54 protein-coding genes and 4 pseudogenes (2 of these 58 cut by a window edge) are annotated in these 55,656 nt (G+C 68.5%); 26 read left to right on the top strand and 32 right to left on the bottom strand.

What is annotated here, in order from left to right; genetic code table 11:
* Both ACWC0C_RS34460 and ACWC0C_RS34465 read right to left on the bottom strand, forming a co-directional pair.
* Positions 1-1,035: the 5' portion of an FAD-dependent monooxygenase gene (locus ACWC0C_RS34460; RefSeq protein WP_450868078.1), read on the bottom strand. Its footprint begins 249 nt before the window's first position; only the first 1,035 of its 1,284 coding nucleotides appear in the window; its start codon is at positions 1,033-1,035; its stop codon lies off the left edge, out of view.
* The gene (locus ACWC0C_RS34465; protein WP_450868080.1) at positions 1,036-1,893 is read right to left on the bottom strand and encodes an alpha/beta fold hydrolase; all 858 of its coding nucleotides are present in this window, start codon (positions 1,891-1,893) and stop codon (positions 1,036-1,038) included. It lies immediately after the preceding gene.
* 77 nt (positions 1,894-1,970) lie between these two features.
* Between ACWC0C_RS34465 and ACWC0C_RS34470 the strand changes: the two genes are divergently transcribed.
* Positions 1,971-2,858, top strand: a complete 888-nt coding sequence (locus ACWC0C_RS34470; protein WP_450868081.1) for a helix-turn-helix domain-containing protein — start codon at positions 1,971-1,973, stop codon at positions 2,856-2,858.
* Positions 2,859-3,468: 610 nt separating this feature from the next.
* Here the strand turns inward: ACWC0C_RS34470 and ACWC0C_RS34475 are convergent.
* From ACWC0C_RS34475 to ACWC0C_RS34485, 3 genes are all read right to left on the bottom strand, one after another.
* Positions 3,469-4,590, bottom strand: coding sequence for a PP2C family protein-serine/threonine phosphatase (locus ACWC0C_RS34475; RefSeq protein ID WP_450868083.1), 1,122 nt, complete (start codon positions 4,588-4,590; stop codon positions 3,469-3,471).
* Between the two features lie 384 nt (positions 4,591-4,974).
* The gene (locus ACWC0C_RS34480; protein ID WP_450868084.1) at positions 4,975-6,114 is read right to left on the bottom strand and encodes a site-2 protease family protein; all 1,140 of its coding nucleotides are present in this window, start codon (positions 6,112-6,114) and stop codon (positions 4,975-4,977) included.
* A 601-nt stretch (positions 6,115-6,715) separates the two neighbouring features.
* Entirely contained in the window at positions 6,716-7,111 is a 396-nt protein-coding gene (locus tag ACWC0C_RS34485; RefSeq protein ID WP_450868086.1) for a nuclear transport factor 2 family protein, read from the bottom strand.
* A 231-nt stretch (positions 7,112-7,342) separates the two neighbouring features.
* On the opposite strand from ACWC0C_RS34485, the gene ACWC0C_RS34490 reads away from it, so the two are divergent.
* Positions 7,343-7,732 carry a nuclear transport factor 2 family protein gene (locus ACWC0C_RS34490; RefSeq protein ID WP_450868087.1) on the top strand — a complete coding sequence of 130 codons (390 nt, stop codon included), beginning with the start codon at positions 7,343-7,345 and terminating at the stop codon, positions 7,730-7,732.
* Between the two features lie 184 nt (positions 7,733-7,916).
* On the opposite strand, the gene ACWC0C_RS34495 is transcribed toward ACWC0C_RS34490, so the two are convergent.
* Positions 7,917-9,356 carry a M14 family zinc carboxypeptidase gene (locus ACWC0C_RS34495; protein ID WP_450868088.1) on the bottom strand — a complete coding sequence of 480 codons (1,440 nt, stop codon included), beginning with the start codon at positions 9,354-9,356 and terminating at the stop codon, positions 7,917-7,919.
* A 1,101-nt stretch (positions 9,357-10,457) separates the two neighbouring features.
* Positions 10,458-11,603, bottom strand: a complete 1,146-nt coding sequence (locus ACWC0C_RS34500; protein ID WP_450868090.1) for an alpha/beta hydrolase family protein — start codon at positions 11,601-11,603, stop codon at positions 10,458-10,460.
* An 85-nt stretch (positions 11,604-11,688) separates the two neighbouring features.
* Here ACWC0C_RS34500 and ACWC0C_RS34505 point away from each other — a divergent pair, with 85 nt between their 5' ends.
* Positions 11,689-12,654 (top strand): ArsR/SmtB family transcription factor, encoded by a 966-nt coding sequence (locus ACWC0C_RS34505; protein WP_450868091.1) that lies wholly within the window; start codon positions 11,689-11,691, stop codon positions 12,652-12,654.
* Positions 12,655-12,885: 231 nt separating this feature from the next.
* Here the strand turns inward: ACWC0C_RS34505 and ACWC0C_RS34510 are convergent, their stop codons facing one another.
* The 3 genes from ACWC0C_RS34510 to ACWC0C_RS34520 form a co-directional block, all read right to left on the bottom strand.
* Positions 12,886-14,310: an alkaline phosphatase family protein gene (locus ACWC0C_RS34510; RefSeq protein ID WP_450868092.1), complete on the bottom strand. Its 1,425-nt coding sequence runs from the start codon at positions 14,308-14,310 to the stop codon at positions 12,886-12,888.
* Between the two features lie 341 nt (positions 14,311-14,651).
* Positions 14,652-14,777 carry a hypothetical protein gene (locus ACWC0C_RS34515; RefSeq protein WP_450868094.1) on the bottom strand — a complete coding sequence of 42 codons (126 nt, stop codon included), beginning with the start codon at positions 14,775-14,777 and terminating at the stop codon, positions 14,652-14,654.
* A 340-nt stretch (positions 14,778-15,117) separates the two neighbouring features.
* A complete protein-coding gene (locus ACWC0C_RS34520; RefSeq protein ID WP_450868095.1) occupies positions 15,118-15,252 on the bottom strand; it encodes a hypothetical protein in 135 nt (44 codons plus the stop codon).
* Positions 15,253-15,550: 298 nt separating this feature from the next.
* Between ACWC0C_RS34520 and ACWC0C_RS34525 the strand changes: the two genes are divergently transcribed.
* The gene (locus ACWC0C_RS34525) at positions 15,551-16,264 is read left to right on the top strand and encodes a DUF4232 domain-containing protein (protein WP_450868097.1); all 714 of its coding nucleotides are present in this window, start codon (positions 15,551-15,553) and stop codon (positions 16,262-16,264) included.
* 282 nt (positions 16,265-16,546) lie between these two features.
* On the top strand, positions 16,547-16,771 hold the full coding sequence (locus ACWC0C_RS34530; RefSeq protein WP_450868099.1) for a hypothetical protein: 225 nt from the start codon (positions 16,547-16,549) through the stop codon (positions 16,769-16,771).
* 130 nt (positions 16,772-16,901) lie between these two features.
* On the opposite strand, the gene ACWC0C_RS34535 is transcribed toward ACWC0C_RS34530, so the two are convergent.
* Complete coding sequence (locus ACWC0C_RS34535; protein ID WP_450868100.1) at positions 16,902-17,318, bottom strand: VOC family protein; 417 nt, start codon at positions 17,316-17,318, stop codon at positions 16,902-16,904.
* A gap of 51 nt (positions 17,319-17,369) precedes the next feature.
* Here ACWC0C_RS34535 and ACWC0C_RS34540 point away from each other — a divergent pair, with 51 nt between their 5' ends.
* Entirely contained in the window at positions 17,370-17,993 is a 624-nt protein-coding gene (locus tag ACWC0C_RS34540; protein WP_450868101.1) for a TetR/AcrR family transcriptional regulator, read from the top strand.
* Between the two features lie 247 nt (positions 17,994-18,240).
* On the opposite strand, the gene ACWC0C_RS34545 is transcribed toward ACWC0C_RS34540, so the two are convergent.
* Both ACWC0C_RS34545 and ACWC0C_RS34550 read right to left on the bottom strand, forming a co-directional pair.
* The gene (locus ACWC0C_RS34545) at positions 18,241-19,374 is read right to left on the bottom strand and encodes an FAD-dependent oxidoreductase (RefSeq protein WP_450868103.1); all 1,134 of its coding nucleotides are present in this window, start codon (positions 19,372-19,374) and stop codon (positions 18,241-18,243) included.
* 535 nt (positions 19,375-19,909) lie between these two features.
* Positions 19,910-21,082: an alpha/beta hydrolase family protein gene (locus tag ACWC0C_RS34550; RefSeq protein WP_450868105.1), complete on the bottom strand. Its 1,173-nt coding sequence runs from the start codon at positions 21,080-21,082 to the stop codon at positions 19,910-19,912.
* Between the two features lie 306 nt (positions 21,083-21,388).
* Between ACWC0C_RS34550 and ACWC0C_RS34555 the strand changes: the two are divergent.
* The 5 genes and pseudogenes from ACWC0C_RS34555 to ACWC0C_RS34575 form a co-directional block, all read left to right on the top strand.
* Positions 21,389-21,779: pseudogene (locus ACWC0C_RS34555) on the top strand (hypothetical protein); the annotation flags it as partial.
* A 328-nt stretch (positions 21,780-22,107) separates the two neighbouring features.
* Positions 22,108-23,349, top strand: a complete 1,242-nt coding sequence (locus tag ACWC0C_RS34560; RefSeq protein WP_450868106.1) for a phosphatase PAP2 family protein — start codon at positions 22,108-22,110, stop codon at positions 23,347-23,349.
* A 224-nt stretch (positions 23,350-23,573) separates the two neighbouring features.
* Positions 23,574-24,284, top strand: a complete 711-nt coding sequence (locus tag ACWC0C_RS34565; RefSeq protein WP_450868108.1) for a hypothetical protein — start codon at positions 23,574-23,576, stop codon at positions 24,282-24,284.
* 382 nt (positions 24,285-24,666) lie between these two features.
* Positions 24,667-24,861 carry a UTRA domain-containing protein gene (locus ACWC0C_RS34570; RefSeq protein WP_450868110.1) on the top strand — a complete coding sequence of 65 codons (195 nt, stop codon included), beginning with the start codon at positions 24,667-24,669 and terminating at the stop codon, positions 24,859-24,861.
* A gap of 2,011 nt (positions 24,862-26,872) precedes the next feature.
* A complete protein-coding gene (locus ACWC0C_RS34575; protein WP_449199898.1) occupies positions 26,873-29,365 on the top strand; it encodes a phospholipase D-like domain-containing protein in 2,493 nt (830 codons plus the stop codon).
* Positions 29,366-29,593: 228 nt separating this feature from the next.
* On the opposite strand, the gene ACWC0C_RS34580 is transcribed toward ACWC0C_RS34575, so the two are convergent.
* The 7 genes from ACWC0C_RS34580 to ACWC0C_RS34610 form a co-directional block, all read right to left on the bottom strand.
* Positions 29,594-30,463 carry an alpha/beta fold hydrolase gene (locus ACWC0C_RS34580; protein ID WP_450868111.1) on the bottom strand — a complete coding sequence of 290 codons (870 nt, stop codon included), beginning with the start codon at positions 30,461-30,463 and terminating at the stop codon, positions 29,594-29,596.
* Between the two features lie 514 nt (positions 30,464-30,977).
* The gene (locus tag ACWC0C_RS34585; protein ID WP_450868112.1) at positions 30,978-31,724 is read right to left on the bottom strand and encodes a phosphotransferase family protein; all 747 of its coding nucleotides are present in this window, start codon (positions 31,722-31,724) and stop codon (positions 30,978-30,980) included.
* A gap of 146 nt (positions 31,725-31,870) precedes the next feature.
* Positions 31,871-32,857, bottom strand: a complete 987-nt coding sequence (locus tag ACWC0C_RS34590; protein WP_450868114.1) for an ArsR/SmtB family transcription factor — start codon at positions 32,855-32,857, stop codon at positions 31,871-31,873.
* 133 nt (positions 32,858-32,990) lie between these two features.
* Positions 32,991-33,392 carry a DUF5958 family protein gene (locus tag ACWC0C_RS34595; protein WP_450868116.1) on the bottom strand — a complete coding sequence of 134 codons (402 nt, stop codon included), beginning with the start codon at positions 33,390-33,392 and terminating at the stop codon, positions 32,991-32,993.
* A gap of 370 nt (positions 33,393-33,762) precedes the next feature.
* Positions 33,763-35,223, bottom strand: a complete 1,461-nt coding sequence (locus tag ACWC0C_RS34600; RefSeq protein WP_450868118.1) for an FG-GAP-like repeat-containing protein — start codon at positions 35,221-35,223, stop codon at positions 33,763-33,765.
* Positions 35,224-35,936: 713 nt separating this feature from the next.
* Positions 35,937-36,137 (bottom strand): hypothetical protein, encoded by a 201-nt coding sequence (locus ACWC0C_RS34605; protein WP_449199904.1) that lies wholly within the window; start codon positions 36,135-36,137, stop codon positions 35,937-35,939.
* Positions 36,134-36,655, bottom strand: coding sequence for a carboxymuconolactone decarboxylase family protein (locus tag ACWC0C_RS34610; RefSeq protein ID WP_450868120.1), 522 nt, complete (start codon positions 36,653-36,655; stop codon positions 36,134-36,136). Before ACWC0C_RS34610 ends, ACWC0C_RS34605 begins: the two co-directional genes overlap by 4 nt.
* 95 nt (positions 36,656-36,750) lie before the next feature.
* Here ACWC0C_RS34610 and ACWC0C_RS34615 point away from each other — a divergent pair, with 95 nt between their 5' ends.
* Positions 36,751-37,299 (top strand): TetR/AcrR family transcriptional regulator, encoded by a 549-nt coding sequence (locus ACWC0C_RS34615; RefSeq protein ID WP_450868121.1) that lies wholly within the window; start codon positions 36,751-36,753, stop codon positions 37,297-37,299.
* 33 nt (positions 37,300-37,332) lie between these two features.
* Here ACWC0C_RS34615 and ACWC0C_RS34620 read toward each other — a convergent pair whose 3' ends face one another.
* Complete coding sequence (locus tag ACWC0C_RS34620; protein WP_450868122.1) at positions 37,333-37,509, bottom strand: hypothetical protein; 177 nt, start codon at positions 37,507-37,509, stop codon at positions 37,333-37,335.
* Between the two features lie 183 nt (positions 37,510-37,692).
* On the opposite strand from ACWC0C_RS34620, the gene ACWC0C_RS34625 reads away from it, so the two are divergent.
* Both ACWC0C_RS34625 and ACWC0C_RS34630 read left to right on the top strand, forming a co-directional pair.
* Entirely contained in the window at positions 37,693-38,094 is a 402-nt protein-coding gene (locus ACWC0C_RS34625) for a hypothetical protein (RefSeq protein ID WP_450868124.1), read from the top strand.
* The gene (locus ACWC0C_RS34630) at positions 38,091-38,477 is read left to right on the top strand and encodes a hypothetical protein (protein ID WP_450868126.1); all 387 of its coding nucleotides are present in this window, start codon (positions 38,091-38,093) and stop codon (positions 38,475-38,477) included. The genes ACWC0C_RS34625 and ACWC0C_RS34630 overlap by 4 nt, the downstream gene beginning before the upstream one ends.
* Before the next feature lie 59 nt (positions 38,478-38,536).
* On the opposite strand, the gene ACWC0C_RS34635 is transcribed toward ACWC0C_RS34630, so the two are convergent.
* The 4 genes from ACWC0C_RS34635 to ACWC0C_RS34650 all read right to left on the bottom strand — a co-directional run bounded on the left by ACWC0C_RS34635 (position 38,537) and on the right by ACWC0C_RS34650 (position 41,056).
* Positions 38,537-38,965, bottom strand: a complete 429-nt coding sequence (locus ACWC0C_RS34635) for a hypothetical protein (RefSeq protein ID WP_450868127.1) — start codon at positions 38,963-38,965, stop codon at positions 38,537-38,539.
* A gap of 548 nt (positions 38,966-39,513) precedes the next feature.
* On the bottom strand, positions 39,514-39,750 hold the full coding sequence (locus ACWC0C_RS34640; RefSeq protein WP_450868129.1) for a Scr1 family TA system antitoxin-like transcriptional regulator: 237 nt from the start codon (positions 39,748-39,750) through the stop codon (positions 39,514-39,516).
* Between the two features lie 108 nt (positions 39,751-39,858).
* A complete protein-coding gene (locus ACWC0C_RS34645; protein WP_450868130.1) occupies positions 39,859-40,284 on the bottom strand; it encodes a DUF4267 domain-containing protein in 426 nt (141 codons plus the stop codon).
* 325 nt (positions 40,285-40,609) lie between these two features.
* Positions 40,610-41,056, bottom strand: coding sequence for an anthrone oxygenase family protein (locus ACWC0C_RS34650; protein ID WP_450868131.1), 447 nt, complete (start codon positions 41,054-41,056; stop codon positions 40,610-40,612).
* 90 nt (positions 41,057-41,146) lie between these two features.
* Here ACWC0C_RS34650 and ACWC0C_RS34655 point away from each other — a divergent pair, with 90 nt between their 5' ends.
* Positions 41,147-41,725 carry a TetR/AcrR family transcriptional regulator gene (locus ACWC0C_RS34655; RefSeq protein ID WP_450868133.1) on the top strand — a complete coding sequence of 193 codons (579 nt, stop codon included), beginning with the start codon at positions 41,147-41,149 and terminating at the stop codon, positions 41,723-41,725.
* A 240-nt stretch (positions 41,726-41,965) separates the two neighbouring features.
* On the opposite strand, the gene ACWC0C_RS34660 is transcribed toward ACWC0C_RS34655, so the two are convergent.
* Positions 41,966-42,979 carry a MarR family transcriptional regulator gene (locus ACWC0C_RS34660; RefSeq protein ID WP_450868134.1) on the bottom strand — a complete coding sequence of 338 codons (1,014 nt, stop codon included), beginning with the start codon at positions 42,977-42,979 and terminating at the stop codon, positions 41,966-41,968.
* A 214-nt stretch (positions 42,980-43,193) separates the two neighbouring features.
* Between ACWC0C_RS34660 and ACWC0C_RS34665 the strand changes: the two genes are divergently transcribed.
* Both ACWC0C_RS34665 and ACWC0C_RS34670 read left to right on the top strand, forming a co-directional pair.
* A protein-coding gene (locus ACWC0C_RS34665) for an IS5 family transposase (RefSeq protein WP_450868136.1) occupies positions 43,194-44,011 on the top strand; the annotation gives its coding sequence in 2 pieces (ribosomal slippage) (positions 43,194-43,545 and positions 43,545-44,011; 819 coding nt in all).
* Between the two features lie 139 nt (positions 44,012-44,150).
* Positions 44,151-44,750: a hypothetical protein gene (locus ACWC0C_RS34670; protein ID WP_450868137.1), complete on the top strand. Its 600-nt coding sequence runs from the start codon at positions 44,151-44,153 to the stop codon at positions 44,748-44,750.
* A 798-nt stretch (positions 44,751-45,548) separates the two neighbouring features.
* Here the strand turns inward: ACWC0C_RS34670 and ACWC0C_RS34675 are convergent.
* Complete coding sequence (locus ACWC0C_RS34675; RefSeq protein ID WP_450868139.1) at positions 45,549-46,478, bottom strand: ADP-ribosylglycohydrolase family protein; 930 nt, start codon at positions 46,476-46,478, stop codon at positions 45,549-45,551.
* Positions 46,479-47,329: 851 nt separating this feature from the next.
* Here ACWC0C_RS34675 and ACWC0C_RS34680 point away from each other — a divergent pair.
* The 3 genes from ACWC0C_RS34680 to ACWC0C_RS34690 all read left to right on the top strand — a co-directional run bounded on the left by ACWC0C_RS34680 (position 47,330) and on the right by ACWC0C_RS34690 (position 49,478).
* On the top strand, positions 47,330-47,632 hold the full coding sequence (locus tag ACWC0C_RS34680; protein ID WP_450868140.1) for a hypothetical protein: 303 nt from the start codon (positions 47,330-47,332) through the stop codon (positions 47,630-47,632).
* 390 nt (positions 47,633-48,022) lie between these two features.
* Entirely contained in the window at positions 48,023-48,391 is a 369-nt protein-coding gene (locus tag ACWC0C_RS34685) for a VOC family protein (protein WP_449199920.1), read from the top strand.
* Between the two features lie 577 nt (positions 48,392-48,968).
* Positions 48,969-49,478, top strand: a complete 510-nt coding sequence (locus ACWC0C_RS34690; RefSeq protein ID WP_450868141.1) for a hypothetical protein — start codon at positions 48,969-48,971, stop codon at positions 49,476-49,478.
* Between the two features lie 179 nt (positions 49,479-49,657).
* Here the strand turns inward: ACWC0C_RS34690 and ACWC0C_RS34695 are convergent, their stop codons facing one another.
* Positions 49,658-50,056 carry a peptidoglycan-binding domain-containing protein gene (locus tag ACWC0C_RS34695; RefSeq protein ID WP_450868143.1) on the bottom strand — a complete coding sequence of 133 codons (399 nt, stop codon included), beginning with the start codon at positions 50,054-50,056 and terminating at the stop codon, positions 49,658-49,660.
* Between the two features lie 385 nt (positions 50,057-50,441).
* On the opposite strand from ACWC0C_RS34695, the gene ACWC0C_RS34700 reads away from it, so the two are divergent.
* The 3 genes from ACWC0C_RS34700 (at position 50,442) to ACWC0C_RS34710 (ending at position 51,916) form a co-directional block, all read left to right on the top strand.
* Entirely contained in the window at positions 50,442-51,419 is a 978-nt protein-coding gene (locus ACWC0C_RS34700) for a helix-turn-helix domain-containing protein (protein WP_450868144.1), read from the top strand.
* Positions 51,420-51,519: 100 nt separating this feature from the next.
* Complete coding sequence (locus tag ACWC0C_RS34705) at positions 51,520-51,648, top strand: hypothetical protein (protein ID WP_450868146.1); 129 nt, start codon at positions 51,520-51,522, stop codon at positions 51,646-51,648.
* 82 nt (positions 51,649-51,730) lie between these two features.
* Entirely contained in the window at positions 51,731-51,916 is a 186-nt protein-coding gene (locus ACWC0C_RS34710; RefSeq protein WP_450868147.1) for a hypothetical protein, read from the top strand.
* Between the two features lie 138 nt (positions 51,917-52,054).
* On the opposite strand, the pseudogene ACWC0C_RS34715 reads toward ACWC0C_RS34710, so the two are convergent.
* Positions 52,055-52,141: pseudogene (locus tag ACWC0C_RS34715) on the bottom strand (ANTAR domain-containing protein); the annotation flags it as partial.
* A 36-nt stretch (positions 52,142-52,177) separates the two neighbouring features.
* Entirely contained in the window at positions 52,178-53,242 is a 1,065-nt protein-coding gene (locus ACWC0C_RS34720) for a hypothetical protein (RefSeq protein ID WP_450868149.1), read from the bottom strand.
* Between the two features lie 387 nt (positions 53,243-53,629).
* Between ACWC0C_RS34720 and ACWC0C_RS34725 the strand changes: the two are divergent.
* Both ACWC0C_RS34725 and ACWC0C_RS34730 read left to right on the top strand, forming a co-directional pair.
* Positions 53,630-53,758 (top strand): annotated as a pseudogene (locus ACWC0C_RS34725) (IS110 family transposase); the annotation flags it as partial.
* A 52-nt stretch (positions 53,759-53,810) separates the two neighbouring features.
* On the top strand, positions 53,811-54,329 hold the full coding sequence (locus tag ACWC0C_RS34730) for a VOC family protein (RefSeq protein WP_450868151.1): 519 nt from the start codon (positions 53,811-53,813) through the stop codon (positions 54,327-54,329).
* A gap of 207 nt (positions 54,330-54,536) precedes the next feature.
* Here ACWC0C_RS34730 and ACWC0C_RS34735 read toward each other — a convergent pair.
* Positions 54,537-54,842 (bottom strand): annotated as a pseudogene (locus tag ACWC0C_RS34735) (hypothetical protein); the annotation flags it as partial.
* Between the two features lie 148 nt (positions 54,843-54,990).
* A complete protein-coding gene (locus tag ACWC0C_RS34740) occupies positions 54,991-55,494 on the bottom strand; it encodes a MarR family winged helix-turn-helix transcriptional regulator (RefSeq protein WP_450868153.1) in 504 nt (167 codons plus the stop codon).
* Positions 55,495-55,579: 85 nt separating this feature from the next.
* Here ACWC0C_RS34740 and ACWC0C_RS34745 point away from each other — a divergent pair, with 85 nt between their 5' ends.
* Positions 55,580-55,656 carry the 5' end (the start) of an alpha/beta fold hydrolase gene (locus tag ACWC0C_RS34745; RefSeq protein WP_450868154.1) on the top strand. Its footprint extends 772 nt past the window's final position, so only the first 77 of its 849 coding nucleotides appear in the window; its start codon is at positions 55,580-55,582; its stop codon lies beyond the right edge, outside the window.

The following is a 55,656-nucleotide window of genomic DNA, read 5'->3' on the forward strand; positions in this document are numbered from 1 at the left end:
GCGGCTGCCGTGCACGTGCTCCGCCATCACGCGCTCGTAGGCGGGGAAGGTGCGCTCGTGGTCGCCGCCCGCCCGTGCCAGCTCTCCGGCAAGGACGTACGCGCCGACGACGGCCAGACTGGTGCTGCCGCCGACGGCCGGACCGGGGCAGTACCCCGCGTCGCCGACGAGCGTCACCCTCCCCTGCGACCAGGTGTCCATGCGGAGCTGGGTGATCGAGTCGAAGTAGAACGCCGGGGTGCGGTCGAGTTCGTCCAGCCAGCGGTTCACCTGGGCGTGCATGCCGGCGAACGCACCGCGCAGCAGCTCCTTCTGCCGGCGCACGTCGCGGTGGTGGTAGTCGAGCTCGCGCTCGCTCCGGAACAGGAACAACGCCCGCGCGTCGCCCAGGTGCGGCGCGCCGTACATGCCGACAGTGCGGCCGACGCCGACGTGGATGAGGAGCTCGCCGTCGAGGTCGGAGACCTTCGGCAGGGTCAGCACCCCGAGGTAGGCCCCGATGAAGGCGTTGAAGCGGGATTCCTCACCGAAGACGAGGCGGCGCACGTTGGAGTGCAGCCCGTCCGCGCCGACGACGAGGTCGAAGTGGCGCGGCGCGGCGTTTTCGAACCGCACTTCGCCCTCGGGCGAGATCGCGGTGATCGAGTCGCCGAAGACGTATTCGACGTCGTCGCGTGCGGCGTCGTAGTAGATCTCGCTCAGGTCGTCGCGCATGATCTCCACGTGCCTGTCGGAGGTGGCGCTGAAGACCTTGGAGAGGTCCGCCCGGACGGGACGCCGGGAGCCCTCACGGTAGACGGTCATGCGGTTCGTGCCGGTGGCCCGCTCCTCAATCCGGGGGAGTACGCCCATCTTCTCCGAGGTGTTCATCGCGGGCCGAAACAGGTCGACCGCGTGGCCGCCGGTCTTGCGCAGAGCCGACGCGCGCTCGACGACGGTGACGGAGAAGCCGTGCCTGGTGAGCCAGTAGGCCAGAACCGGACCGGCGATGCTGGCACCGGAGACGAGAATCCGCGTGGCACCCCTCCTTTTCATTCAGTCCACCCGTACGGCGTGGATCGCGGCGAAGGCCAGCAGGGGAGTGGCGGTCCGCGGCGGATCCTCGAGCAGGGGCGAGTGCCCGAGACCGGGCAGCAACTCGACCTTTGCGCCCGGAACGGCGAGGTAGTCGGAGGCGGATGAGGATCGCCATCTGCGGTCGTCCTCACCGAAGATCACCAGTAGCGGCTTGCCGAGGACCGCCAGTCGATCCGGCAGCGCCCGCTGCTCCAGGTAGGAGCGAGTGGCCCGCATCGTCGTAGTGAACGTGTGGTACGTCATACCGCGCACCTCGTCCAGGAGCTCTTCCGGGATCTGGTATCCCGCGCGGCTGAAACCCGTGCTCGCGAACCACCGGAGCTGCTCGTCGGTCGGCGGCCACTGCGAGGGGCCGGTTGCGGCGGACTCCGGTGCGATGAAGGCGCCCAGACTGGGGCCGGTGTTGACGAGCGCGAGCGCGGTCGCCAGCTCGGGCCGCTGTTCGGCGAGGGCGGTGGCGACCGCGCCGCCGCTGGAATGACCGACGAGCACGGCGTGCTCGACGCCGAGCCGGTCCAGTGCCACGCCGGCTCGACGTGCCTGGTCCGGGATCGCGTAGCTGCGGTCGGCCGGTTTGGCCGACCGGCCGTGCCCGAGCAGATCGATCCGGATGACGCGGTGCGATCCGGTCAGCAACGGAACCATCGGGTTCCACGAGCGGGTCGAGGATGCGGACCCATGGATGAGCAGGAGTGCGGGGGCGTCGCGGGGGCCGTCCTGGCACACATAGATGTCCCCGTCGTCCAGCGACAGGTTTGAACTCTCGGTGGCCTCGGTGCCGCCGTTCACGTACGGCTCGCCGTCGGAAACAGTCATGGGCCCACTGTCTCCGCCTGTGAGCGCCGGTGGATTGTACGAATGTTCCCTTTGCCCAGCCCACGTAGCATGGGGCGATGCGGACCTTCGTGCGCGGTGCGGCTAGGTGGGGCGTCGAGTGCCCGCGGCGGCCCAGCCGGGTGGCTGGTGTCACCATGGCCGGGTTCCGTGTCCGTGACCTTGAAGCGCTTCGGATAGTCCCGCACCCGGCCGTCACCCTGCTCCTGGAGTTCGGTGCCGGTTCGCCCGTCCTTGACTGTGCCGCCGGTCGGCAGCAGCGGGGAAGCATCGTCGCCGGGCCCGGCCTCGGGTCCGGAGGCGCGGTCCGGGCGCGGGGAGAGAACGTCGAGTGCGTTCAGGTGCGTCTGTCCCCTGTGATCGCACGCGCGATTCTGGGCGCCTCCCCCGCCGACCTCGACGGCGCCGTCGTGTCGCTGGGCGACCTGTGGGGCCGGGAGGCGTCACGGATCCGCGAGCAACTCGGCGAAGTCTCGTCGTGGCAGGATCGCTTCGTGCTGACGGAGGCGCTGCTCGCCCGCCGGCATGACGCGGGGCCATCGGTGGACCCGGAGGTCGCCTGGGCCTGGCACCGGATCGTCGTCAGCCGTGGCCTGACCCGGGTCGACGGCCTCGCAGCCGAAGTCGGGTGGAGCCGTAAGCGGCTGTGGTCCCGGTTCCGGTCACAGCTCGGCCTGCCGCCCAAGCGCGCCGTGAAGCTGGTCCGCTTCGACCATGCCGCCCACCGCCTGGTCGCAGGTGAAGGCGCGGCCCAAGTCGCGGCCGACACCGGCTACGCCGACCAGTCCCACCTGCATCGGGACGTCATGGCCTTCACCGGGGCGACCCCCGCGACCGTGGCCGGCGAGCCGTTTCTCGCCGTTGACGACATCGCATGGCCCAGCCGCGGAACAACCGCATTGCTCACCTCTCCAGGGAGCTACGGCCAGGTCGCCGACCGGAGGTGAGACCGGCACGGACTCCTATACCGCCTCGCGCACACCAGGGCCCGGGCCGAGCGCGTCCAGCCGCACGCTCCGGTGGTGTGGTGGACGCAGTGGTGGACGGTATTGGTGGACGTCCGGGGCTTGTTGGCCGCACTCTCCGCCGTGGGCCTCGAACCAATGTGTGACGGCGAGCGGTGAGCTCGCGCTGTTGTTCCAGCAGCCAGCCGGAGCCCACGGCTAGTCCAGGATGCCGAGCGCCGTCTCCGTTCGGCAGGCAGTGAACGCACGCCGCGGAAGACCGAGCGGGAGCGTCCGCCAGCGCCTCCGCGAGCGGTTTCAGCTGCGGGGCGATGGTGCCGTCGCGCCCGTGCAGGCAAGGCGTTGACCCGCTCCCCGAGGACGCAGTGAGCGCATCGGCCGCGGCTGTGAGGTTGCTGGCCCGGCCGCACCGGCGGCAGGTGTAGTCGGTGGCGAACCCGGCGCAGGGTCCGCAGACCTCGGCTCCCTGGTCCTCCCGTGCCATCAGGCGGCTGGACTGTGCCGCAGCGGGGCACTCGGTGGGTGATCGGAGCACCGAACGACAGTTTGCGATCGCGGCGGTACGGGCACCGGGCGGCGACCACGCTCCCAGCTATGGCGGGGACCCTGCCCGGGTACCGCTGCCCAGGGTGACCGCGAGCAGTGCCATGTCATCTGAGATGCGGCCGCCGGTGTGTCGGCTCACGTCCGTGAGAAGGGCGTCGAGCAAAGCATCCGGTTCGGGGAATTCGCGCCCGGACAGCGCGGCCACGGGGTCGTAGAATTCCCCGGCGCGATTCCGTGCCTCGTTCAGGCCATCCGTGTACAGCAGGAAAGTCGCCCCTGGAGGGAAGGGCACCGTGTCGATCCGGCGCTGGACCGGGCCCAACTCGGCCAGACCCAGCGGCAGGGCTGGCTCGGAGGGTTCCACGCTGCGCACCTGGCCGGCGTGCAGCAGCAGCGGCGCCGGGTGGCCGCTGTTGACCAGTCGCAGTGCGTCGCCGTGGTGCGGGATCTCGACGAGCACGCCGGTGACGAACCCCTCGGTCCGCTCGGGTCCCGTCCGCCGTGCTGCCTCCCGCAGCAGCGCCCGCTCCAGCCTGGCTGCGATCCCGTCGAGCGTCGGTTCCTCCTCGGCGGCCTCCCGGAACACGCCCATGGCCACGTCCACCGTCTTGACCGCGTCCATGCCCTTGCCCCGTACGTCGCCGACCAGGCAGCGTACGCCGTACGGGGTGTCCTGGGCGCTGTAGAGGTCGCCGCCGATCTGTGCCTCTTTCACGGCTGCCTGGTAGCGCCCGGCGATCCGCAGGGGCCCGATCGAGGCCGGCAGCTGCGGCAGCACGGCGCGCTGCACGGCGAGGGCGATGCGGCGTGCGGACTGCAGCCGCACCTGGTTGTAGTGCACGAGCCGGTTGACACCGATGGCGAGGGCCGAGACGCTCGAGACCGCCGCCAGCTCGCTCTGCCCGCCGGACTCCCCTAGGAAGCCGAAGTGGGCGAGCAGCGCGACGTCCGTGGCACAGGCGCCGATGCCCGCCAGGACCGTCGCGCGCAGCGACAGCAGGGCGGCGGCTGCCATCGGCGCGGCTGTGTAGAAGGCCTCCCCGCTGACATGGGGATTGGTGTTGTAGTCGAAGAGGGCACCTCCGACGAGCAGGGCGACGGGCAACAGCGGAAGGCAGCGCAGACACCAGCGACCGACGGTGCTGCGCCCCGCGCTCAGTGCCCTCATCCAGCCGCTCCCGCTCTGTCGCGCTGTCATCGGGTGGCGGCGGATTCTTCCGCTCCGTAGGCACCGCATACGCCAGCGCCGTCACCACCGTGTTCCGCGACACCTTGTACCGCTGAGCCGGCGGCCGCCCAGACACCGTCGGGTCCGCCGACGATCCCGCCGGATCGGCTCATGGATCCACTCACGCGACCGTACACACACGGATGTCCTGATAATGATCAACAACCACAGCGTGAGCGGCCAAACAGCCCAAGATCCCTATTAGCCTTCACACCTGTGAGGCCTTCGAGGCGGCCGTCTTCTAGCTGCGCAGCCGGGGCGACGTGGTGGCCCGTATCGCGGTTCGGCCCGGGTGGTCGTGTCGGCGGCTCTCCGGCTATCCGGCTATCCGGCGATTCCGTGGCGTCCCGACCCCCACCCACCCCGCGCCGCCGTCCCATGGTTCTCGCGGGTGGAGTGGCGTCGGTAGAGCAGCTGGATGTCATGCGCGGTGACGATGCCGTCGAGATGGCCGCCGTCCGTGACCAGGATGGGCAGCCCGCCTCCTGTGCTGACGCGTTCCAGGACGGTGGTGAGCAGCTCGTGCGGTGCCGCGAGTGTGCACCGCGCGACGGGGATCGCCAGGTCCCGCACCGCCAGGACTTGTTGCTGCTCGGAAGGAACGGCGGCCAGTCGGCTCAGCCGTACGACACCGCTGGGGTGGCCCTCGAAGTCCAGCAGGGGCAGCACCGAATGCCGTGTCCCGGCCGCCACGCCGGAGAGGAAGCGGTCCACGGTCAGCCAGTCGGGACCGGTGACCACGGGACTGCTCATCGCCTCCGCCGCCCTTACGCCACGCACGGCCAGGATCACCTGGGCCCACCGCCGTTCCGCCGCGGAGGCGCCTGTCACGAAGAGGGCGATGACGGTCAGCCACAATCCGCCGGTCACACCCCTCACGAATGCCAGCCATCCCGCGACGGCCAGGATCACGCCGATGATCTGTCCCGCGCGCCCTGCCGTCCGCTGGGCCCGTTCACGGTCGCCGGTACGCCACCACAGCACGGCCTGGAGCACCCGGCCCCCGTCCAGAGGCGCCGCGGGCAGCAGATTGAAGACGCCCAGCAGCACGTTCGTACCGCCGAGCCAGCCCAGCAGGGCAACGGGGAGACGCCAGCCGAGCGTCGAGTGCACGCCCACCGTGGCTCCGATGGCGACCCCGCCGAGCAACAGGCTGGCGAGCGGCCCGCTGACGGCGACCGCGAACGCCGTGCGGGCCGCGGTCGGCTGGCCCATCCGGGTGACTCCGCCCAGCACCCACAGCGTCATGTCCCGGACCGGTACCCCTGCCCGGCGAGCCACCAGCGCGTGCGCCGTCTCGTGCACCACCAGGCTCATGAGCAACAGAAGAGCGCCTACGACACCGGCCGCCGCGTACGCAACGGGCGCCAGACCAGGCGCGTACGCGGGCAGCGTCCTGGCGGCCAGACCGTAGGCGAAGAGCAGCATGATCAACGGCACGCTCCAGTGAGCCCACACCGTCACCCCCCGCACACTCCCGATCCTGATCGAACCCTTCATCGTCCTCACCGCCGACGGGGCGGCGCACGCGGCCCCACGCCGTGGTCCGCCCCCTCCATGGTCCATCGGCCACCCCTCCGACCGGAAGCGTCCCGGTGATGGCAGACCCCGGGCTGATCGCGCAGCCGGAGCCCAGGCGAAGGCGCAGGCGAGGCGGGGGATCGCCGGCAAGCACGTGAAGTTCACACGGGACCTGCACAGCCGGCCGCGAATTGAGGAGTCTCGGGCAACATGCCTGGATGGGGGAGTTGCGGCAATGGTCGCCGAGCAGCTGCGTCGGGCGGAGCACGGGGTTGCCGGCCGACCGTGTGTCCACGGTGCCCCACACTCGGTCTCATCCCAGGGGCCGAACGATACGGGCCTCATCGGCACGGGCTCTGAAGGCCTGGAGCGGTTCCGGCGCATCCCAGGCGGACTGGACGGGGCCGATCACCATGACGTCCGCACCCGCCCTGCCGAGGTATTTCGCAGCCGCCGCGCCGAACGTCCCTGCGCCGACGACCACGATCTCCGCATGCTCAAGGCACCGTGACCGGCACTGCCAGGGCCGCTGGAGACCCGCACGTCAGGGTGCGGTGAAGAAGGCGCTCATGCCGTCGACGTCCGACAAGTAGCTGTCGATGGCGGTGATGCGGCCGTGGCGGATGGTCAGCACGGTCGCGAGGTGTTCGTCGAGCTTGCGTCCGTCGGAGGCGGCTGCCGTGTTGCGGAGCGAGAGGGCGACGCCGCCTGCGCCGACGAGGATGTGGAGCAACTCGGTGTGCAGTCCCTGGCCCGCGATGTGCCGGGCTCGGCTTACGACCGCGTCCGTGCCGTGGATGGTGCCCGAGATGGTGCCGGTCCCCGGCATGGTCCAGGTGATGTCGTCGGCCAGTAGGCCGCGCAGTCTCTTCCAGTCCCGGGCTTGGAACGCGGACAGGAAGCGTTCGGCGATCGTGGGGTCGGCGTTGTTCGTGGACATGGTCTCCCATTCTTCACCGACTGTCGTCAATTCCCCATCGACCCTAGGCGGTTCGCCACCCCGGCACATCCCGGCGGCCTGGTGCTCCTACTACCCCGCAAAGTGAACCGAACGCACGGGTGAGCTCGCGGGACGCGGCTCTTGCCTGGTCCGGGGCAAAGTGGCGGGTTCCGGCAGCACCGGCACTGGGCACATCGGTGTTATCCGCAGCGTCTAGGACAAGGATCTTTGATGCCGAACTCTTCCCCGCAGATCGATATTGTCCGCCGCTTCTACGACGCACGAGGCGATCTCCAGGTCATTCGGTCCGTGGTGGCTGAAAACGCGCAGTGGGACGTGGCAGAGGGCTTCCCGAAGGGTGGTATCTACACCGGGCTCGACAGCATCCTGGGCGACTTTTTCGGTTTCCTGGCCGACTTCAAGGAGTTCAGCTGCGTCGGCGACGAGTTCTTCGAAGACGGCGACCATGTCATCGTGCTCGGCCGCTATCTGGGTATCAGCACCTCCGGAACGGCCGTAACATCACGATTCGCACACTTCTTCACTCTCAGGGACGGCCGAATCACCCAGCTCCGGCAGACCTGCGACACACTTCCCATCGCCCGCGCGCTGGACGGCTGATTCGGCGGTGATACGTCGCTCCTCTTCCTCGGCCTTGCCGAAGCCGTCGGTCGTCCGGACGCGGTGGTAGGTGCTGCCGAGGATCTGCGAGGCGCGGAGCAGCACCGGGGTGATGGTGGTCGGCGGGACGGGGCCGTTGCCGACGGCCTTGTGCACGGCCCCGGAGCGGGTCCGCCGGCGTGAGCTATCGCCGGGCGGCGGCGGACGTGGTGCGGTAGGGAGCGGTGGCCTGCTGGGCCGCGTAGAGAAGGGCAGGCTTGATCTTCGGCCAGAAGTAGCTGTCCTGGCAGGAGTACGGCGGCGTGAAGCCGTCACAGCCGGCGCCGTCGCTGTCGCCGATCTCGATGGTGAAACTGGCGAGGCCGAGCTTGTCGTACGTCCAGTCGTCGGTGCCGCCGGAGGCGTTGTAGAGAATCTCACCGGCCTGGCCGTACTGGTAGCCGGTGATCGAGGCCATGTGGGCGGCGAGAGCACGCAGCGCGGTGTCGTTCCCGGTGTGCACGGAGGCCTTGTACTCCCAAGGGAAGAGCACCATGCTGGCGTCGCTGTGCAGGGTGATCATCATGCCCTTGGCGGTGGACGGTGCGGGAGCGGTGTCGCCCGTGCCGGTCCGCACGGCGGGGAACAGCTGGCGGAAGAGGTTCTCCAGTGCGGTGGTCTCCACCTCGGAGTTGCCCGCCGGTCCGCCGTAGGTCTGGTCGCACGGTGCGCTGGAGGTTCCCGACGTGTCCCAGTGGGTGCCGGCGTTGCGGTTGAGGTCGACGCCTATCTGGCTGTAGGCGCTCGTGCCGCACCGGGAGCCATGCGAGTTGTCGGCGTTCTTGCGCTGCAGGACGGGGTTGTCGCCCCCTGCCGCGACCATGTCGACGCCGTCGGGGTTGGCGTCGGGCACCACCCACATCTCGGTGGTGTCCATCAGCTTGGTGATTGCCGAGTCCTTGCCGTAGCCGCTGGTCAACGCGTCGATCCAGCGCCAGGACGTTTCGCCGGTGGTCAGCTCGCGGGCGTGGATCTGGCTCATCAGGAAGAACCTGGGCTTGGCCGAGTTCGGGTTGAGCGCGCAGTCGTCCGTCTGGAGTTTGGTGATGCAGATCGCCTTCAGGTCGCGGCCGCCTTGTCCGTGCTGCTTCAGCCAGGACTGACCGTACGTCACCTCCTTCGCCAGGTCGGGGTGCTGGGAGGTGATCTGGTCCATGTGCGCGTACTGGGCGGTGACCGTGTGGTAGCCGCCGTCGTAGGTGTCGCCCGCAGCGGAGGCGTGCGGCGCGGCGGCGCGGGAGGGGACCGCCTCGGTCAGCGTGGTCGTGATCGCCGGGTTGAAGCCGAGCCGCCGCAGCCCTGCCGCGGTCGCCGCGTCACCGGAGACGAACAGGTTGTCGCCCTGGCGTCGTTCCAGCAGGTCGTATCCGGCATCGGCGAGCCGTTCCGCGTCCTGCAGCGGATGACGCGTGGGCACGCGGTAGATGATGACGGTCCGTTGACTGCCGCCGTCGGCGCCAGGGAGGGTCGCGGCGTGACCCGCAGTGGCGTCCGTGCCGGTCCGGGCCTGCGCCGCCTGCGGCAGCAGGGCCGCGGCGACGACGACGGCACCGGCGGTCAGGCCCGCCAGGCGTTTGTATGCCATGAAGGTGACCTTTCGTGGGGGCGGATGTTGCGGGGAGAGACGTGTTCACATCACCGCCGCCGTGCGGGCGCGCTACGGGACGGCGGTGACATCCGCACCCAGCGCGGCCGTCACCGGCTGGACGAAGGCCACCCCGCCCGAGGCCGGCCCGCTCGTCGCGTCGGAGCGGGACTGTGCGCCGCTGCGGCCGCCGAGTTCGAGGCACGCGTCGGTGCCGATCAGGGCGAGGCGGGGCCCACTCGGCCCGGAGCGGCGGGCATTGCCCGCGTACGTGGCGGCGAGTCTGCCGCCGCGCTCCGGCCGGAGAGGGCGGAGCGGGAGGTAAATATGTGACGGGGTGTCACGTCCGACCTCCTGTGGGGGATGTCCCGCCTGCTCCGCAGGCTGGGACCGGAGGGGCGAGGCATGTCGCCATCCACAAGGATGGCGTGGTCATGCCAAATCGTGAATCTTTGACGAGTATCGCGATGCGCGGCCCATGGCTGCAAGACGCCTTTTCGGCCGCGCTTCTGGCATGAGAGTGACCGGTGGCGCCCCATGACCGGTGGCGCCCGTAGGCTGCCCTTACGACGGTGCCCACGCCGACGACCTCGACGTCCCACTCGCCGTCTCCGGCGCCGGCCCCCCGCACTGCTGTCCTCCCGGCGCGCCAACGCGGCCCCGTACGGCGCCGGCAATCGGCGACGCCGCGGACCGGTAGCTGTCTGCCCCACGACCGCGGCGGGCTGCGAGGCTGGAACGTCGCCCCTTTCCGGCTGTCTCCTCGAACCGGGAAAGCGACCCACGGGAGATCCGGGAACCCGGCCCGACATGCCGCGGCGGCCCGTCGGCCGGCCCCGGTCGCCGGTCACCGGTCACCGGTCGAATGAGCCGACGATCTCGGTCGCCGAGCCGAACGGCGATCCCACCGTCAAAGGCGGGATCGCGCACTCGCAGCAGACCCCCGCCGGCGGCCTGATGTCCGCTTACCCGGTCCACCAGGCCGCCGACATCTCTACCGCCGCGCAAAGCTCGTCCCGGTCGGAGAACGAAATCCGGCGGTTCCTAGGGTCTGTCCGAGGGGCCATGTGACAGACCCTGCCGCGCGCAGCGACAGTAGATCTACGCCCGCAGGTGCCGGGCGAAGAACGACCGCACGTAGCCGCGCACCAGCGGCACAGATTGCTCCGGGGCAATCGCCCCGATGAGCTTGTTCCGGTTGTCAGCCGTCATGAGACTGGCTGACTGCAACTGGGGCGCAATGGACGCGTAATCCGTGAACACCCCATGCGTGGCGTTATCTATCTCCCGCCGGTGGACACGCCGCATGACCGACCAGGAACGCTCCAGCTCCTTCTTCTCCGGGAAGCCGTCGGTTCCCAGCAGGAGCAGCGGCCGGTCCGCCCCGTGCTCGGCAACCGGGAACAACTTCCCGTCCGGGTAGTCCAGAAAGCCCTCCAGGTTGATGGCCGCTTTGATGCGGCGGTCCTCGTGCATCGCCTCTGCCGCTGTCGTCCCACCCGCCGAGTGGCCGTAGATGCCCACCCGCCGCAGATCCAGCGCACGGCCGAGGCCGCTTCGCCCGGCCGCCAGGACTTCCAACTGGTCCAGTACGAACCCGGTGTCCGCGATCCGGGTGTCGATCGCGGTGCGGAAGACGGTCGGATCCGTCCGGGGATTCCCCCTGAAAACGCTCTCCCGGATGGACTTGTCGGGGAACTCGACCTCAGAGGCGTCGCCGGGATGGTCGATGGTCACCACCACATACCCGTGGCTCGCCAGCTCCTCGGCGACCCCGGTACCCAGCGTGCGCGGGTCGCCGCCACCCGGGCTGTACAGCAGCACCGGCCGCCGCACGGGCAGCGCCGGTGCGCCCGTGCGCGCATGGACCGTGGTGGCCGCCCAGTCCACTCCGGCCCGCGGCAACTCCGGGTGGAACAGCGGGGCGAACTGCTGGAAATGCTTCGCAGCCCCCGCCGTCATCTGGGGCGCGACCGGGTAGCCGCGGACGTCGCGGGCCGGATAGAACACCGTGACCATCAGTTCGCGAACGATGCTCGGCTCCCACGGGTCGCGCCTGGAGCGGTCGGTCAAGTGCAGTGTGGTGACGCCGATCCGGTGGGGGCCGCTCGGCGCGGGCAGTCGCAGGGTGAGGCCGCCCTCAGCAGCTCGTGCCACACCACCGCCGGCGGGGAGCAGCAGTGCCGCGGTGGCCAGTACGGCCGACTTGGTGACGGTCCGTCGGTCTACAGTGAAGGAAGAAGGCATACCCTGAATGCTGGCGCCCGGTGGGGAAGGCAGCCATGGTTCAGGCCCTCGCCGAAACAATGGCGCTGCGCCGCCCGGGAGAGTAGTGATCCGGATCCATTTCACGGCCGCCGACTTCGCCCGTGTCCGGTTCGCACCTCGGCCGGCCCCGTTGCAGGAACTCAACGCGGCCCTCAGCATGTTGTGCGCTCGCGACAACGAATTGCTCTTCGGCCGCTGGAGGCGGCGGGCTCTGCGCTCCTTGCCGGTCGTCGTCGAGCCGTTCGCGGACCTGGTCCCCCAAGGGGAGGCCCCTGCCTTCATCGACGTGTTCAGCGACACCCTGAAGGAGGGACTGGACACCGTCCGGGCCTCGTGCCCGGACCTGGTCCGCTCCGAGATCGAGCGCATCTACGCCAAGCAAACGGCCCAGCCCCCGCGGTGGATCCGCCACCTGCACCAGGGCGACGCCGATGCCTGGCAACTCCTCCGCCAAGCACAGCACGCCGCCTTCGAGACGGTGCTGCGCCCGGTGTGGCCCGTGGTGCAGGACCTGCACCAGAAGGAGTTCACCCGCCACGCCGTGGCCGTGGCCGAGCACGGCATCGGGGCCGTACTCGCCGGACTCGTCCCCGGCGCCCGGCTGCACGATGGCCGCGACTGGGAGCTGGAAGGGCCCGGCGCGCGGGACATCAAGCTGGGCGGTCGTGGCATGGTGCTGCTGCCCACCTTCCACTGGACCGGCCATCCCCTCATCGCCGACCTGCCCGACCGCCCGCTGTACCTGACCTACCCGGCGGGTCCCGGCCTGCCACTCTCGCCGGCCGGGGTGGAGGGCCGGGACGACGCACTGGCCGAGGTACTCGGGCGAACGCGCGTCGGCATACTGCTTCTCCTCGCGGATGAGCACACCACCAGCGGGCTCGCCCGGCGCCTGGGCGTCAGCAACGCCACCGCCTCCGCCCACACCGCCGCGCTGCGCGGCGCGGGCCTGATCACCACGGTCCGCGCCGGGCGGGCCGTACTGCACCGGCGCACGGAGCTGGGGAGCCTGCTGGTGGGGTGGCGTTAAGGGCCGGTCCGGCGGGTCATGGACGGGGCCGGAGCCGGAGGGCGGCAACGGTGGCGATGCGGAAGGCAAAAGCAACTCGGAGATACGTCGGTCGCCGGTGCACCCGTGCCTCCGCCGACGGGCGGCGCGGTTGATCCGTCCCCGGGCTGTCGTCCAGTGGCATGGCGGCGGCCCCCGTTGGGGTAGCGTCCACAAGGCCTATGGCGCGGGCCCTGTGGGGTGTCAGCGGTGTCACACGTGTGGGCGGCGGCCGCTTTCCTGGTGTGGGAATGTCTGGTGCGTACCTGGGAGCCTCGGCTTCGGCAGTTCCGCGACCTCTTGCCTCGCCTTTTGCAGTTGCTGCGCGGTGTCGTCGGGGAGCCGGGGCGGGCGAGGGCGGGCGTCACGGAAGCGGAAGGCGGTTGTGAGGTCGCCGAAGGTGGTGCGCCGCCAGTGGCTGATGTTCGGTTCCTGCACCCCTGTGAACCGTTCCAGGAACTGCAGGGCCGAGGTGTGGTCGAAGGCCTCCGAGGCGACCCAACCGCCGACGGTCCAGGGGGAGATGATGATGGCCGGTACGCGGAAGCCGCCACCGATCGGCAGCCCCTGAACGTACTCGTTCGCCGTGCCCGCCGGCGGTGTGGGCGGGGCGACATGGTCGAACAGGCCGTCGTTCTCGTCGTAGTTCAGGATGAAGGCGGTCTTGCTCCACACCTTGGGGTTGGACGCGATCGCCTCGATCTTCGAGGCGACGAAGTCGGCGCCGGCCGCCGGGAGGTAGTCGGGGTGCTCCGACTGGTAGCTCGTCGGGATGATCCAGCTCACCGCCGGGAGGCGGTCGTTGCGGGCGTCGTGCTCGAAGGTGCCCGCGGGCTGCGGGCGCACTCCCCGCTCGTACAGCTCGGAACCGGGGCGCGCGTTCCTGAAGGTGGCGAACTGCTCCAGCATGTTGCAGCCGTAGTCGTCGTCCTGCTGGTAGACCTTCCAGCTGATGCCGGAAGCCTGAAGCCGTTCGGCATACGTCGTCCAGCGGTACGGCGTGGGTGCGACGTTGCTGATGACCGGGCCGCCGTGGGTGCCGACCGGGTCGATCGTGCCGGTCATCCACATCAGGCGGTTGGGCCAGGTGGGGCCGAACACGGAGCAGTGGTAGTTGTCGCAGATGGTGAAGGTCTCGGCGAGCGCGAAATGGAACGGGATGTCCTCGCGTGTGTAGTAGCCCATCACGTAGGGGCCGTTGACACCGTCGGCCCGCCGGTGGGCGGGCAGCCACCGGTCCATCTTGCCGTCGTTCCAGGCCTGGTGCTGGACGGACCAGGCGTGGCTGGTGGACGGGATGGCCTGGGCGCTCGACTTGTGGGTGTCGAGGTGGAAGGGGAGGAGATAGCCCTTGGGGTTCTTGGCGTCGGGCTGGTAGAAGACAGAGCGCCCGTTGTCGAGTTCGAGGGCGTTCGGGTCGTTGAAGCCCCGGACACCCGACAGGGTGCCGAAGTAGTGGTCGAACGAGCGGTTCTCCTGCATCAGCATGACCACGTGCTCGATGTCGCTCAGCGACCCCTGCCTGGGCGGCCCGGAGGTGACGGCCTTCTGGACGCTCGGCGGGAGGAAGGCGAGAGCCGCGGTGCCTCCCAGCGCACCTGCGGCACCCAGCAGTCTACGGCGTGTCAACTCAGCCATGATGGCCCTTTCTTGAGCGGCACAAGCGCTCCGGAGTGACGGCCGGCCCGGAGAAAGGTGGGCCGTCATCATCGTTCGCCCGTGACGTCCAGGCGCATCAGGCAAGGGCCGTGAACATGCGGCCAACGCGCGGGAAGGGCTTGACCAAGCCGTGATGTTCAACGCCCGCGCGTCGCGTCGATGTCGCCCTGCGTTGAGAAACGGGTGGCTGCTGCATGGACCCGGGCGTGACCGCGTACACGGCGCCGGGACCATCGCACTGCTCTCGCAGTAGGGTCCCGCTGACGGTGTAGTAGGCGACGTGGGTCGAGGTCGTGCCACCCGGGACGGCCGAGGTCGACCTAGAACGCGGCGAAGCCGTAGGAGCGCTCGGCGTCGCGCACCGCCGACCAGGGGGCGTCCTCGATGCCGTAGACAGGTGGGCGTTTGCCGGTCGCCGGGTCGGCCGGGCCCACTTCGGCGATCACCCGGCACTGCGGGGTGGTGAAGAGGAGCTGGTTGGAGGGGCCGAGGCGGCACCGCCGCCGATCACTATGTGCACGGTGCCCCTGGTGGAGTCGACGGTGTGCGTGTCGGTGGCGGCCGGGATCTGGGTCCGGGTGTCGTTGGCTGCCGGCCACGGAGGGGGTGAGAGCGCTCGTAGCGGTGCTCGTGGCCGCAGACGATCAGGTCGACGCCGTAGCGGTCGAAGAGCGGCAGCTACTCCTCTCCTCACGGATGACCCAGTCGATGTCGGGGGTCGCGCGGGCAGAGCCACGTCGTGGTTGTTGAGGCTGATTGCCCTTACCGACCCAGGGCCACGGAGGCTCAGGCCGGGGTGCTCTCCTTCACGCTGTCGAAGGGATTGGGGTAGATGGCCATCTCCTCCAGTCGTGGGATGACGGCACGGGTATCGCCCAAGGCGCCCTGGCCGTCGCCCTCGCCGCAGGTGGCCGATTCCACGAGTTCGGCCAACTCTCGGCCGGTGCGTCAGCGATGCGAAGATGACCGGCCCGCGAGGTGATTCGCGCCGGATAAGCCCGCGTTGTCCGTGCGACGGTCAGGCGCGGGACGGTCGACGGATGCCCGTCACATGGCGGTGTCTCGCGGGGCGGGACGCCGCTCGGCATCATGGCCGCCCAGCGGCGTGACAAAACAGTGAAACCGCTGGGACGCGTCCGGTACAACCGGCGTGGCACCTGAGGCGTCATGAGTGTCACACGGCCTATGAGCCGCTCTGGGCAGTAGAAAGGCAACCGCGATGTCATCTTCACTCACGCTCCGGCGAGTATTCCCGGCCACCGCGCTCACCTGCGTCGCGGTGCTCACCACCGGCTGCAGCGCGGGCTCGGCCGCCTCCCCGACTGGTGGCACGACTGCGGCCACGGCATCTGGCGCGTCGGCCACGACGGCGCCAGCGGCGACAACGTCGGCCGCGACAACGCCAGCTGCGACAACGCCAGCCGCTGCCAACACGGCTCGGGCCGGTAGTACGGGCACTGGCACCCAGGCGCAGCCGGCCGGAACAACGCACAGACAGATCGCTGCCTGCCCGACCCGTTATCTGAACGCCAGACCGGGTGTCAGCCAGGGTGCCGCCGGCAGCGTCTACCAGGCGATCGACTTCACCAACATCTCCCAGACCACCTGCACCCTGTACGGCTACCCCGGGGTGTCGCTCGCCGGCGGCAGCCCCGTCCAGCAGATCGGACCGGCCGCCACACGGAACACCACCGCCCCCCGCGCCCTGGTGACGCTGGCACCGGGGGCCACCGGCAACGTGCTGCTGCGGATCACAGACGCCGGCAACTACTCCACGACTCAGTGCCACCCGACAGCCGCGCAGTACCTGCAGGTCTACCCGCCGGGCCAGACGACCCCGATGTATGTCGCCTACAAAACGACGGCCTGCGCCGGGACGGTCGGCCTCCTGAGCGTCGGCGCGGTCCAGCCGGGCGCGGGAAGTATGTCGTAGGACGCCGGGCCGGACCAACGGCGGTACTCCGGCCACCGGGCCACGGGGCGGTGCCGTGGGCGTGTCCCCGTGCGCGTGCCCGTGCCCGTTCGCGGGCCGCGGGCAACAGGCCAAGAGCAGGGCAGCTGAAGAAGGTCTTCGGTCACGTACGGTGAGTCGGCTGGGCGGAAAATACGCACCCGGGGGCATCTCAATGCCTATGACAAGCGTCTGTGGGCGGGGACGGCCGTCCCTCAAGCGAGTGACGTAAAGCGTGCACGGGCCTGGCGGGTGGGAAATCTCTTGCCCGTCAACACGTCCAGCGTCTCTCCTCATCGAGAGGGAATCACCGTGATGTCTGTCCGCCGCATCGTGACCGCTGCAGCATTGAGCGTATTGCTGTCCCTCGGCGCCATCGTCCCTGCCGTAGCCGCCCAGGCACAGGGTGCCGAAGACATCACCGACGGTCTCGAACAACCCGTCAGCAGTCTTGTGGGCTCCCCCCTCGGCCTTCCTCTCGGCATCTGAAACCGTCGGTCGGTATGGGCCTGTAGCGCCCTTCGGCCGCGGCCGAAGGCGCCCTTCGGTCGCGGCCGTCAGCGGGCGCAGTACCTGCGTGAGGACCTCCCTGGCGTTGTGGGACATCGGGCCGTGCTGCTTACTCGGAGCTCGGGTCGGCGTGGTGCTGGAGGGTGTAGAAGGGGACCTCGTGCCCGTCCGGGTCGCGCAGGTGTGGCAGGACCCATCCGTAGGTGGCGCGGTGGATTCCGGCGTGGTGCTCGCCGAGCGCGGTCAGGTGCGCGGCGAGCTGTTCGAGGGCGGCCTTGTCGGGGACGCCCACAGCGAAGAAGCCGAAATCGGGCATGGCCTTCGCGGCCCCGGGAGCCAGGCGCAGGCCCAGCATCGGGCCTCCGGCCGGGTGGCGCAGGACGTAGCCCACCGTGGCGCCCTGTTCGGTGAACTCGAAGTCGACCTCGTACCCCAGTCGGCTGCGGTACCAGTCGCGCGAGCGGGTCAGATCGGTGACCGGGAGCTTGACGTGGTGGATCCCGGCCAAGTGTGGGGTGTCCGACATGGGAACCTCCCTATGCAGTAGCACTGCATCGATGCAGTTATACTGCACCGTATGTCCGAACCCGTCAAGCCCGACCTGCGAGCGGCGCGCATCGCCGAGACCGAGGCCAAGATCCTCCGCGCTGCCGGTGAACTCTTCCTCCGCGACGGCTACACCGCGACCTCCCTGGCCGCGATCGCCGACCACGCCCTGGTCGGACACCGCACGGTCTACTCCCGCTTCGGGAACAAGGCGACACTGCTCAAGCGGGCCGTCGACGACGCCTTCACAGGGGACACGGGCAGGGAGTGGTTCACCACGGCCGGCACCGCACCCACCCTCGTCGAGCGCATCACCGCGCTGGCCGCAGGCGTCCGACAGATGATGGACCGCGCCGGCGACATCCTCTCTGTCGCCCTGGAGGCCGCCGCCGTCGAACCCGAGCTCGCCGCCGCCGCGCAGGCCGGCCGCGAGAACACCCGGCAGAACATCCGGCAGTTCCTGGCCGGGGCCGCCGACGACGGCCTCCTTGCCCCCGGAACCGACCTGGACTGGCTCACCGACACCGTCGCGCTGCTCGTTCACGCGGAGACGTACCTCTTGGCCCGGAAGATGATCGGCTGGGATCTCGACGGCTACCAGCGCTGGCTCACCGCCAGCCTGACCGCGCTGATCTCGGGACAACCGCTCCCATGAGCCTGGGGATCACCGCCGCGCACCGGCCGCGAGCGGTCACGATCTGCGTTCGGGAACCCGCCTATGAAGTCCAGCGCCGGCTGCGGCCACCGCTCGGCCTGCTGGTGACCGTGTGTGGTCGACGGCGGCGCCTCGGCTCTCGGTTCTTCCGGCATCGGACGCGAGGCGAACCGAGACCGCACCTCGTCGTGGCCGGTTCGTTGCTGCCCCGAGGCCCGCACGACGGCGAACGCCTCAGACGAATGCCTTATCGCGACTGATCGTGTTGGGTGAACGCGGTGATCAGGGCCTGGGCGGTGTTGTTGTCGGAGTCGGTCCCGTGGATCTCGGCACCTTCAAATGCAGCCTCGGTGCTGCGGGGGAACATGGCCTGCTCGTACTCGGTGAGCGCGGCCTCGATGTCGTCGGGGTGCGCCGCGAGGGACTTGCCGAGTTCGGCGCCGTCGAGCATGGCGAGGTTGGCGCCTTCGCCGTTCGGGGCCGCGAGGTGGGCGGCATCTCCGAGCAGCGTCACCCCCGGCACCCGATCCCACCTGTGCCCGGTCGGCAGGGCGTAGAGAGGGCGCAGGACCGGTGTGGTGTCGCTGTCGGTGATCAGCGCCGTGAGCTCCGGCGCCCAGCCGCCGAACTCCGCCGCGATCCGCGCGGTGGCCGTGGTGGCATCGGTGAAATCGATGGCGGCGAACCAGTCCTGCGGCTCGGACAGCCCCACATAGGCGTGCAGGGTGTCGCCCCTTTCCCGGTGCGCGAAGATCTCCCTGCCCGGCGTGGGCGCGATCATCGACCCGCCGCCGACCGCTTTCGCGGTGGCAGGGTGCCGGGTGTCGGCGTCGAACAGGTAGGTCTCGACGACCGACTTGCCGACGTACTCGGGTACGGCATCGGAGAGCAGCGGCCGTACCCGTGACCACGCGCCGTCCGCGCCGACCAGCAGGCTGGTGACGACTGTGCTGCCGTCGGCGAACGTCACCTCGTGGCGGCCGTCGCCGAGAGTACGGGTGCCGCTGGCCTTGTGCCCCCACTGGACGGCACCGGCCGGGAGTGAGTCGAGCAGGATCTGTCGCAGCTCGCCGCGTTGCACCTCAGGGCGTCCGCCCGTGCCGTCATCGGCTTTGTCGAACAGGACGGTCCCGTCCGTGTCGAGGACTCGCATCGCCTGACGGCCCTCCAGGATGAGGCTCCTGAACTCCTCCATCAAGTCGGCTGCTTCCAGGGCGAGTTGCCCGTTGTAGTCGTGGATGTCGAGCATCCCGCCCTGCGAACGCGCACCGGGGGAGGGCTCCGCCTCGTAAACCGTGGCCGGTATTCCGTGGACGTGCAGGACACGGGCGAGCGTGAGGCCGCCGAGCCCGGCGCCGATGATCGTCACGTGAGTGGTCATGGGGCTTCCTTCCTGATCGTGGACCGCTGGGCGGACACCCGGCAAGTCATGCCTGGAGCGCCGTTCCAGTAGGTCGGGACGATGCGATGTTGATGGCCGCTGCCGTTGGTGGCCGACGCCAACGAGTTCCAATCTCCCGGCAGCCACCGACAGATCACCGACAGATGACCCGCAGATCACTGACAGATCACCGACCACTGCCGACGTCGGGTCTGCGCCGGGCAGGGCGCACATCGTGCGGTGGGTTTCCTCACCATGCGAGGCCGACCACATCCATCTGCCGACCTACCGTCGTAGCTGCCGACAGGAGGCGACGCGAGGCGAGCCAGCCCCGTGACACGGCCCCGGAATCCCTACCCGTGACCTCAGGCGAAACGGCTACGGCGTCATTGGCCAGCAGCCAGACGTCAGCGGCGTCCTGACGGCTTATCCGATCCTGCGATGTGGCAGGGCGTGCTGCCAGGGCCTAGAAGGGGCGACGCCGAGAGAGATCGTCCCCGTGCCCTCGGCACGACCTGCAAGCTGGCCTGCGAGGTCAGCCGGCGAGCAGGGTGTCGAGCCAGTCGAAGGTGCGCTGGTGGAACAGCAACATCGCACCCTCGTGGCAGTGCTCGCCCGCGCCTTCGTCCTCACGGAAGGAGATCAGCTCCTTCTGGCAGGTCAACTCGCCGAACAGACGCTGCGGCTGCCCCTTGAAGAACTGGTCGTTCTCGGCTTCGAGTACGAGTGTCGGGCAGGTGATGCGGTCGGCGATACCCGCCATGGTGTACGCCTCGGTTGCCTTGACCAGCTCGTCGATGCCGGAGACACCAAAGGTCCACCGGCCGTTGCGCACCACCCATCGCACCATGGTGTTCTGCGCCATCAACGCCTCCATGCCGCCGGGCATCGAAGCGGCACGGCCGGCGGTTGCGGCGATGACCGCGTGGAAGTCGTAGACGCCGTCGTACAGCACGCACGCGGCGAGGCGGTGCTCGAAGGCGGCCGCCCTCGCGGCGAGATAACCGCCGAGGCTCATGCCGATCAGCACGAGTCGCTCGGCGTCCACCCCGGGCACGGTGAGCGCGAAGTCGACGACCGGGGTGACCGCGGCCTCCCAGTCCGGCCGGAAGTGCAGACCCTGATCGCGGACGGTACTGCCCTGGCGGGGGCCGTCGAACGCGATGACGTTGTAGCCGCGCCGCAGCGCACCTGCGGCCAGCGCAAAGTAGTCCTCCTCGAGGGTGGAGTCGTACCCGCCGTGGAAGAGCACGGTCGGGCGGGGGGTGCCCGAATCGTCGGCGAGGAACAAGTAGCCAGGAAGGGCCGTGTCCTCGTACGGGATGCGCAGGGCGCGGGCCGGAGTGTCGAGCAGGGCGGCCGCGTCGGCGAACGTCTGCTGGGAGGCCCTGGCGAGCCGCGCCGACTCGGCGTCGGCGGCGGGATCCTCGCGGCGGTAGAAGTCGGCGGTCCGGTAGTAGTTGGACGCGCGCAGCAGCGCCTCCCGGGCGCTGACTCGATGACCGGCGGCCAGCGCATCCCGGCCGATGCGCTCGATGCGCGCCGCCGTCGCGGCCCACTGGGCCGACCATGCCTCCTCGTCTCCCTCTGGGATCTGCCGGCAGGTGACCAGGACCTCGCCGAGGTCGGCGCCGCCATAGGCGGCGTAGCCCGCGGCACGCAGTGCCTCGAAGGAGAAGGACTCGTCGTCGTAGAGGAATTTCATCATCGATTCCCTTCCACGCATGGAACGCAACGGCAGCGTTCCGTCACGCTCAAAGCAACCGAAACAGCGAGGCTAGGCAACGGGTTCGGAAGACGTTCGTGACCGTCGCCATGGCCGAGCGGTATGACGAAGCCTTCCTGCGACACACTGCGATGCTCAGGGTGATCACGGCGAACTACTCGCCGCTTGGTGCCCGTGGCTACGGAAGTGGGTGGTGGCCGCTGCCGAGGCCCCGGCGAACTCGGTGGTATACGGGGCGAAGTGCCCGCCGGGGACCATCACCAGCTGCTTCAGTTCCAGCGCTTGGTTCTGCACATGGTGGTCGGGGACATGGCGCCAGAGTCGTGGGCCATCGCCCATCCCGAGCGCTCCGCCATGCTGCTCGCGCCGCGCGACGAGCTGGCGGCCGTCGACAACAGTGAGCAGCTCACTCATCTGGTGGCCGAGTACGAGCGGCTCGGCCTGATCAGCAAGGAGGATTCCGAGCTGATCATCAGCTCCCTGGCCGAGCCGCAGAACCCGGTCGGCGACCTCCAGGCGCCCGCCGCACTGATCACTTCCGTGGACGCCGCGGCGGACGCGGACACCATCCCGGCCACAGCCGCCGAGCACGACCGCAACCGCCTGCTTGTGCGCGACGGCACCGCCGTCATCGGCTCCGTCCAGGCCCGCCGCGCTGATCGCCCGCGCGGAGGGAAGGGTCCGTGACGCCGACGGACAGCTCTGGTAGCCGGGCATGGAGGAGCAGTTGGCAGACGCTTCCGAGTCCTCGCGGACAACGGTGAGCCACGCTTGGCCGGCGGAAGCCCCCCACCACTCCGATAGCATGTTCGAACTGGTGACGATCACCGTCATCACTTTCCACCTATTTAACCCATATCGAATCGGCCAAACGATTGATGTCTAGAGAGTCGCGGGTGTTTTTGCGAATAAACGGCAGAGTTGCGTTGGCCGCGTGGCGTCAACGGCGAACCATACTGTGGGCCGTAGCGGGTGTGGCGGCTCTTGGATTCCTCAGCGCACTGGAGATGACCGCACGCCGCTATGGCCAACCGGGGCCGATTACCAACCTGGTGAATGGGCTGATATTCGCCCCGAAACCGGGGCCGCTGTACGGCGGTTTGGCGTTGATGATGGTGGTGCTCACCTGGCGGCAGCGTTTCATCGCGGCTGGTGTCGCGATCGGCATCGACGTCGTCTTCGTGTTGGTGCGGTGGGCGGTCGACGCCAAGATGACCGACGGGCATTTCTTCGGCAACGGCGCGTTGTGGGTGATGTTGGGCTGTGGGGTCATCGCCGTCACGCGCCGCACCGGCGCCGAACGGGTCCTGCTGCTGAAGGGCGTCGGGCTGGGTCTGCTGCTGCTGGCGGGCCGCAAGGCGGGCGATACCTGGCTGCTCGTCACCTCGAAAACCCGCCCGGCGGTGCTCGACCAGTACGTGGCAACCGCCGATCACGCGCTGGGCAACCCGTCGTGGCTGGTGGGCCGGATGGTCAGGGCCACCAGCCCGATCGGCACCCATCTTCTCCACCTGGTCTACGCCCAGCTTGCGGTGGCCGCGGTCGTCGTGGCGCTGTACCAGCTGCGCAACGTGGCGGTCGAGCGCCGCTTCCCGCGCCATCATCTGGTGCGCACCTTCCTGGTCATCGGCCTCCTCGGCCCGACCATTTACATGATCTTCCCGGTGGTCGGGCCGGTCTTCGCCTACGGCCCGGGCGCCTCCGGCACCGGCGGCGTGCACTGGGCGGTGGCCAATCTCTGGCCGGACGCGCCGCCGCCGATCAACGCCCCGCACCCGGTGTCATACGACGAGATCACTCCCCGCAACTGCATGCCCAGCCTGCACACAGCGTGGGTTACCGCGATCTTCATTCATACCCGCAGGGCCCCACGGATTCTGCGGTTCGCGGGCACGTTCTGGCTGATTGCCACGCTCAGCGCAACGCTGGGATTCGGCTACCACTACGGCGTGGATCTCGTCGCCGGCGTCGTGTTCGCGCTCACGATCGAGGCAGCGCTGCGCTCGCTCGACCGTGGCTGGGACCGGTCAGGAATCCAGCTGGTCATCTACGGCGCTGCGGTCTTCGCCGCGCTCTTGGTGTCGTACCGCTGTATGCCGATGGAAATGGCCAGACATCCGTGGGTGTTCGGGCCACTTCTCATCCTGATGATGACCTCAGTGGTCTACGGCTACGTACGGACCACCAAGGTATGGGAACCGGCGGACGCACCAACGCGGCAACCGGAACCGCAACTCGAGCCAGTTTGAGTCGTTTCGCACCAGATTGCGGCCGAGCGATCTCGTCGACCACTATGAGAACCCCTCCGGCCGAGCCGGTGTGCTCGGCCGGGCTCTCATGAGCGCCGCCATGGAGGCCACAGGCCGCAAGCCCATGCCTCCTTCTGTCCCTCTGCCTTTACAGGTTGTGCAACCAGGGCATTACACTCGCCACACCTGACGGCACTCGTGCGGCTGGTTCGTACGCCGTGCAAGTGAGTGAGGCTTCCATGTTCGGGAAACAGATGCGGGCGTCGGAACTGCCTGAGGCAGAGGTCTATGCGACGTTCGAGCGGGTTCTCGAGCAGGGGTTGCAATCCCAGCAGGTCACTGACACGCTGCGTCGCCCTGGCGGGACACTCGACTGCGGACAGTTGCGTACGCGAGCGCTCCAGGCGCGGGACGACATCGCCGCGGCTGCGGCTGTCGAATATCGGAGCTACGTCGAGGCGCGGGCGGGCGTGGCCGCCAAGACGGGAGACCGTAGCGCGAACGACGTGTCGAAGCCCGGTGCGTTGAGCGCTGGAGGCGGCCTGCTGCCGCTGTTGGCAGTGCTCATACCGACTCTGGCCGCCGCTGCCGCAATCACCTGCTTGATCATCGGATTTACACTGCTGACCCTTGGAGGGCGCCCCTACATCGGCCACGGACTGATCACGGCGGGTCTGATTGCTGCGGCCGTGGCCGTGGGAGGGGCGGTCGGGGATCTGGGCTACCTGGTCGCGGTGGCGGTTCGCAATGGGTCGGATGATCTTGCTGACGTGCCAGAAAATGCCGCTTCCGGCGTGACGCGGGCGCGTGAGGCGTGGGAGCTGGCCCTGCTGGAACGGGGACTTCTCCCGTTTCTACTCGGTCGGATCGAAGAGAATCTCGCAGCGAACCGCGAAAACCCTCCTGACCGTCGGCCCGGGCCCGGTCTCGCCTAGGAGCAGCCTCTGGCCTGGGCGCGCAGTATCCGAGAGCCTGGGGCAGAGGCAGTTCGCTGATGGAGTGCGGTGGGCGAAGGCCAGAAAGAGACCGGAGTCGATCGGGGCGCTCGCGGTGATCCACCAGTCCCGCAGCCCGGTCTCGACGGCATCCGCTGTAGGGCGATTGCCATGGGGGAGGCCCCATCGTCAGCCGCCGGCCCCGTAGGACATAGGTTGGAACGCCGGTCACGACGTGATGCGTTTGGCCTGGCTGCTGCGGGACCTGCCTGTGGAGCTGGCGGGCGCCTGCGTTCGGACCCTGCCTCGCGGCTGCCGGCCCCGCCCCGCGTCTACCAGCCCAAGGGCGGCCGTCCGCCCAAGCACGGCAAGGAGTTCAGCCTTGCAAGGCTGCGGATTTGGACGGAACCGTCGGTGCGGCGAGATCCAGGCGGACGCGAAGCGGGCGGGCCTGCTCCGCATCGATGCGGATGAGCAGGTCCTGCGCATCGAGCGGCTAGGGCTGGACGGCGGCGTTCCCATGGGCATCGAGACGACCCACCTGTCCGTACGGCGCTTTCCGGGGCTGTGGCAGTAGCTGGCGACGTACCCATCGCTGTGCAGCTGTTGTCTCGGTACGACCGGTACGCCGAGGGCACACCGGTGGACTAGGGGTGCGCTCGGCTTACCGGGGGCTCCCGCTACAGTTCGTCGCCGCCCTGCGTCGGCCGACGCCGGAACGATCCGGCGCCGTATGACCGTGCGTCCGAGGGAGATTCAGCGGGGTGCGACCGGTCCGCTCCACGCCGTGGACGTGGACGTGGCGTTGGCCTGGACCCACGAGGGGCTCTGGCTCACCCAGGGGTAGCCCGCCGAGCGGCCGGGACTGAGCGGGGGAGCCATCGGCACCCTGTAGACCGGCGCCCGCATCCGCGAACTGTCGCTGCGGCTCCTCGCCGAGGCGCTCGGGCTGTTGTCCCGTGAGGCCGGGCGGCTACCGCCGCTGGCCCGCGCCGGGTCCCCGGCAGGTTCCCCGGATCTATGCGCAGTGGCCGAGCCGCCGTCGGCGCCCCGCCACCGGCTCGTCGGGCGAGGTGCGCCGACCGCCGTTCCAACGGCCCGTCTCGCGCGGCCGGAGCCCGACTCCGGCAGGCCCGCCGTCGTCCGACCGCCCGGGGCCGGAAGGGCTTGCCGGTGCTGCGGGTCACTCACGAGGTGCGATGCCGGTTCCTGGTTGGATGGGGCTTCGTCGACGCGCACCTCACCTCCGCGCTTCCCGGCACGCTTCCCTTCACCTCGGACATGCTCGTCCGCTCGTACATCCTCGTCCGCCGGATCCTGCGCTTCCTCGGCGGCGCTCCGGCCGTGGAAGACCCGGAGGATGCCCACGGCAGGCTGCGGGGCCTGCTCAGCACACGGCGCGTGCTCGTAGTACTCGAGAACGTCGAAAGCGAGGCGCAAGTGCGGCCGCTGTTCATAAACAGCGGGCCGGGCCCGGCCCTGGTGGCCGCACGGCCCGAACTGTCCGCGCTGCCAGCTCGCTTCCGGCACCGAATCGGTGCCCTGGAGCGGCCGGATGCTCATCGGACGCCAGCCGACCAGGTGGGGGCCGAGCGCTTCGGGCGCGGTGGCGGACAGGACGACGAGTGCGGCACAGGCCATGATCGTCCACCTACCTCTGCGGGGGATCCCTCTGCGGGACATGGGACTCCTCGTGAAAACACGGGACACTGTGCGCGGCGCGGGGCAGCACGGGAGCGACCACGTAGGGTGATTGAATGCCCGTATTTCATCACATACCGTGGCGATTTGAGGGGCTCACCATGCCGGGAAGTCAGGAACCGGGCGGCAACTCCATCCACTTGGCGACGGTGAGTAACGCCCCGCTCGTCGAGCAGGAACAGTAGCTAGAAGCCGGGCGGCGCGTCGTTCGCGGACGGCGCGGGGTGGAGTACTAGCTTGTTACGGGCTCTGCCGGTGATGGCAGTTCGATGCGGCGCTGGCTGGTGTCCACCGCGTGGGTGGTGGTGATGGGCGCCATCAAAAGGGCCTTCCTTGCCAGTTCGATCGTGCCGTTCTGCCCGGACCTGATGTCGGGGTTGGTGGCGATCTCCTGGAACTCAGCTCACCGAGGCAACCGAGCTCGTCGACCCACCGGCGCGTCGGCGTGGCACTCCTTGACGACGGCGGTCACCAGCCCTCGACGGGCAGCCACTCATCCATGCCCCGCGCCCCGTTGACCTGCGCCGTACGAAAGGCTGGGCGCCTCTTGCGGCAGTACGGGCTGCCCTTGCGTGGAAAGCGGCAGCACGCCGTGATCTCGGCCGGCAGACTGCGCGGCGACCGGCCCCGTCCGGGCCCGGCATCGTGCGGGTGACCTCCCGGTGCTGGGTCGGTCGGCACGCGAACTAGGCGCTTTGCGGCGCGGCGGGATCGAACACCCCCCCCGGATACCGGATGCCGCCGAAGCTGGCGCAGGGCCACTCCAGCACTCGGGGACGGGAGTCGGGGCGGCTTCCATGAACCCGGCGTCGACCGTTGGTCAAGAACATAAGTAAGTGCACCATAAGATGGATCTTACCTAACTTGTTTTGAACTAAAGGAAACAGATGGGCAGACAGATACGGCGTTTGGCGGCACTCGTTGCCCCTCTCGCGCTCGGTGCGGCACTGGTCGCTCCGGCCACCGCTCAGGCGGAGACCGTCGTCTCCGGAAACTACACCGCGGTGTTCAACTACCCCACGCCCACGACGTACGACTCGTCGATCAACACCTCGGTCGGCGACCTGATCGATCTCGCGGCGCCCAACTCGACGCTGTACATGGGCATGTACTGGTTCAGCAGCTCGGATCTGCAGGCGAGGCTCGCCGCCGCCCAGAGCCGCGGCGTCACGCTGCGCATCATCTCGGAGTCGGCGAACCGGGCCAGCAGCAACCTGGACAGTCTGACGCTGACGGGCAACTCCACCCTCACCTGGTGCTCCCGCGGCTGCCTGGGCAACGGCTCGGGCGACACGAACGCGATCGACCACGACAAGTACATCGTGTTCGACGCGCTCACCGACGGACGCACGAACGTCGTCTGGCAGAGCTCGCAGAACCTCGCGGGCGGCCAGGACGGCGAGATCAACAACGCGGTCGTCGTGTCCAACAACGCGACCCTCGCCTCCCGGTACCGCGCGCACTTCAACGACCAGATCAAGCATGCCGGCGACAGCCTGCACACGACGTACAACTACACCACGGGCGACCCGAACTCTCCCGTCGAGGCGTTCTTCTTCCCCCGTGACACCGCCTCGGACGCCACCCACTACGGCAACGCCGACATCCTCGCCTCGTTCATCGACAAGGTCGACTGCTCGAACGGCGGAAAGATCAGGATCTCGGCGGCCGAGCTCGACCAGCGGAGCACCCGCCCGGCCGTCTACGACGCCCTCCAGGCGAAGCGGTCCCAGGGGTGCAGCGTCGACGCGAACGTCCGTGATCTCAGCAACGGCGGCGGCAACAACGGCGTCAACGACCTGACCGCCCTGGACATCGCGGCCTACGGCAATCGCCCCGGCGGGTGCCGCTACAAGTCCTCGGCGACCGCCTCGTGCAACCACGGCACCACCCACTCCAAGTACCTGCTGACGGAGTGGACGAAGGCCGACGGCACCAAGGTCCAGCATGTGTACACGGGGTCCCACAACTGGACCTCGGGCTCGCTGAAGACGAACGACGAGACGCTGCTGCGTATCGACGACCCGACGGTCTACCAGGCCTACGTCGCCAACTTCGACAAGGTGCACTCGGGCGCCGTCGACATCGACGCCTCGAAGTACGGCTCGACGTCCCAGCACTACTCGCGGGTCAACGTGCAGGCCGGCGGCGACCAGCACTACAGCGCCATCGCCTCCGGCGGCACCTCGTCCGTCTACACCGCGGTGGTGTACGAGCAGGGCGACCGACACGACTCCTCGGACACCGAGCTGGGCACCGACGTGTACATCCGCATGTACAAGGACGGCGTCGCGCTGTGGAACGAGAAGCTGCTGAGCAACAGCGGCACCGCCGGCAACGCGACCTGGTCGCACCAGAAGCCCGACGTCGGCGTGGACGACCAGGGCAACGCGATCGTCGCGTGGGCCAAGGACGACGACGGCAACAAGTTCGCCGACATCGCCGTGGTCAAGGTGGCCCCGGACGGCACGGTGACCGCCCTGCCGCGCCCGCACGCCTCCGGTAGCGGGGACCAGCTGCGGCCGACGGTCGCGGTGGCCGGCGACGGCTCCTACACCGTCGCCTGGGAGAGCACGGCCGACGGCTCCACGCTCAACCAGATCTACGCCAGCAGCTGGTCCGGGACCGGTACGCTGCGCTACCAGGACGTCCAGGTCAGCACGATCAACTCGGGTGCAGCCGGGTCGAACCGCCGCCCCGACGCGGCGATCGACGACGCCGGGAACACCACGATCGTCTGGGAAGAGGATGCGGACGGCAACGGCGGCATCAACATCGGTCTCGCGAAGTTGAACACCTCGGGCGGCTTCGCCGTGGCCCGCAAGGTGGCCAACTCCCTCACCGACGGGCAGCAGACCGTTCCCGCGGTGGCGTCGACGGGCGACGGCCGGTTCGTCGTGGCGTGGACGGACGAGTACACCACCGGCACCGGCACGCTGGTGCGGCCGCAGCGCATCTACGACCGCGTCTTCTCCGCGACCGGCAGCGCCGCGGCGGCCGAGCAGCGGACCACCGAGGACGCCACCAGCAGCGGCCCGTACGTCGACAGCGAGCGGCCGATCTCCGACCAGGACACCGCCGATGTCGCGGTCGCCGACGACGGCAGCTTCGTGGTCGCGTGGAAGGAGTCCTTCGACGTGAACATCGGCGGGACCCTCTACGCGGGCAAGGACGACGTGTGGGCCCGCGGCTTCAACGCGGACGGCACGACGACCGGCAGGCTCCCCGCCTACCGGATGAACGTGGTGACCGGCGGCGGCCAGGGCGGCCCGGCCGTGACCCTGGCCTCGACCGGCCGGCTCGCGCTGACGTACTCGGACGACTACGACGGCAACGGCTTCAACGAGATGCGGCTGCGGGACGCGTTCAGCAACTCCTGAGTCTCGGGGAGCGCCATCACTCCTGAGCCCCGCGCAATCTGAACACCCAAGGGCGGCACCCCATCCAGGGGTGCCGCCCTTGGCACTGCGCCCGCCCTGGTCCTGACCCCCGTGCTAGATCACTCCGGGGAAGGCGGGCGTTGCCGTCGGCGCACACACGTCGGCGGTGGGGGCGGGGGAGCAAGTCTCGGCACCGTCACCGCCGCTGTTCTCCTCACCTGGCTCCGATCATGTTCTGGCAGGTGAGAGCGAGAGCGCGGCGAGTTCGCCCAGAACTCGGGCTGCCGGTGCCGGATCGACCAGCCACTTCAGGTGGCTGCTGGTGAGTGTACGGACGTCGTAGGGGTTCTCCGGCGTCAGCGCGTTGCCTTCGCGGATCATCCGGTCCTGCATGGCGAGCGGCACGCTGGTGTCCTCGGTCAGCCGGATGTACGTCTTGGGGATCCGCCCCCAGGTGTCGGCCTGTGCCCGGTCGTCGGGTGTGCCGACGTCGAGGTTCTCGTCGGGCTGGAAGGTGTTGAGGAAGACCATGAACTCCTCGTCCGTCCCGTCGGCGAGGAAGGCCGCCTTGAAGGCCGCGAGGGCGCCGGGGTCGGCGGTGCGGAAGTTGGAGCGCAGCAGCCCGAGCTCGGCAGGGTTCCCGACCATCGCCGATGCGATCCCTGTGGCGTCGACCGTGGCCATTTCGGGCTCGGCGTAGTAGGCGCTCACGTCGAGGTCGACGGGGCACCAGGCGGAGACGTAGACGATGCGGTCGATCAGGTCGGGCCGCTGGTTGGCTGCGACGGTGGCCGTCATGCCGCCGCGGCTGTGGGAGACGAGGATGACGGGCCCGTTCCGCTTGGCCCGCTCCAGTATTCCGATGAGGTGCGCGGCGTTGTCGGCGAGCGTGACGCCCCTGATGGCCCCGGGCGCGGTGGCGAGCCCTTCGATGTCCTGTGGTGCTTGGTACGCGCGCGGGTACGTCGCGGCGAACCCGTGCCCTGGAAGGTCGACGGCGACGGAGCGGTGTCCAAGGAGGCCGAGTTCGGCTTGGAGTGGTGCGAAGGAGAAGGAGTTCGCGAAAGCTCCGTGAACCAGTACGAACGTCGGGTGCATCTATTTGCTCACTTTCTAGCCTCTGCGGGCGTTCGGTGGCACGCCCGTCGCCTGTTCCGGCGCTGCGAACCACCTCGCGGCCGAGGTAACGAGTCGTCATCGCGTGACGCATCATCCCTGCCGCAGAGGCGTCTTCGTGTATGGCAGGCGTCAGCGGTCAAGCGCGGAGTCAGGAGCGCGAATTCCGAACGGCTGTCCGTCATCCGATGGTTCACAGTACTCAGTGAAAGATCATCCGTCCTACTGGGACGAGTCCTTCCGCTTGTGCACTACGGCTGGTCGCCTTGATCGCGCACCAGGTACTGACCCTCTACGGCCTGTCGATCCGCGGCAAGCGCGGCCAGCCACTGCGCCGCCCCAAGCACCTACGCTGCTTGCGTTCGTCACCCTCGGCTGCGCCGTCATCTGCTGGCTACGACTGAGCACCGCACTTTGTTGAGAGTAAGGGCAGCCGATGCGCCCCAGGGGATGGCCTGCTCGATGCGTCAGACGTAGCAGTCGGGCTCGCGCAGCCTCACATCCGGGATCTCAGCACGTCGACCTCACAGCCCGGCGCGAAAGGGTCGAAGCCGTGCTCGATCAGCCAGCGAACCACCAGCAGGCTTCGCAACGACCACCACCCGTGGATCACGTCGAGGTCGATGTCGATGCCATAGCCGGCGATGACGTCGTCGAGGTGCTCCTCGTGTCCGAGCGTGAAGGTGGCGAGGTCGTACAGGGCATCACCCTGGCCCGCCTCGGACCAGTCGATGATGCCCGTGACCTCGTCGCCGTCGACGAAGACGTGCGCGATCTGCAGGTCGCCGTGCGTGAACGCCGGCGTCCACGGCCGGAGCGCGGCTTCGGCGACCTGGCGGTTGCGGGTGACCAGATCGGCGGGCAGGACGCCGTTCGTCACGAGCAACTCGCACTCGTCGTCGAGTTCCGCCGCCAGCTCGACGATGCTCCGGCCAGCCCGACCCGGCCGGGACGGCAGCGGCGCGTCGTGCAGCTTCCGGATGGCGGCGCCCGCCGCGGCCCACGCCGCCGGCGCCCCGGTCGAAGGCCCGCCGAGGCGCCCAAGCGTCGTCCCCGGGAGTGCGGCGATCGCGAGCACGGGCGGCTTGCGCCACAAGACCTCCGGGGTCGGGACCGGCGCGAGGGACATGGCCTCGACCTCGACGTCGATGCGCGCCTGATCGGCGTCGACCTTCAGGAATACGTCGCCGACGCGCAGAGTCGCGCGCTCGGAATGGGCGACGACGACTTTGACCTCGTCCATGGGCGACCAGTATCCCGGGGATGTTCGCCGACGTCGCCGGGTTTATGGCGTGCGATTACGCGGCTGACCGCGTCCCGCTACCCAGCGGCTTCGTGCACGACACCGACCTCTGACCAGGTCAAGCCCACCGCTTGTGTCAGGGGTCCTTACAGCAAACCGGCCCCGCGCGAGGTCTGCTGATACAAGACGCGGCTTCGGATACGGGTCCTGGTGACCAGTCCGGAACGGTGCAGGATCCCGAGGTGGTAGGAGACGCTGCTCGCGGCCAGGAAGTGGCGCTCGGACAGTTCCGTGGTCGTGCGTGGGATCTCGAGGTCGGACAGGAGCTTGGCTCGGGTCACTCCCAGCAGTGCGCCGGCGGGGGACGTTGTCGCGGGTGCGGCGCCGGGCCCGGGACAGGCGGGGTAGACCAGCATCGGCTGTCGGCGTAGCGGTCCGGGGGGAAGCGGGTCGATGATCATGTGGAGGTCGGTGTTGAACACGGAGGGCGTGAGGACGAGGGAGGTGTTGTCGGCGATCTGGCCCCGGAAGCGGGTGACCAGACGTAGATGGTCACCGCTCCACATGATCCGGGGATGGAGACTGGTGAGCATGCCGGCCAGGCCGTCCCGAGCGGTTGTCTGGGCTCGTCGGGCGATGTCCGCCTCGATCCGGGCGCGCAGGGGCGCCCAGTTCGGCCCGATCGCCGTGTGCCACAGCTGGTCCAGTTCCGAGGCCATCCGTTCGGCGAATGCGCGCTCGCCCTGTTGCACCGCATCGAGCACGGATCTGGGGGCGAGGCCGCCTTGTACGCGCATCGCCCGGTTCCCGTCGATCATGATCTTGAGCTCGGTGCTCAGCCGCTCAGGACCGGCGCTGGCCACTTCGTGTAACTCGTCCTGGACGGCCATCTCCGGGGTGTGGGGCTGTGGGGTGAGGAAGTCCGGGACGTAGTCCCACGATCCGCCGAACAAGGACCCGAGCAAGGTCAGCTTCTCGTTGCGGATCGTCTCCCGCAGACGAGCGCTCCACCCTTGATTGCGGGACGCCGTGTTCTGCCGTACCAGCCACAGGGCATCGATGGTGTTGCCGAGCGGCGAAATAGCAAGGCGCGTGTTCGCCAGAGTGTGTGCGTCCATGTCGATGCGCAGCACGGCCACCCCCCCCCGTTGGACCTGCCTGTGTACGTGGCTCCGCCCATGACCTGATCGAACCAAGAGGGCCGCCACACCTACATCATTGTGCACTCAATCTGCCCTCGGCCAGAGCCCGCTGGAGTCGTTGCTGCTATGTCTCCTCAGCTGTGGGAGGCAGATTGTGCCATGCGTGTCTGCATGTGCCTTTGCAGTGCGTTTTACTCCGGCGGGTGTCGGCGACGCTGAACACGGAGACGATCACTCGGAATGCCTTGATGTGTTCGTCGGCGGGGAGGTCGGCGAAAGTGCTGCGGGGCGGGTCCATGCAGATCATCACTGAGGGGTTGGCTGTGGGTTCCCCCCGGAGCGTGCCACTTCGGCGCGTCCGTCCGGTCATTTCTTGATCATTCCACGTTGACGGTTCGGGGCGGGGGACCGCCCGGCCCGGCCGTACCCGTGGCCGGGCCGGTGTCTGCGACCAGGCCGGTATCTGCGGCGGCCCGGAGCCGCACACGGTCCCCCCGGCCGAAGCCTGGCACTCCGGCGCCGACATGTGGAGCGCGGATCAGCGCAAGGCCTTCGGCAACGGCCCGAAGGACCCCCCAACTGCTCATGCCGTCGCAGTCGCCCAACAGCTCGAAGCCCGATAGCGGGCCGGCCGACTGCAAGCCCACCAACCACGCCTTCTGGTGCACCTACGCCAAGGACTCCACGCCCGTGAAGCCGGTGTGGAAGCTGACCACGACCTCCCCGGAGGAGCCGGCATCGTCCTCCCTGGGGCCCTTGCACGAACTGATCCGGTCCTGCAGTTCGCGTCGGGCCGCTCGCCATGGGCCGGTGGCGAGCGGCGAGCGGCCCGAGGGAGGCATTCGGCGCCGAACCGATGGCGACGTGGGCGTGGACTCTTCAGTGCCGAGTACCGGTCAGCGGGTGAGTACGCCGAACTCGTTCCCGGTCCAGGGGATCTGGGAGTCCACCGGGGGCTTCACCACGCGGGTGGGTGCGGTCCCGGCGACCTTGCCGTCGTTCGTTCCGACCGACCAGACCTCCGATGTGTTCGCCCGGACCGGGAAAGTGATTTCGGGCTGCCTGTCTCCGTTGAGGTCGGTGGTCTTGAGTAGTTGGGGGATGCGGTAGACGCCGGCGGGGCGGGGCAGGCCGGCCGTGTTGTAGGCGTAGAACGCGGCTCCGGTGCCGGTCACTCCCTTGGTCGAGCCCTTGAGTACGTACATGCCGCCCCCACTGATGTAGCAGTGTTCGCAGGTGGCGTGGTGCTCGCCGGGAGCGCCGACGATCAGCTCGGGGTAGCCGTCCCGGTTGAGGTCGCCCGCGGCGACGTCGATGCCGAAGCCGTCCCCCGCCTCCACGCCGCCCGGGATGCCGGTGCTGTCCTCGGTGAACGTCTTGGTGACGCGGTTCTCGTCCACGCCGCCGGACGCGCCGTAGCTGATCTGGACCCGGCCTGCGTGGCGCTCGGAGTCCCTGTCGTACGCCGAGTCGCCCACCGCGACGTCGCCGTATCCGTCCTTGTCGAAGTCGGCGATCACGACGCTGTCACCGCCCTGAACGGTGGCCGGGGTCTGGCGCAGCCCGGACGCACCTCCGAGCAGCACCCGGCCCCTTCTGCGCTCCTCGCCGAGCACCACGAGGTCGTCGGCGGGGCCCTTGTTGATCCGGCCCACGGCCAGCCGCTTCTGGGCGTCCGTGTAATTGAACATGGCGCCCACGTCCACCGGCTGGACCGAGGCAGGCGTGCCGTCCGCCGTGAAGGGCCCCCGGTACAGGCGGATCGCCATGGAGTAGCCGACGATCAGGTCGGTCTTGCCGTCTCCGGTGAAGTCGCCGGCCTTGAGCACCGTGCCGAAACCAGGTCCGGCCTCACTGCCGGGTATCCGGGCGCCGCTCCTGAGGCCGGTGGGGCTGCCCCAGAGCAGGGAGACCTCGTCGAGCGTCTTGGAGCGCGAGGCGACCGCGAGGTCCGCGTAGCCGTCGGCGTTGAAGTCGCCGTTGGCGAGCGTTCGGCCGAACCGCTGGTCCTGCCCCGCGTCGCCCGGCACGCCGGGGCTGTTCTGGGTGACGGCCTTCAGGCCGGTCTTCTGGGCGCCGTACTTCGAGCCGTACGAAACGGTGACGTAGCCCGCGCTCAGGGCCCGGGTGGGATTCCCGTCCGGACCGGGGACGTTCACCGCGCCGTCCGGGGCGCCGATCGCGAGATCGTGGTACCCGTCACCGTTGAAATCGTCGGCGTACCGGGTGGGCGCGGGACCCGTGGTAGCGGCTTGGGCCTGGGTACCACCGGCGGAGGCCGGCAGGCCCCCGGTCAGGGCCGTGATCGTCGTGGCCGCCGCGGCGATCACGACGGCACGACGGATATGGCTGCGCACTTCCGTTCCCCCATATATGAACTCGATTGATTGCACCCCCAAGACCGTTGACGGGCCGGAAGGGTTGTGCGGATCTTGGTGGTTCGTTTCCAGTCGCTCGGCACCGGCGTACGACGGTCCACCGGGAGCCTTCGCACACTGTCAGGGGGAGCCCCACCCCACAGCCGTCGGCATCGGAGCGGGAGTGCGAGCGGAACAGGGCGGCGATCGATAGCGGGCAGACGTTCCGCTCCGGCAGCCCTCGGACTGGCGGAGGCGGCTCGGGCCCTCACCGTCCAGCACCCGCCTCGCCCGCTGAACTACCCGCCGGGCGCGGTGCCATCGGTCACGGACAAGCCCCGAGGATAAGGGGTGCTGAAGGGTCATAGCGGACACCACGGGCTCGCGCGAACAGACTGCGGGCACGGGGTGCTCCCGCAGGGCGGCGTCCGTCTCGTACCCGCCGCCGGGCCCCGCACCACCCACATCCTCTGGGTCGGCGTCCTCGCGGCCGCCCGCACTTCAACAGCCATGACCGATTGCCCGCCGCGGGCTTGGTGGTGGCCGTACTCCTCAGCGCGCTGCGGGTCACGGTGCCACCACATCCGTTCTCCCCGGGGTGCGGTCGCCCTGCAGGAGAGAAGCGACCGCGATCAGAAAAGGCGGTGGGCTCGGATCCTCTTCTCGGGGAGGCGCGCCTCTGGGGCGCCTTGGCGCCCCAGAGGCGGATCCGGTCAGGATTCGCTGGTGATCAGGCGCACGGCCGGGGCCGACACCAGCTGGCTGCCGGGCACTTCGGGAATCCGGACGTTGACGAAGCCGCCCTCGATCGCGAACTCGATGCCGTCGGCGCGGTCGACGGGGCGGCCCTCGGCGTCCTTGAGGGTGTAGCCGGACACGAGCTCGATTGCGCCCTTGCGCCAGTCGCGGTTCACGCCGCTACCTCCGGGAAGTCCAGGTCGGGCTGGGCAAGGTGGTTGAAGTAGTTCGACAGGGTGTTCAGTGCGATGTGGGCGACGATCTCCGCGAGTTCGGCGTCGGTCACCCCGGCGGCGCGGGCGTCGGCCAGTGCCTTGTCCTCGACCTGGCCGCCGGTGCGCATGATCTCGCGGGCGAGGTGCAGGATCGCGTCGGCGTGCGGGTCGGTGTCGTCCGCCGCCTGGCGGGTGCGGGTCAGCTGCTCGTCGGTCAGGCCGAGCTTGTGGCCGCGCAGTGTGTGGGCGCTGACGCAGTACGTGCAGTGGTTCTGCTGCGCGACCAGCAGCGCGAGCTGCTCCCTCAGTCGGGTGCGCAGGACGCCCCGGGCGAGGTGGTCACGCAGGGCCAGGTAGCCGCCGAGGGCGGCCGGGCCGTTGGCGAGCGCGGCATAGAGGTTGGGTACGCGGCCGAGCTGGCGGTGGGTTTCGTCGAGCAGACCCGAAGAGTCTGCGGTGAACTGGGGCATACGGGGCATTACGACCTCCAGATGGTACCGACCGGTTCCGTTTTGGCTGAGCCAGACGGTACTGATCGGTTCCGTCTTCGTCAAGATCGGGATACACTGGGCCCATGGCCACCCGAGCACGCGAACGCCTCCTCGACGCCGCCGAGGATCTCTTCTACGCCGAGGGCATTCGGGCCGTCGGCGTGGAGCGCATCCTGACCGAGTCCGGAGTCGGCCGGGCCTCCTTCTACCGGCACTTCGCCGGCAAGGACGACCTGGTGGTGGCGGTGCTGCAGCGACGCGACCGGGCCTGGCGTACCTGGCTTGCCGAGAGAGTGGACGCGCTCGGCGGGCAGCCCCTGGACGTTTTCGACGCGCTGGCCGAGCGTTTCGCAACTGCCGACTTCCGCGGCTGCGCCTTCATCAACACCATGGTTGAGACCGCCGACACGGGCAGTTCCGCGTACCGGGTCGCGGCCGAGCACAAGGAGCGCGTCACGTCGTATGTCGCGGGCCTTCTCGGGGGCGCGGGTCACGAAGATGCCGAGGCACTCGCGCGGCGCTTCGTCCTGCTGATGGACGGGGCGATCGTCACCGCGCTGCGGGAACGAACCACCGCCCCGGCCGCCGAGGCACGGGCGGTGGCGGCAGCCGTGCTGGGCGGGGCGGCTTGAATTGCCGCTTCCGCATTCGCGTCCCAGCCATCACTACTGCACCTGCCCTTGCCGGAATTCTTGTCCGTTGTCGAGGCGGGTGATCTGCCCTGGATCGGTGATGGCTTCGGGCAAGGGATGCAGCGGTCGGGCGTTCGCTATGCCGCGGTAGAGCCGGTGTCCGTTGGAGAAGTCTTCGAACTCGCGCAGGGTGTGCCGCTGGGTGTTCAAGTACCAAAGCGCCCTGGCCAAGCAACGTTCATTCGTCTCCGCTCAGAGGCTGCAGACCAGCGAGACGCCGCAGGCCCTGCAACCGTCCAGCGAGGCCGGCGAGCAGAAGATCGCTCAGGGGTCCGGCCAGAGTGCGTCGTCGATGCAGGCAACGCCGCTGCGAAAGAGCGGATCCTCGCCGCCGTGGCCCTCACCAAGGAACGGCGCCGGGCGATGCCGGACACCCACACAACCGCCGGCAAGGTGATCAACCACTTCAGCTTCTGCCGCTGGCGCTACAACACAGCCATCAAGCTCAACGGCCAGGGTGAGGTCGAAGGCACGGTCCGGTTCCGGGAGACCGAAATCGACACCGGCTCCGACAACATGCGGGTCGCGACCATCGAAGCGCACACCTGCAAGGTCGCCGACATCTCCTCGAACCGCTTCACCGAGACGGTTGGGGCCTGGCGGGATGAGTCCATCGCCTACGGCCTGGTGTCTGCCAAGGGCACCGGCACAGGCCACGACGACATCGCGACCGGCGTGTACCAGCACCACTGGAGGTCGCTGGCGACGGTAGCAAGTTCTACGACCAGGGGGTGACCTTCGACCGTGTCGTGCCGGTGTTCTCCTACGACCGCGCCGAGTGCGACACTGCGGGCGTCACGAACCACGTCTACGACGCGCTGTACCGGCCGCAGGCCACCTACCCGCACAAGGCCGACAAGGTGATCCCGGGCGACATCTGGACGGTCGGCCGCCCCTGCACCGCAACTGGGCCGACTACGACGCTGCCGCAGCCGGCGTGCCGGGGCCTGAGTCGTCCCAGTGACAGCTACATGGAGGGCGCCGGCCTGAGTGACGGGAACTTCTCCGTCCGCTACGTGCTGGGTGCCGAGAACAGCAAGGCTGGCTCGGAGTTGTCCGACTGGTACGGCGGTGACCGGATCCTGCACAACCACGCGTACGGCATCTTCGTGAATTAACCAGCCTGCGCCAGCAGCGGGGGCGGACCGTCCGGCCGCCCCGGACCTCCCAGAAGGGGTCAGCGCATGTTCAGTGGGGGCTTTCCTTTCGTACGGGCCATGTGCCCTCGTCGGCTGCTGGTTTCGGAGGGAGTCGGCGGTTCCTGCGCTGCGGAGGGAACGAAGACGATCACATACGCCTCGAAGCCCTCACGAACACCCGATTCCTCGCGCTCCGTAGCAGCGTTGAGTCGTCCGTGGGAGTCGCTCCGGCCCTGTGACCATACCTGTGCGCGGTAGATACGGGACGGATCCAAGTCCACAAACTGCTCACCCGGTTCAGCTTGCCGACCGAACACCTCAATCGATTCACGAGCTTGCCGGGCCGGGCCGTTCATCGTGTCAAACGCTGCCATGCGGCCCTTGTAGACCGGCTGGTAGTCCACCGAAGCGACCAGGGTCCAGACCGGGCCTGGCGCCTCGTCCAGTTGGTCGTTGACGGCCAACACGACCGGAGCAGTGTGCTCCTGAACCCGCGACGTCACGACGAGCTGGCCGGGAGCCGTGATGACCGGTTCGGAAGTGTGGAAATCCGGCTTGCTCTCCCTGCGCTCGAAGCCTCGTTCCCAACGTCGCCTACTGAGAAGTGGCTGTAGGCGATGCTGACTGCTCCTACCTCGCTGATCTCTACACGTCGGCTTTGTTCAGTATCCGAAGGTGCGAGGTCTCCTGCGCGACGGCCGGTGCTACGAGCTCACGCCGCTAGCCTCCCCGCTGCTTGACAAACGGCATTAGGAATCAGCGACATCACTCTCGCGTGGAACGAGGCGATCTCACCGATGAGCAACAGACGTTCTCGAAACTCGCCTGCAAAGCCAGCCACTGCATACGCGGCGTTGTGGCCGTCAGGTGTGGCGGTGCTGCTCGATGAGGTCGTCTATGAGTACCAGGGTGTCGGTCTGGGAGAGTGTCCTGTCGTGCAGGTCCCCGAAGCACCGCTGATAGTGGCACAGGAGTTCAAAGTCGTCCCGGATCGTGAGTGCGCCTCCTGGCTCTGTCAGGCCGTGAGGGGCAGGGCGCGCAGATCGGCCTTCCTGCGCGTGGCCAGGCCCTTGAGGAATTCCAGTTGCCTGACCATGGTCGTCGGTCCCCCCACCTGGCGGCGCAGCGCCGCCTCGTCCAGGATCATCTGCAGTTGCGGGCCGTTCTCGCTGAGGATGCGTCCCTGGAGGCGGGTAGTGCCGCTCTCGTAGCTGAGGTAGTGGCTGAGTGCATGGCCGGTGAGGTCGTTCATGGCCCTCAGGTCGTCCGTCAGTTGCGAGCGAGTCGCGCACGAAGGTCTACCGGGCCACGGCCTGGAACGGGGCGAAACCCACGGATTGATCACGACCCGATCCGCGCCCTAGACGGGCTGTGGGGTGGGTGTTGCCGGAGCGGCCGCGACCTTGCGGGTCTCGCGCATTATCAGCAGGCCGTTGACCACCATCAGTGTCGCGGTCAGGCAGTGGACGCCGAGCGCGGTGGCCACGGAGCCGTGGTGGGCCAGCACGGTGGCCATGTCGCCGTACGCGGCGAGGGCCTCCACCAGCAGCACCCAGCCCAGCGCCCGGCGGTGGCCCGTCACCAGCAGGATGCCCAGGACCAGGGCCAAGACGACGTCGCGGATTCCCTTGATGATCAGGAAGCCGTCGCCGTCGCCGGACGGCCAGTTCGGCAGGCCGAAGCCCGGCGCCGTCGTCTCCGGGCTCAGGATGAACTCCCCCCCGAACCAGAGGATGAAGAGGATGAAGGCGGCGGCCAGGACGGTGTTGATCTTCTTCAGCGACATTGTTCTTCTCCTTGCGAGTCCTCGTCGGCTTGGTGAGCTTCGTGGAGCTTGCTGAGTCCTGTGGGGCCTGATCGGGCCACGCGGACGCGGCTGATCGAGGGGTGTAGTTTGCCGGGATCGCAGTTGTGGGATCTGAGCGGAAGCTGCGTTCCCGAATGTCGGGGTTTCGTTGGCCAGCTGCCGCCAGGGGAGTGGGGATTGCGCCACCGGCGCGGCGTCGGCCTGCGGGTCAGAAGTCCGAAGCCCTCTCGGGCTCACCCCGGACGGGGCAAAAAGCCGTCGGCATACGGGGGAGAACCAGCGCACGTCGGGGGCAGCGGCGGTATCAGACGAGGGCGGTGGCGAGCAGGGCGAAGGCGGCGATGATGACGGCGACGCGGACGTAGTGGAAGCGGTCCCAGCGGTTCATCTGCTCCTTCCAGTCGGCAGGCCGGTTCTCGGGGGTCCACGTCTTGCCCCGGTTGTTGATCGGGACGAGCAGCAGCACCGACATGACCACGCTGACGATCAGCAGTCCGGTGGCGGTGGCGACGAGTCCGGCGCCGTGGTGGTGCCACCCGGCGACGGCCCAGATCGCACTGAGGGCGAGCGAGCCGATGTACCAGAACGGCATCAGGGCGCCGAGCATCCGGCCGCCGTGGGCGCGGCCGAGCTGGCCGCTGTCCTCGGGAAGCGCGTCCAGGATCCGGTTCATGATGAAGGCGACGGAGAACTCCACCCCCACCATCAGGCCGACGACGACGGTGGTGACGACCTCGAGTGCGTTGAGCATGGCGATCCCTCCGTGAACTAGCGCTGCTAGCTGATGAGGCAACGCTAGTACTGCTGACGCTCGATTGTCTAGCGGTGCTAGGATCGAATCATGTCGGTACAGGAACGCAAGCAGCGCGAACGGGCGGAGCGTGAGCGCCTCATCGTGGCGACAGCCCGCGAACTCGCCGAGCAGCAGGGCTGGGACGCAGTCACCACCCGCCGGCTCGCCGAGCGCATCGAATACAGCCAGCCCGTCCTCTACAGCCACTTCCGCGGCAAGCGCGAGATCATCGGCGCCGTCGCCCTTCAGGGGGCCGCCGAACTGGCCACAGTGGTGCGGGCCGCGACCTCCGCCGCGGACGGCCCGCGCGCCCGGGTCGCCGCTCTGGCCCGCGCCTACCTCGACTTCGCCGCACGCAACCCGGCGGTCTACGACGCCTTGTTCCAGCTTGACGGCGGCCTGGCGTACGCGCAGGAGGACACCCCCGAGCCTCTGAAGGACGCCTTCGCCGCCCTGTTGGAGACTCTCGCCGAGGTCGCCGGGGACGGCGTCCCCCCGGGGCTGTTCACCGAGGTGTTCTGGGCGTCCCTGCACGGCCTTGCGACCCTGACCCGCGCGGGCCGCCTGCTGCCCGAGGACGCCGAGCCGAGGGTGGAGCTGCTGGTGGATCGGCTCGCCGTGGTCTGACACGCCGTCCCGGCGGGCACGCAGCCGGGGCCCTCGGGCCCCGCCACTACCTGCCTGCGGCAACGCTTCCTGTCGCTGGCGTCCACACGGCGCAGCCGCAGATCGCCGGGCCCCGCACCCCAGACGGGGCACCCGCCCCGGAGGCTGCGATGCTCATTGATCACGACCCGATACGCGCCCTAGGCCACAATGCGAGGTCCTCGGTCCGGCGCTCCGGACCGAGAGGCGCTGAGCGGCACGTCACCGCACGGCTGGCGCTGGATGAGGCACTGACAGCCGCTCTGCGCCACGCCCGGGTTGGCTGTCGTCGGTTGATCCGTGTACCAGGTCCGTGCCCAGTCGCGTCGGGGCGTGGTGGACCGTTTGGCCGTTGCGGACGGTGGCGATGAGGCCGGACTCGCGCAGGACGGAGGCGTGTCGCGAGGCGGCTGCGGCCGATACTCCGAGAGTCGCCGCGAGCCGTCCGGTAGTCAGGCCCGGCGTCCTGACCACGGCGACCAGTGCCGCCGCCCTCGTCGCTCCCAGGAGCGACACCAAGGCCTGGGCCGGAATGTGGAGCTCGGGGTCGCGGGTGATGGCGCCGGCGGTAGCGGGGTAGGTGACCGTCACCGAATCGGCCAGCGGGTCGAACATGATTCGGGAGGCCAACGCCGTGGGCTGGAAGATCAAGGGACGCCCTTCGAGGGACTCTTCGGCTTCGATGATGGTGTTCAGGAGCAGTCTTTGACCGTCCCAGCGGATCGACGGGTGCAAGGAGTTCAGCATGTCGTCAATGCCGCCGATCGCGGTATGGACTCCTGCCCTGGCTGATGCGGTGGCGACGGCCGAGGTGATCCCTCGACGGTAGGGGTCCAGGGCCGTGGTGCGAAAGCTGGTGAGGATGTGGTTCAGCGTTCTCACCGCGCCCGAGTGGCCATCGGCAAGCGCGCGGGTGAATGGAGTCAGGGCGCCGGATCGGGCCAGGTCCCGCAGATGAGCGGTAGCTGGTGGGGAGTCAGGGTCGATTCCTGACGGTGTTGCGTGGGCGACCTGATCGAAGAACGCCGGAATGTACATGTTCGTATACAGGTCGAACAGCCTGCTGTCGTTGGGGTTCCAGCCGCGGGCGACCTCCAGCCGCCACCCCGACGGAGTTCGGTTGGGGGTCCGGTCGGCCAGTTGAGCCCCGCCCATCGCGAGCTCGTAACCGAAGTCAGGCGCGTCGGCGACCTGTAACCGCTCCAGGTCATCCGTCGACAGACTGATCCGTATCAACCTGGCTCCCCCCGGGGCCATGCGCTGGCGAGTCGGCCTCAGACCTTTTGCATGGACACGCAAAAGCCTAGCGGCTTGGGGCACTGACGGTCGATCGTGGAAACACGTCTTCGGCTGCGGCCGGTGCAATTGGCCACTTCCCATCCCGCTTACTGGTTCTAACAAAAGCGGTTTGATCATGTGACTGTCGGCTTGATCACTCGTTGATGCGAACATGAGGAAGCGTCAGTCGCGGCCGTGGATCGTGTCGGACGAACTGTGGTCGCTCATCGAGCCGTTGCTGCCCGAGCCGCCGCCGAAGCTGGTGGAAGGGCGGCCGCGAGTGCCTGACCGTCAGGCCTTGTGCGGCATCCTGTTCGTCCTGCACACCGGCATCCAGTGGGAGTACCTGCCCCAGGAGCTCGGCTTTGGCTCGGGCATGACCTGCTGGCGGCGCCTCGCGGCCTGGAACGAAGCCGGCGTCTGGGACCAGCTGCACCAGCTGCTGCTGAACAAGCTCCGGTCGAAGAACCAGCTGGACTGGTCTCGGGCGGTGATCGACTCCTCCCACGTCCGGGCCGCCCGCAGGGGCCCAAAAGCGGACCCAGCCCGGTCGACCGCGCACGCCCGGGCAGCAAACACCACATCATCACCGACGGCCAAGGCATCCCGCTCGCGGTGTCGCTGACCGGTGGAAACCGCAACGACGTCACCCAACTGCTGCCACTGTTGGACAAGATCCCGGCAGTGGCCGGAGTCGTCGGACGGCCACGCAGGCGGCCCGACATGCTCTTCGCGGACCGCGGCTACGACCACGACAAGTACCGTCGGCTCCTACGGCAGCGCGGGATCCGGCCCGCGATCGCCGAGCGGGGGCAACCGCACGGCACCGGCCTGGGCACCTTCCGCTGGGTCGTCGAGCGGACGATCTCCTGGCTGCACGGTTTCCGCCGCCTGCGCATCCGCTGGGAGCGACGCGACGACATCCATGAAGCCTTCCTCGGACTCGCTGTCTGCTTGATCACCCACCGGCACGTCCAGAGGCTTTGTTAGGGCCATTTAGCGCAAGGCCGGCTCGAGCAGCAGCAACCCGGGGCGCTCCAGCTAACGCCTCGTCAACATCGTCCTCCGGTATGACCGTTCGCCGGAGGATCACCACAGTCAGTTGACGCACAAACGTCAGGGGGAACACATGAACCTCGCCCGAAAACTGGCAACCGGAGTCATCGCCGCGGGGCTTGCCACCGCTGGCCTCGCCGCCGCCACGCCCGCAAGTGCAACCGTCTACAACGTCGGGAGTGCCTTGGCCGGTGCCGGTACCGCCGGCGCCACAGCGCGCCCCGGCCCGCAGCTGCACGCGAGCAAGCCGACCACGATCCGGCCCGCCTGCTGGAGCCCCATCAACATCGGGCAGCCCGGCAACGTCTACGGCTGGAACGGCAATTACGCGGGCCAGGTCGAGCAGCAGTACAACACCTGCGATGGCACCGTGTGGGCGCACTTCCAGTGGTACGGGCCGTACCAGGCTGCCAACCGTGGTGACACGATCACGCTTGTCGTGAGCTCGCCCTATGGCGGCGTGTACTCCACGCCGTATCTGTTCCACGCGAGCGGAGACAAGGACGACTACGCCGGCGGTCTCAACCACGGCATCCCGAACCCGGACGCCTGGCGTGCGGGCGCCCAGTGGAACCAAAACGGCTGCGTCGCGTGGGGCACGCTGCACTGGTACGGCGGTCAGGACTGGTCCGCCCCGACGGCCACCTGCGGAAGCTGGGTCGCCCCGTCCTGAGGCGAGTAGCTGAGCGCCCGGTGTGGGAAGGGTGGACCGTCGAGGTCAATCCGCCTGCCGCTGGGGCACTACGTCGGTGTGGCCTTGATCTGCCCAGGTCAAGGTCACACCGATTGCAATTGGTGGGGCAACAGTCACCGCGCAGTGGCTACCGAGCCCGGCCACGTGGCGAGGTTCGGGCGGGCGTCCATGGCGAGGTTCACCTCCCCGTACGGGCGTACGGGGGACCAGAACAGCGGGGTCAGGCCGCGCCGATCGGCTGGAGTGAGGAGGCCGGCCCCACGTGGAGCGGCATCCGCTCGCCGTCGTGGCTGAGGCGTCGGCGCTGGAAACGCCACCGCCGCCTGCTGCCTCTACCTGTTCCGCATGCGCCGCGGAGAGCTCCGCGGCGCTGACCACGGGATGCGCCAGGCCCTCAGTCGGGCTCGCTGGGTGCGGCAGTCGACCGCGATGCGGCTGCTGCAGAGCGGTCACGACTGCCCTGGCGCCCGGACGTCCAGACTTCACGGGCGATCACGACGATGCCGGAGGTGATGGTGAGCGCCAACTCGGGAGATGCTCATGCCACAGATCCTGGAGAAGGTCCGGACGAGAGAGGCCCCAAGGTGCGGCGCCGAGCGCGGCCGTGGCGGACCAAGCCTGTCACGGTCCGCTCGCAGTGACTCTGGATGCCTCGCGCGGGACGTCGTCTCTGATGAAAAGCCGCTCCGCGCGGTCAGCCGAGCACGCGGGGCTGACCTTGCCGGTCAGAACGGCGACGCCTGAGGGCCCGCCCCTACGGCTGGAGGATGGTCCGCTTCAGCCTGCGAGGCGGTGGGCAAGGTGGAGCAGATCTTCCAGGTACAGCACCCGTCCGTCGAACCCTGGGAGGGGGACATGGAGCGGCCGGGTCCAGCGGGCGGGGATCGCACCCAGTCCGTAGTACGCCCCCGCGAGGCCTCCGGTCACCGCGGCGACGGTGTCCGTGTCACCGCCAAGGTCGATCGCCGCGCGTAGCGCGTCCTCGAAGCTGGTGGTGGTGCGCAGGGCCCAGACGGCAGAGCCCAGGCAGGGCCAGACGGCCCCGTTGAACTCAGTCGCCTGATCAGGGTGCCAGCCGGGAGCGAGGACTGTGGCGTAGCGCGCGCGGTGGTCGGAATGGACACGAGCCAGGATGTCCGGGAGCGCAGTGAGGGGGTCGGCGTCTTCGAAGGTGACGCGGATGAGTTCGTGGAAGATCGCGGTGCCTTCCCAGGCCGCGCGGTCACCGTGGGTGAGGGCAGCGATGCGGCGGGCCGCTTCCATGGTGGCTTCTCGGCCGGCGTGAGCGAAGTGGACCGCGGATGTCGATGCCCGCATCAGGGAACCGTTTCCAGCAGCTCGCTGGTTGAGCTGGAAATGGATCGCGGCGGCGAGGTCCCAGGGCATGCCGCTGGTTAGGACGTCTTCGGTCTGCAAGCCGATGTCCTTGGGTTCCGATGCCGCCCACCGCTGGAAGCGGGCGAAGATGTCCGGAAGATCCAGTCCGCCCCGCTCCAGCAGGGACTCCGCGACCAGGACGGCCATCTGTGTATCGTCGGTGGCCTCGCCCGGGTCCCAGCCGCCGCCTCCGCTCATCTCGCCGCCGGCACCAGGCACAGGAAACCGCGCAGAGAACGCGCCCGGGGCGCCGAACTCGAAGGGGCCGCCCAGGGCGTCACCCACAGCTGAGCCGATGACCGCGCCGGCGGCCCGCTGAATCCGCTTCATTCAGGCAGGCTATCTGTGCCATCTCGGCGGCCGCGCGGCACTGTTCCTTCTCTGGCTCCTCAATCATCGCCAGCGAACGCGTCTCGTCCTACGGCGGTTTAGAAGCTGCTGCCTTTCCGATCTTGAAGTGTGGCGGCCGAGCGGGAGTCTCATTCGGGCGCTCGCTGCCTTGGTACGGGACGGGTCAAGTAACGCCGGCTCAACGCATGGTGCGCTTGGAACGAAGCTCGTTAGTGTCGACCGTCGTCAATGCCACGTCCAGCGGCACGCCCGTACCAGCCGCGGCGGCCAGTCGCTCGCGCACTTCGCGCGGTGTACGAGGCCGCCATCCGGGCCCGTCACAGCAGCCCGAGTGGAACGTGACACCGGCGTTCAGCAGGGCGGTCAACGTCCGCCAGCTAGCCGTGTCGCGCCGCTTCGGCACGGCGAGGTCCTGGCCCGCGTCGATCAACTCTCCACCGCAGCGCGGGCATCGGCTCGCCCACGTGCCGCGCTTCTTGAACGAGGAACGGCAGGGGAGGCAGACGTAATGCCGGTTCGGAGTCGACCCTCGAAAGCACATCGCACCAGTATGGCAAGGGGACCTCGCCCACCCAAGCGATTATGAAGACGTGGCTATTGCCGTTCCGATCTCGACGTGTGTTGTCCAACGGGGATCTCGATCGGGTGGACTCGACCGGTGCCGGGCTGGTTGCAGGGCGGCCGGGCGGGCAGCCGGAGGCGTACTGCCACCCGGCGATGCTGGACGCGATCCGCTACCTCGTCGACACCGGCTGCAAGTGGCAAGTTATTGAGAATTCGTCAGTTACCTCGATGGCCATGTCGCGTGGGAGTCGCGACAACCTGCTGCTGTGTCGTCGGACGAGAGCCTGGTGGCGGTCGCCCGGCTCTTGCGCGAGTTCCACGACCTGACGGCCGGCACCGCGTTGGCTGGAGACCACGAGGTGGTGTGTCACAACGACCTGTCGCCCATGAACACGGTCTATCGGCCGGTCAGCGGCTCGCTACGGCCGACGGCGTTCATCGACTGGGACCTTGCGGCTGGGACCTTGCGGCGCCGGGCGCCCGGATCCATGACATCGCTCATGTCTGCTGGCAGTACCTCGGTCTGGGTCCTGCCGTGGCTGACGTCGGAGAGACAGCCCGGCGCATGAGACTCATCGCTGACAGCTACGAGTTGTCGGACCGGCAAGGTCTGGTGCCCACGGTTTTGTGGTAGCAAGACCGCTGCTGGCGGGGCATTGAGACCGGGGCGCGTGCCGGTGACGTCGCCCTGGTCCGGCTGCGTGATGCCGGGGTGGTCAGGGAAGTTCAGGCGGCGTATCAGTGGGTTTCCGATCATCAGGGCGAGTTGGAATTCTCATTGAAGCTCCGCCATATTGAAGTGGCTGGTCAGCGGGGTGGCGTGACCCCGCTTCGGGGTGCTCGTGCTGGTCGTGGGCGGCAGTCTGTGGTGTAGATCGTCTGGCAGGGCGGTTTTGCCGATGAGTTCACCGTCCTCGAACGGTCTACCCAGCGACACGACCGTTCTCGACAGGAGTGCCATGTCCACCATCCAGCCAGTGATCTTGACTGCCGACCACGACGTCCTGCTCGGCTTCTATACGAAATTGTTCGGCGCCGAGGAGATCTTCCGGGTGCCGGAGGAAGGCCCGGTCTTCTACCTCGGCTTGCGCATCGGCGACACCGACCTGGGGCTGGTGGCCAAGACGGACCCGGGGACCGGGGCGGCACCGCGGATCCTGCTCAGCATCGGTGTCGACGACGTCGACGAGACGCTCGGCCGGGTAACGGCGCTGGGCGGCTCGGTCCGCGGCGGCCCCAACGACATGCCGTGGGGACAGCGCGTCGCCCACATCCAGGACCCCGACGGCAACCCGTTGAACCTCACCCAGCCGATCCCGGCTCAGTGACGCTGTTCCGGGTGCTTGTGGTCGCGCCAAGGAGTGTCCCGCCCATGCCTACAAGGCCGAGTAACGTCGTTGAGTCCACCCCGGCATTCTCAGGCCGAGCACCACTTCGGGATGCCGGCAAGAGAACCTTGTCGCCAGCCGCAAACGGTGCTCCCCGTACTCGGTGAAGTTCGCCGGCCCGGCTTCCGGCGCTCACCCAGGGCGATGCCGTAGGGGGCCGCTGATGCACCAACTTTCTGGGCAGAGGGGACAGCCGGACCCCTACGGCATACGAAGGCTCGTTCCGTCACCCCTCGTGGCGGAACGAGCCTTCGCCGTGCGTCCTCCAGTGCTGTGACTGAGCGCCCGAGTGGGTACCGTTCGTCAGATAGATGCTCAGAGCCTCAGAGAGGCGATGAGGACTTTCCGGGCACTCTGGCTCTTCTGAGTACGAGACTGAGTAGGGCGACGGTGTCGTCGGCCTGGGTGGCGGTGTTCGGATGGCTTCATGATGCCGACTCCTTCCGCCGCTCCCGCGGCGTCCGCTTTCCGCCGCCGGTTCAGGGTCCTGGGGCTGTCCGTAGCCGGGCCTGTTGCGATGTCCCTGCTCGTGGGCTGCACCGCCGAGGTGGGTGGTCCAGTCCGTTCCGAGGCGCAGTTTCTGGAGCATGTACGCGACACGCAGGTCGCCGGCGAGGACACGGTTCGCTTCCTGGGCTCGGATCCGGACTCCGTGATCCTGGGAAAGTCCAGGGCCAGCGCATCCTGCGTGGACGATCTCGGTGTGGACCGGGCTGACACCCACCGGGACCAGCCGTCCGTCTCCTGGGCCCCGGATTTCAAGGAGGGCGACGCCGGGTATCGCGCGGCGGTCGCCGACCTTCGCAGGTGGTGGTCCCAGCGGGGATGGAAGGTGACGACGCAGCCGGAGACTGACCCGGTCACCGGCAAAGCGACCGGCCTGGTAGAGATCCACACCACCGACGACCACGGCGTCGCGCTATCGCTGAGTCCCGGCCGACGTACCGGCGAGGGACTGGTCGTCGCCGACGGCGGCTGCGTCCGCCACGACGGCTACTGGGACACAGACGACTGGAGCCGCTTCTGAACAGAGCCAGCCACCGTGGTCGATGCGGGACGAATCAGGACACATGGGCACCCGCTGGAGGCGAAGGAGATCCCCGAGGCATACCTCAAAAGTCCACCTTCGCAGCCTGGTGGCTTGCCGACAACGATGTCCCGTCCCCCGTTCCACGGGACATCAGGGTTACGACGGCCGCCGACCGGTCAGAAGTACGAAGGGACGAAGTCGTAGCAGTAGTTGTAACCGCCGTAGTAGCTGTCCCCGTCGAGCAGCAGCCAGCCGCCGGTGCCCTTGCCCACGATGCCGTCCTGGCTCAGACCGTGACCCGAAACTCCCTGGTACCACTCGACCCACTTCTTCGTCTGGGGCCCCCAGAGGTGCTCTTCCGGCAACGGCCGACCCTTGCCCTTCGAATACGCCACGTCGTTGACCAGGTGCTGAACGCACCAGACCCCATGAATGTTGTTGGGGTAGCCGTCACCGATGTACGAGGCACTCGGCGAGGCCGAGGCCTGAGTGGCGAGCGCACCGGTCATGCCGGTGAGAAGCAATGCGGTACCTACGGCGGTCGCCGCCACCTTGCGGATACGCGTGCCGTTCATGATGCTTCCTCTGCTTCCTGTCGTTCGACGGTGTGCCCGACCCGACCAGATTTGCGAAGTGCCGTGTTGCTGTCAGGCCGATGGAGCCGGCCCAAGCCATCGATGCCGCCTAGCGGATCGATCACCCATCGCCGTCCTAACTCCCCGCAGGCGCCGACTTGGCTCCGACCACTGTCTGAGGCCGCTGTGGCCTAAAGGCTTCTCAGGGACGGCGTCCGATTCACGCCTTCTTTCTCCGGCCTCTGGTAGTCGAGACTCGGCAAGCTCCGTACAACTCCATGGTCGGCAGTCCGTCCGGAGCGCCGCAAAGGATTCGGTCCTGCCCGAACAGCGCAGCTCCGGCGCAGGCTGACGTCAGCTGACACAGGGGAGTTCGATGCTTTGCGTGCACTTCACGCTGGAGGACCTGCTGCAGGTCACCTTGGCGCCGGCTCCGGCACCGCTGATAGAACTGGTCCTTGCCACCGCCATGCTGCAACAACAGGGCATCGACCCGGTCTTCTCCCGATGGCAGCAACGAACGCTCCGGACTCTCCCTCGCACCGCACGCCCTCTTCTGGAACTCGTACCTCCGACGGGGAAGGGACCGCTGTTCCTTGACCCCCTCAGCCGGGGACTCGATGACGGGCTGGACCAGGTCCGGTCGAGCCCCACCGCGTTCGTGCGCGCCGAACTGCAACGTGTATGCGCCGCCGGTCGCCCGCAAACTCCGTGGAAAATCCACCTCGCCGAACAGGACCAAGATGCCTGGCAGTTACTTCAAGACGCGGTACGCGCCGGGTACAACGGTCTCCTGGCCCCCGCCTGGGACCGAATCACCTCCGGGTTCGACGCGGAGCAGGCGTGGCGCGCCCAGGTTCTCGCACGGCACGGGATCCGCGCGATGCTGGCCGGTCTGACCTCCGGAATCCGCTGGCGCGGAGCCGTCCTGGAGATCGACTCCCCCGAAAACCGTGAGATCCACCTGGCCGGGCGCGGCATCACCCTGCTGCCTTCGGCGTCCTGGGCCGGCCGGCCTCTGATCGGCGACTACCCCGGTCGTCCTGCGCTGCTGGTCTACCGCGCGGTAACTCCGCTGACGTTGCTGGAGGAACCCACGACCAACGATCCGGTGGCCGTCCTCCTGGGGCGCACCCGGGCCGCCATCCTCACTCTGCTCACCCGGCAACGCACCACCACCGAGGTGGCACGTGACCTCCGCATCAGCAAGTCCTCCGCCTCCGAGCACGCCAAGGCGCTTCGGCATGCCGGCTTGATTGTCAGCCAACGCGAAGGCCAAGCCGTTTGGCACACCTGCACGCCACTTGGGTTGGTACTCATCAGTGGGAGCAGCGCAACCGAGGCCGCTGATCTCGCGCGGTGAGTGCGTGGTTCGGTTCCCTGCGAGCAAGAGAACATGCAGCCAGCCTCGAGTCCGCGCTGCCGCATGGTGACCACAATGGGCGGGGGACGACACCTGGCGCATGGTCTGGGCACCCAGCACCGAGCCCGGCGCCGTCCCGGTCACCGCGATGCGACACACCGCCGCACCGACGACCGCCGCCGGTATCCCCAACCCCGACGAAGGCGCGCCCGCGACCTGGGCGGCCTGACAGGCGTCGCCAGACACGGCAAAGGCCTGTGCTCCTCGCGCTGCGCGGCAAGCACAGGCCCCGACGGGCTGATCGCCGGTACATGGAGACACGGGACTACGCCCCTCTCTCCCGCAGCACGACAGAGAGGATCTCCCGGCGCAAGTCGCTGCCGGGCTCGGTACGCACCCTCCAGGCGTACTTGGTCGGCTGCCAGATCCCCGAGGCGAAGTTCCCCGTGTGGGTTCAGGCGTGGGGACGCCTCCGCGGCAAGCAGCGCCGCGCCTGACTCCTGAGCGACGATCTCCTCCACCTCCCGGGCGCGCACCCCTGGTGTGGTCCCAGTGGTGGTGGATGCACGCCGGCCGCCGGGCGGCGGGCAGCCCTGCCTGAGCCGCTCGTGAAGCGGCGCCCGGGTGTTACAGGTGCCTTGTTCGATCACCCTGCGGGCGACCTCGCGCAGTTTGATGTTGTTCTCCTGGGAGAAGCGGCGCAGGACGTCGAAGGTCTGTTTGGTCTCGGATTGAGCCGCCGTGCGACCGTGGGTTCCTCAGCGGACGGTGTCGAACTCGCGCACCACCTGTGGCAGGGCCTTGAGGACCGTCGTACTGTGGTCGTACTCCCCTACGTCACTGAGCCGTTGGTCGGCTCCGTTGGCAATCAGCTGGCGCTGGCAGTGCACGGCGTTCGTAAAGGAGACGTCCTTGTCGCCCTTGGCGTGAAAGAGGTGCACCGGGACGTCGGGACGCCAGTCACACGTGGTGTCCATCACCTTCAGTTCGCGTCGAAGATTCCCCGTGGGGTAGCGCACCTTCTGAAGGAAGTCTTCGGTGAACAGTTGCTTCGAGGTTTTGGGCAGTGCGGCCGCGAGCTGCGAGGCCTCGTGGTCGCCGTCGAACAGCGTCTCCACGGCCTTGTCGTATGGGGCTCGGAACGCCTGGTTCGGGGCGCCGTACAGGCCGTACATCCGGTTCCACGCGGTTGCGAAATAGGCGAGGTACAGCGAGGACCGTTCGACCCTGTCGTCTGCCGCGGCGGCCTCGAAACCGCTCAGATCGAACGGGCCGGCGATCGGAGCGAGGGCGCCAGGACGGAAGTACGGGTCTACGCCCTGCTGGAGGGCCCTCCCGAACAGCATCGTGGCGGGGCCGCCCTGGGAGAACCCGCTGATGAGCACGCGCCGGTCGAGGCCGCGACCGTCCCTGCGGGCGAACGCGCGAGCCGCCCGCAACGCGTCCACTGAAGCCGTAACGGTCGCCTTCGGGTTCCCGTACGGATGGATTCCGGGGCCTTTTCCGAGGCCGAGGTAGTCCGGGGCAGATACCGCGCGCCCGGTGGAGGCGAACAGCAAAGCCGTGGCCCGGTCGGGTGATTCGTCGTTTACTGAGGCCACTGCTCCTCGGTACACCTCGGTGCCGTGCAGCCAGGACACAACTCGAAGGCTGCGTTCGTCGTTCTTCGGCATCGCGACCAACTCGCTGGCCGTGCTGGGTTTGCCCTTGAAATCGACGGTGCGGTACACGATTCGGTTGGCCCGCACGCCGTAGCGCACCTGTGTTGTATCGATACCCGCCTTGGCCAGGCGGGCTGTGACGCCCTTGGCGTCCAGGTCCACCACGGGGGTCACGGAGACCACCGAACCGCGCGCTGCGGGATGCTGGTGAGCAGGCGGGGAGGAACGCTGACTGTCGTCGTCACACCCGGCCGCCGCCAGTACGGTCACGGCACACACCAGGGCGAGGGCGGCGTGCTTGGCTGATCTTCCGTCGAACCGAGAAAAGTTCATGGCTGGACTCTGCCGTTCCCGGCGCACTCGGCACATTGCGACTAACACCCCACTTGGCAGGGGGTTCTCCCTACCCGTGCGGCTGACCCTGGAACTGGTTCATGTCCCGCTCCCCATTGGCCGATCGGTGCCGGAACGGAGCCTGCCGACTCTGGCGGGGGTGCGGTGGCGCGTGACGACGGCACGGAAACGGAAGGGGACACGATGAGACGCCCTCCGGTCGAGGCATCCTCTGGCAAGACCCAGCGCCGCAGGTCCAACCGAGGCTGCGATCGTCAGGCAAGCGCCGCCGCCCTCTATCGGATCGTACTCAGCCGCCTGCGTTGGGAGGGGCCTTTACAGGACTAGCTGCGGCGGCGCCTAGCGGGCGAGGACGGCTGCTGACATGATCCATCGCATGACATCCCAGCCACAGGTTCCGGTTCCGTCGCGCTACGCACGAGTCAACGCCTGGGTGATCAGCCGCGACAGTGATGCAGAAGTGCATTTCTTGAAGTCGGCGTTCGGAGCGGCCGAGACCCCCGGCTCCCGAATGCTCGATCCCGACGGTGATATCGGTCATGTCGAGGTCGAGATCGGCGAGAGCGTCATCATGCTCTTCGATGCCAAACCCGGCTGGCCATCGACCCCGTCTCACCTACGTGTCTATGTCGATGACGTCCGTGCGACTGTGGATCTGGCCATCGCGGCCGGCGCCCGTGTGGTGACCCACCCGACCCTGCTCGCCTTCGGCGAGCGCGTTGCCCGTGTGCGAGACCCCCAGGGACATCTGTGGTGGTTGCACGAGCGGGTAGAGGACGTCGCCCCTGACGAGTTGGCCAGCCGTTTTGCCGATCCGGACGCTCAAGAGGCCATGGCCTACGTCCAGCGAACACTGCGGGAAGAACTGGGGACGGCCCCTGCGAACCAGCCGTAACCGACCTGTCCCCTGCAGCGGGCGGCGAGAGGTGCTGGCGCCGCAGCCGGCGCCAGTGCTGCGAGCGGCAAGCCGACGAACAGAACGCTGCCGTCGCCTTCGCCCACGGCATCAGCGGACCACCGCACCCGCGACATAACCGCGGCCCGTATTGTCTCCCGGTACCACAATCAGCCGCAGTCGGGAAACGCCCTCCCTGCGCATCCGTCAGGCGAGGTCAGTCAGGTCTTCCGCGAACACGTGCGACAGAGGTTGCGGTCCCACATACTGCTGGCAGTTGCACTGACCAGCCTTGTAGCGCAGCGGCTTCTTGTTCTCATCCCAGGCCGTTGGCACTTCGACACGTTCGTGGCACTGGCCCTGCTTGTCGTGCTTGGCGAGATGGTGCGTGCATCCGCACACTGGCTCCGGCTTGCGCGCCGCTTCGATGGCCAACCGTTCCTGCTTCGCCGCCTCCAGCAACTGCAACTTGCGCTCATGCCGATTGAGGAGTGCGGTACGGACGTTGTCGGCTGCTGTGGGCCAGCATAGATGCTCATCCGAGGCACTTGGAGGTCGCGCAGATAGGTGGCTGGCGGGCCTGGCTGACGGATTGGAACAGGCAATGATCGTGGAGTGGCGACGCTCTGTGACCGCAGGAGATCCTGTGCCCGCGCTGGCATCATGGCTGACCGAACCGCTGTGGGAACGGTTGCCGTGTTGGCGACATCCCGGCGGTGGCGGTACCCGTCGACGCGTCGTGGCCGGGAGCGGCTGCTTGGAGGGCAGCGGTCAGGTAGCGGTGAGCGATGTCCAGTTCGGCCGGGGTGAAGTCCTCGGCTGCCGCGACCAGGTTGGCGATGAGCGGGCCGAAGAAGGACCGGCCCAGCTCCATGGCTTTCTGTTCCACCGTCAGCACGACCCGTCGTCGGTCGTTTTCATCGCGCCTACGCCGGACGAGCCCCAGGCGCTCCAGCCGGTCGAGCAGGGCAGTGGTGCCAGCCGAGTTGAGCCGTAGCGCCGCACCGAGTCGGCTTGGGGTGACGTCGGTGCCCGCCCGGTCGGCGTCAAGCAGATGGATCAGAGCCCGCAGATCAGTCGTGTGCAGGCCGTTTCGCGCCGCGAACTCGGCGCCGCGCAGGTCGAATTCCACGGTTACCGCGCGCAATAGGTGGACCAGCCGCATCGCGGGGTTGGTGTCATCACTCACCGGGCTAGTATCTCGCTGAGCGAGACACTTGGTCAACGAGACGATTCCCTGGGGGTTCACCGTGTCCTCATCCCAAGATTTCTTCGCCGCCTACGACGCACTCCTCGCCCGCTGGCCCACCGGTACCACCGAGATCGA

Source organism: Streptomyces sp. NPDC001709 (assembly GCF_053596375.1).

Coding starts and splice junctions, on each gene's coding strand:
- ACWC0C_RS34655 (WP_450868133.1), top strand. CDS start 41,147: ATGTCGGTACAGGAACGCAAGCAGCGCGAACGGGCGGAGCGTGAGCGC.
- ACWC0C_RS34740 (WP_450868153.1), bottom strand. CDS start 55,494: ATGCGGCTGGTCCACCTATTGCGCGCGGTAACCGTGGAATTCGACCTG.
- ACWC0C_RS34695 (WP_450868143.1), bottom strand. CDS start 50,056: ATGAACGGCACGCGTATCCGCAAGGTGGCGGCGACCGCCGTAGGTACC.
- ACWC0C_RS34585 (WP_450868112.1), bottom strand. CDS start 31,724: ATGGACGAGGTCAAAGTCGTCGTCGCCCATTCCGAGCGCGCGACTCTG.
- ACWC0C_RS34730 (WP_450868151.1), top strand. CDS start 53,811: ATGACATCCCAGCCACAGGTTCCGGTTCCGTCGCGCTACGCACGAGTC.
- ACWC0C_RS34545 (WP_450868103.1), bottom strand. CDS start 19,374: ATGACCACTCACGTGACGATCATCGGCGCCGGGCTCGGCGGCCTCACG.
- ACWC0C_RS34650 (WP_450868131.1), bottom strand. CDS start 41,056: ATGCTCAACGCACTCGAGGTCGTCACCACCGTCGTCGTCGGCCTGATG.
- ACWC0C_RS34685 (WP_449199920.1), top strand. CDS start 48,023: ATGTCCACCATCCAGCCAGTGATCTTGACTGCCGACCACGACGTCCTG.
- ACWC0C_RS34670 (WP_450868137.1), top strand. CDS start 44,151: ATGAACCTCGCCCGAAAACTGGCAACCGGAGTCATCGCCGCGGGGCTT.
- ACWC0C_RS34690 (WP_450868141.1), top strand. CDS start 48,969: ATGTCCCTGCTCGTGGGCTGCACCGCCGAGGTGGGTGGTCCAGTCCGT.
- ACWC0C_RS34465 (WP_450868080.1), bottom strand. CDS start 1,893: ATGACTGTTTCCGACGGCGAGCCGTACGTGAACGGCGGCACCGAGGCC.
- ACWC0C_RS34640 (WP_450868129.1), bottom strand. CDS start 39,750: ATGAACGACCTCACCGGCCATGCACTCAGCCACTACCTCAGCTACGAG.
- ACWC0C_RS34500 (WP_450868090.1), bottom strand. CDS start 11,603: ATGCCTTCTTCCTTCACTGTAGACCGACGGACCGTCACCAAGTCGGCC.
- ACWC0C_RS34595 (WP_450868116.1), bottom strand. CDS start 33,392: ATGTCGGCGCCGGAGTGCCAGGCTTCGGCCGGGGGGACCGTGTGCGGC.
- ACWC0C_RS34615 (WP_450868121.1), top strand. CDS start 36,751: ATGGCCACCCGAGCACGCGAACGCCTCCTCGACGCCGCCGAGGATCTC.
- ACWC0C_RS34675 (WP_450868139.1), bottom strand. CDS start 46,478: ATGAAGCGGATTCAGCGGGCCGCCGGCGCGGTCATCGGCTCAGCTGTG.
- ACWC0C_RS34710 (WP_450868147.1), top strand. CDS start 51,731: ATGGAGACACGGGACTACGCCCCTCTCTCCCGCAGCACGACAGAGAGG.
- ACWC0C_RS34575 (WP_449199898.1), top strand. CDS start 26,873: ATGGGCAGACAGATACGGCGTTTGGCGGCACTCGTTGCCCCTCTCGCG.
- ACWC0C_RS34525 (WP_450868097.1), top strand. CDS start 15,551: ATGTCATCTTCACTCACGCTCCGGCGAGTATTCCCGGCCACCGCGCTC.
- ACWC0C_RS34535 (WP_450868100.1), bottom strand. CDS start 17,318: ATGTCGGACACCCCACACTTGGCCGGGATCCACCACGTCAAGCTCCCG.
- ACWC0C_RS34510 (WP_450868092.1), bottom strand. CDS start 14,310: ATGGCTGAGTTGACACGCCGTAGACTGCTGGGTGCCGCAGGTGCGCTG.
- ACWC0C_RS34540 (WP_450868101.1), top strand. CDS start 17,370: ATGTCCGAACCCGTCAAGCCCGACCTGCGAGCGGCGCGCATCGCCGAG.
- ACWC0C_RS34470 (WP_450868081.1), top strand. CDS start 1,971: ATGCGGACCTTCGTGCGCGGTGCGGCTAGGTGGGGCGTCGAGTGCCCG.
- ACWC0C_RS34550 (WP_450868105.1), bottom strand. CDS start 21,082: ATGATGAAATTCCTCTACGACGACGAGTCCTTCTCCTTCGAGGCACTG.
- ACWC0C_RS34560 (WP_450868106.1), top strand. CDS start 22,108: ATGACCGCACGCCGCTATGGCCAACCGGGGCCGATTACCAACCTGGTG.
- ACWC0C_RS34490 (WP_450868087.1), top strand. CDS start 7,343: ATGCCGAACTCTTCCCCGCAGATCGATATTGTCCGCCGCTTCTACGAC.
- ACWC0C_RS34475 (WP_450868083.1), bottom strand. CDS start 4,590: ATGAGGGCACTGAGCGCGGGGCGCAGCACCGTCGGTCGCTGGTGTCTG.
- ACWC0C_RS34580 (WP_450868111.1), bottom strand. CDS start 30,463: ATGCACCCGACGTTCGTACTGGTTCACGGAGCTTTCGCGAACTCCTTC.
- ACWC0C_RS34645 (WP_450868130.1), bottom strand. CDS start 40,284: ATGTCGCTGAAGAAGATCAACACCGTCCTGGCCGCCGCCTTCATCCTC.
- ACWC0C_RS34705 (WP_450868146.1), top strand. CDS start 51,520: ATGGTCTGGGCACCCAGCACCGAGCCCGGCGCCGTCCCGGTCACCGCG.
- ACWC0C_RS34495 (WP_450868088.1), bottom strand. CDS start 9,356: ATGGCATACAAACGCCTGGCGGGCCTGACCGCCGGTGCCGTCGTCGTC.
- ACWC0C_RS34610 (WP_450868120.1), bottom strand. CDS start 36,655: ATGCCCCGTATGCCCCAGTTCACCGCAGACTCTTCGGGTCTGCTCGAC.
- ACWC0C_RS34485 (WP_450868086.1), bottom strand. CDS start 7,111: ATGTCCACGAACAACGCCGACCCCACGATCGCCGAACGCTTCCTGTCC.